The sequence below is a fragment of the Apibacter sp. ESL0432 genome (genome assembly GCF_019469225.1).
Taxonomy (GTDB): Bacteria; Bacteroidota; Bacteroidia; order Flavobacteriales; family Weeksellaceae; genus Apibacter.
This window is the reverse complement of the sequence record NZ_CP048266.1, coordinates 865071-922741: the sequence shown is the minus strand read 5'-3', so window position 1 is coordinate 922741 and position 57671 is coordinate 865071. Positions and strand designations below refer to the sequence as shown.

General features: G+C 31.0%; 49 protein-coding genes, 1 tRNA gene and 1 pseudogene (2 of these 51 cut by a window edge). 18 read left to right on the top strand and 33 right to left on the bottom strand.

Annotated features, from left to right (window positions below; all coding sequences use genetic code 11):
- Both GYM73_RS03845 and GYM73_RS03840 read right to left on the bottom strand, forming a co-directional pair.
- Positions 1–164, bottom strand: partial view of an NAD(P)/FAD-dependent oxidoreductase gene (locus tag GYM73_RS03845; RefSeq protein WP_220234197.1) — the start only. 889 nt of this gene lie to the left of the window's left edge; the window shows 164 of its 1053 coding nt (coding positions 1–164); the start codon lies at positions 162–164; its stop codon lies off the left edge, out of view.
- Between the two features lie 169 nt (positions 165–333).
- Positions 334–1278: a LysR substrate-binding domain-containing protein gene (locus GYM73_RS03840; protein ID WP_255571024.1), complete on the bottom strand. Its 945-nt coding sequence runs from the start codon at positions 1276–1278 to the stop codon at positions 334–336.
- A 178-nt stretch (positions 1279–1456) separates the two neighbouring features.
- Between GYM73_RS03840 and GYM73_RS03835 the strand changes: the two genes are divergently transcribed.
- Positions 1457–2323: an RNA polymerase sigma factor RpoD/SigA gene (locus tag GYM73_RS03835; protein WP_055425808.1), complete on the top strand. Its 867-nt coding sequence runs from the start codon at positions 1457–1459 to the stop codon at positions 2321–2323.
- A gap of 122 nt (positions 2324–2445) precedes the next feature.
- Positions 2446–2519 (top strand) — tRNA-Ile (locus GYM73_RS03830).
- Between the two features lie 452 nt (positions 2520–2971).
- Here GYM73_RS03830 and GYM73_RS03825 read toward each other — a convergent pair.
- Positions 2972–9022 carry an ATP-binding protein gene (locus tag GYM73_RS03825; RefSeq protein ID WP_220234196.1) on the bottom strand — a complete coding sequence of 2017 codons (6051 nt, stop codon included), beginning with the start codon at positions 9020–9022 and terminating at the stop codon, positions 2972–2974.
- A 953-nt stretch (positions 9023–9975) separates the two neighbouring features.
- On the opposite strand from GYM73_RS03825, the gene tssD reads away from it, so the two are divergent.
- The 8 genes from tssD to GYM73_RS03785 all read left to right on the top strand — a co-directional run bounded on the left by tssD (position 9976) and on the right by GYM73_RS03785 (position 17471).
- Entirely contained in the window at positions 9976–10368 is a 393-nt protein-coding gene (tssD, locus tag GYM73_RS03820; protein ID WP_166003432.1) for a type VI secretion system tube protein TssD, read from the top strand.
- A 47-nt stretch (positions 10369–10415) separates the two neighbouring features.
- Positions 10416–12359 carry a type VI secretion system Vgr family protein gene (locus tag GYM73_RS03815; protein WP_220234195.1) on the top strand — a complete coding sequence of 648 codons (1944 nt, stop codon included), beginning with the start codon at positions 10416–10418 and terminating at the stop codon, positions 12357–12359.
- A 13-nt stretch (positions 12360–12372) separates the two neighbouring features.
- Entirely contained in the window at positions 12373–12732 is a 360-nt protein-coding gene (locus GYM73_RS03810) for a DUF4280 domain-containing protein (protein ID WP_220234194.1), read from the top strand.
- A gap of 1 nt (position 12733) precedes the next feature.
- The gene (locus GYM73_RS03805; protein ID WP_220234193.1) at positions 12734–13765 is read left to right on the top strand and encodes an AHH domain-containing protein; all 1032 of its coding nucleotides are present in this window, start codon (positions 12734–12736) and stop codon (positions 13763–13765) included.
- A 15-nt stretch (positions 13766–13780) separates the two neighbouring features.
- Complete coding sequence (locus tag GYM73_RS03800; protein WP_220234192.1) at positions 13781–14326, top strand: imm11 family protein; 546 nt, start codon at positions 13781–13783, stop codon at positions 14324–14326.
- 14 nt (positions 14327–14340) lie between these two features.
- Complete coding sequence (locus GYM73_RS03795) at positions 14341–14895, top strand: imm11 family protein (RefSeq protein ID WP_220234191.1); 555 nt, start codon at positions 14341–14343, stop codon at positions 14893–14895.
- Positions 14896–14905: 10 nt separating this feature from the next.
- Positions 14906–15712: a hypothetical protein gene (locus GYM73_RS03790; protein ID WP_220234190.1), complete on the top strand. Its 807-nt coding sequence runs from the start codon at positions 14906–14908 to the stop codon at positions 15710–15712.
- Between the two features lie 679 nt (positions 15713–16391).
- Positions 16392–17471 carry a PKD domain-containing protein gene (locus tag GYM73_RS03785; protein WP_220234189.1) on the top strand — a complete coding sequence of 360 codons (1080 nt, stop codon included), beginning with the start codon at positions 16392–16394 and terminating at the stop codon, positions 17469–17471.
- 236 nt (positions 17472–17707) lie between these two features.
- On the opposite strand, the gene GYM73_RS03780 is transcribed toward GYM73_RS03785, so the two are convergent.
- The 8 genes from GYM73_RS03780 to GYM73_RS03745 all read right to left on the bottom strand — a co-directional run bounded on the left by GYM73_RS03780 (position 17708) and on the right by GYM73_RS03745 (position 31369).
- Positions 17708–21220, bottom strand: coding sequence for an AAA domain-containing protein (locus GYM73_RS03780; RefSeq protein WP_220234188.1), 3513 nt, complete (start codon positions 21218–21220; stop codon positions 17708–17710).
- 627 nt (positions 21221–21847) lie between these two features.
- A complete protein-coding gene (locus GYM73_RS03775; RefSeq protein WP_220234187.1) occupies positions 21848–23494 on the bottom strand; it encodes a DUF4280 domain-containing protein in 1647 nt (548 codons plus the stop codon).
- Positions 23482–24249 carry a hypothetical protein gene (locus tag GYM73_RS03770; protein ID WP_220234186.1) on the bottom strand — a complete coding sequence of 256 codons (768 nt, stop codon included), beginning with the start codon at positions 24247–24249 and terminating at the stop codon, positions 23482–23484. The genes GYM73_RS03775 and GYM73_RS03770 overlap by 13 nt, the downstream gene beginning before the upstream one ends.
- Complete coding sequence (locus GYM73_RS03765; RefSeq protein ID WP_220234185.1) at positions 24227–25864, bottom strand: DUF2235 domain-containing protein; 1638 nt, start codon at positions 25862–25864, stop codon at positions 24227–24229. The genes GYM73_RS03770 and GYM73_RS03765 overlap by 23 nt, the downstream gene beginning before the upstream one ends.
- 1 nt (position 25865) lies before the next feature.
- Positions 25866–26972: a DUF2931 family protein gene (locus GYM73_RS03760; protein ID WP_220234184.1), complete on the bottom strand. Its 1107-nt coding sequence runs from the start codon at positions 26970–26972 to the stop codon at positions 25866–25868.
- Positions 26973–27006: 34 nt separating this feature from the next.
- Positions 27007–28071 carry a DUF2931 family protein gene (locus GYM73_RS03755; RefSeq protein WP_220234183.1) on the bottom strand — a complete coding sequence of 355 codons (1065 nt, stop codon included), beginning with the start codon at positions 28069–28071 and terminating at the stop codon, positions 27007–27009.
- Between the two features lie 43 nt (positions 28072–28114).
- Positions 28115–30040 (bottom strand): type VI secretion system Vgr family protein, encoded by a 1926-nt coding sequence (locus tag GYM73_RS03750; RefSeq protein WP_220234182.1) that lies wholly within the window; start codon positions 30038–30040, stop codon positions 28115–28117.
- 576 nt (positions 30041–30616) lie between these two features.
- Positions 30617–31369 (bottom strand): 2-oxo acid dehydrogenase subunit E2, encoded by a 753-nt coding sequence (locus tag GYM73_RS03745; RefSeq protein ID WP_220234181.1) that lies wholly within the window; start codon positions 31367–31369, stop codon positions 30617–30619.
- 1465 nt (positions 31370–32834) lie between these two features.
- On the opposite strand from GYM73_RS03745, the gene GYM73_RS03740 reads away from it, so the two are divergent.
- The 5 genes from GYM73_RS03740 (at position 32835) to GYM73_RS03720 (ending at position 37641) form a co-directional block, all read left to right on the top strand.
- Positions 32835–33887, top strand: coding sequence for an alpha/beta fold hydrolase (locus GYM73_RS03740; RefSeq protein ID WP_166003394.1), 1053 nt, complete (start codon positions 32835–32837; stop codon positions 33885–33887).
- A 303-nt stretch (positions 33888–34190) separates the two neighbouring features.
- Positions 34191–34844, top strand: a complete 654-nt coding sequence (locus tag GYM73_RS03735) for a response regulator (RefSeq protein ID WP_160542277.1) — start codon at positions 34191–34193, stop codon at positions 34842–34844.
- A gap of 279 nt (positions 34845–35123) precedes the next feature.
- Complete coding sequence (locus GYM73_RS03730; RefSeq protein WP_105297408.1) at positions 35124–35540, top strand: LexA family transcriptional regulator; 417 nt, start codon at positions 35124–35126, stop codon at positions 35538–35540.
- A gap of 1 nt (position 35541) precedes the next feature.
- Positions 35542–36804: a Y-family DNA polymerase gene (locus GYM73_RS03725; protein WP_220234180.1), complete on the top strand. Its 1263-nt coding sequence runs from the start codon at positions 35542–35544 to the stop codon at positions 36802–36804.
- Positions 36805–36858: 54 nt separating this feature from the next.
- Positions 36859–37641 (top strand): GIY-YIG nuclease family protein, encoded by a 783-nt coding sequence (locus tag GYM73_RS03720; RefSeq protein ID WP_220234179.1) that lies wholly within the window; start codon positions 36859–36861, stop codon positions 37639–37641.
- Positions 37642–37793: 152 nt separating this feature from the next.
- On the opposite strand, the gene GYM73_RS10010 is transcribed toward GYM73_RS03720, so the two are convergent.
- From GYM73_RS10010 to GYM73_RS03610, 22 genes and pseudogenes are all read right to left on the bottom strand, one after another.
- Positions 37794–38012: a hypothetical protein gene (locus tag GYM73_RS10010; RefSeq protein ID WP_160542280.1), complete on the bottom strand. Its 219-nt coding sequence runs from the start codon at positions 38010–38012 to the stop codon at positions 37794–37796.
- A 149-nt stretch (positions 38013–38161) separates the two neighbouring features.
- A complete protein-coding gene (locus tag GYM73_RS03710) occupies positions 38162–38818 on the bottom strand; it encodes an ATP-binding cassette domain-containing protein (RefSeq protein ID WP_160565439.1) in 657 nt (218 codons plus the stop codon).
- A gap of 8 nt (positions 38819–38826) precedes the next feature.
- Positions 38827–39504, bottom strand: a complete 678-nt coding sequence (gene modB / locus GYM73_RS03705; protein ID WP_160567450.1) for a molybdate ABC transporter permease subunit — start codon at positions 39502–39504, stop codon at positions 38827–38829.
- Between the two features lie 4 nt (positions 39505–39508).
- Positions 39509–40273 (bottom strand): molybdate ABC transporter substrate-binding protein, encoded by a 765-nt coding sequence (gene modA / locus GYM73_RS03700; protein WP_105297402.1) that lies wholly within the window; start codon positions 40271–40273, stop codon positions 39509–39511.
- Between the two features lie 15 nt (positions 40274–40288).
- Positions 40289–41197: a bifunctional molybdenum cofactor biosynthesis protein MoaC/MoaB gene (gene moaCB / locus GYM73_RS03695; RefSeq protein ID WP_220234178.1), complete on the bottom strand. Its 909-nt coding sequence runs from the start codon at positions 41195–41197 to the stop codon at positions 40289–40291.
- Between the two features lie 17 nt (positions 41198–41214).
- Positions 41215–42474, bottom strand: coding sequence for an alginate export family protein (locus tag GYM73_RS03690; protein ID WP_220234177.1), 1260 nt, complete (start codon positions 42472–42474; stop codon positions 41215–41217).
- Positions 42475–42505: 31 nt separating this feature from the next.
- Positions 42506–43195: an MOSC domain-containing protein gene (locus tag GYM73_RS03685; RefSeq protein WP_220234176.1), complete on the bottom strand. Its 690-nt coding sequence runs from the start codon at positions 43193–43195 to the stop codon at positions 42506–42508.
- A 4-nt stretch (positions 43196–43199) separates the two neighbouring features.
- Positions 43200–43637, bottom strand: coding sequence for a molybdenum cofactor biosynthesis protein MoaE (locus GYM73_RS03680; protein WP_105297399.1), 438 nt, complete (start codon positions 43635–43637; stop codon positions 43200–43202).
- A 12-nt stretch (positions 43638–43649) separates the two neighbouring features.
- A complete protein-coding gene (moeB, locus tag GYM73_RS03675) occupies positions 43650–44735 on the bottom strand; it encodes a HesA/MoeB/ThiF family protein (RefSeq protein ID WP_220234175.1) in 1086 nt (361 codons plus the stop codon).
- Between the two features lie 20 nt (positions 44736–44755).
- The gene (locus GYM73_RS03670) at positions 44756–44986 is read right to left on the bottom strand and encodes a MoaD/ThiS family protein (protein ID WP_160556462.1); all 231 of its coding nucleotides are present in this window, start codon (positions 44984–44986) and stop codon (positions 44756–44758) included.
- The gene (locus tag GYM73_RS03665; protein ID WP_220234174.1) at positions 44983–45549 is read right to left on the bottom strand and encodes a molybdenum cofactor guanylyltransferase; all 567 of its coding nucleotides are present in this window, start codon (positions 45547–45549) and stop codon (positions 44983–44985) included. The genes GYM73_RS03670 and GYM73_RS03665 overlap by 4 nt, the downstream gene beginning before the upstream one ends.
- 2 nt (positions 45550–45551) lie before the next feature.
- Positions 45552–45875 (bottom strand): winged helix-turn-helix domain-containing protein, encoded by a 324-nt coding sequence (locus tag GYM73_RS03660; RefSeq protein WP_160567461.1) that lies wholly within the window; start codon positions 45873–45875, stop codon positions 45552–45554.
- A complete protein-coding gene (locus tag GYM73_RS03655) occupies positions 45863–47056 on the bottom strand; it encodes a molybdopterin molybdotransferase MoeA (RefSeq protein WP_220234173.1) in 1194 nt (397 codons plus the stop codon). Before GYM73_RS03655 ends, GYM73_RS03660 begins: the two co-directional genes overlap by 13 nt.
- A gap of 38 nt (positions 47057–47094) precedes the next feature.
- Complete coding sequence (gene moaA / locus GYM73_RS03650; RefSeq protein WP_220234172.1) at positions 47095–48078, bottom strand: GTP 3',8-cyclase MoaA; 984 nt, start codon at positions 48076–48078, stop codon at positions 47095–47097.
- Positions 48071–48343 carry a hypothetical protein gene (locus GYM73_RS03645; RefSeq protein ID WP_105297392.1) on the bottom strand — a complete coding sequence of 91 codons (273 nt, stop codon included), beginning with the start codon at positions 48341–48343 and terminating at the stop codon, positions 48071–48073. The genes moaA and GYM73_RS03645 overlap by 8 nt, the downstream gene beginning before the upstream one ends.
- 4 nt (positions 48344–48347) lie before the next feature.
- On the bottom strand, positions 48348–48854 hold the full coding sequence (locus GYM73_RS03640) for a Rieske (2Fe-2S) protein (protein WP_105297391.1): 507 nt from the start codon (positions 48852–48854) through the stop codon (positions 48348–48350).
- 14 nt (positions 48855–48868) lie between these two features.
- Positions 48869–49438 (bottom strand): 4Fe-4S dicluster domain-containing protein, encoded by a 570-nt coding sequence (locus tag GYM73_RS03635; protein WP_105297390.1) that lies wholly within the window; start codon positions 49436–49438, stop codon positions 48869–48871.
- A gap of 10 nt (positions 49439–49448) precedes the next feature.
- Entirely contained in the window at positions 49449–51671 is a 2223-nt protein-coding gene (locus GYM73_RS03630; protein ID WP_220234171.1) for a molybdopterin oxidoreductase family protein, read from the bottom strand.
- Positions 51672–51717: 46 nt separating this feature from the next.
- Entirely contained in the window at positions 51718–52773 is a 1056-nt protein-coding gene (locus GYM73_RS03625; RefSeq protein ID WP_160542293.1) for a respiratory nitrate reductase subunit gamma, read from the bottom strand.
- 16 nt (positions 52774–52789) lie between these two features.
- Positions 52790–54145, bottom strand: coding sequence for an MFS transporter (locus tag GYM73_RS03620; RefSeq protein WP_160542294.1), 1356 nt, complete (start codon positions 54143–54145; stop codon positions 52790–52792).
- A 34-nt stretch (positions 54146–54179) separates the two neighbouring features.
- A pseudogene (locus tag GYM73_RS03615) lies at positions 54180–55654 on the bottom strand (nitrate/nitrite transporter).
- Positions 55655–55702: 48 nt separating this feature from the next.
- Positions 55703–56092: an Rrf2 family transcriptional regulator gene (locus tag GYM73_RS03610; RefSeq protein WP_255571022.1), complete on the bottom strand. Its 390-nt coding sequence runs from the start codon at positions 56090–56092 to the stop codon at positions 55703–55705.
- Between the two features lie 363 nt (positions 56093–56455).
- Between GYM73_RS03610 and GYM73_RS03605 the strand changes: the two genes are divergently transcribed.
- The 3 genes in view from GYM73_RS03605 to GYM73_RS03595 are tightly spaced (at most 11 nt apart) and all read left to right on the top strand, a layout consistent with a single transcriptional unit that may run on beyond the window.
- Positions 56456–56896, top strand: a complete 441-nt coding sequence (locus tag GYM73_RS03605) for an Rrf2 family transcriptional regulator (protein WP_220234169.1) — start codon at positions 56456–56458, stop codon at positions 56894–56896.
- A gap of 7 nt (positions 56897–56903) precedes the next feature.
- On the top strand, positions 56904–57623 hold the full coding sequence (gene ric / locus GYM73_RS03600; RefSeq protein WP_220234168.1) for an iron-sulfur cluster repair di-iron protein: 720 nt from the start codon (positions 56904–56906) through the stop codon (positions 57621–57623).
- 11 nt (positions 57624–57634) lie between these two features.
- Positions 57635–57671, top strand: the start of a protein-coding gene (locus GYM73_RS03595; RefSeq protein ID WP_220234167.1) for a hypothetical protein. 1202 nt of this gene lie beyond the right edge of the window; 37 of the gene's 1239 nt are visible here — the first part of the coding sequence; it begins with the start codon at positions 57635–57637; its stop codon lies beyond the right edge, outside the window.

Here is a 57671-nt window from a genome sequence, read left to right as displayed (position 1 = left end):
GGAATATCAAAGATCGGTTTTTTAGGATAGAGTTCTGTTAATTGCCCTCCAATGTTTGGAAGCGCATCAATAATATGACATCTTAATTTTAATAATCCCGCTTCAAATACAGCAAAAAGTCCTGTAGGACCCGCTCCTATTATCAAAATATCTGTTTCAATCATAATTTTTTTCTAAATATTTTTATATAATAACAATGTATAAAAGGTTTATTTAAAATCTATTTTTCTTAAGGAAAATAAGTTTTATATTTTTAATTTTCTTATCTTCTAAATGATAAAAACATTTTTAAATAATGCTGAAACTTACAGATAACTTATTTCCTAATAAATATTAAATTACTTTTAATTGGGGCTTATGTTCTATTTTATCTTCTAAAAACAATTTCCCTCTTAAAATACTTTTAATTAAATCCACAAATTTCTCTGCAAAAGTCGTTCTAATTTGATTGGTTGAATAAATTAATGATATTTCCCGGGAGGGTGAAGATGAAAAATATCTGATATTTTTCTTTTCTTCTTCCGATAAATTTTCTGATTCTAATAAAGGTAAAATGGTAAATCCAAATCCTTCATTAACCAAGTTAATCAATGTAGTAAAACTTCCTCCTTCTAATTTTATATTAGAATTAATGGCTTCTCTGTGCTTGCAAAGATCCAACACTACATCTCGGAAGCAATGACCTTCTTCCAACATTAAAAGATAATTAAAGTCTAATTTATCTACATCTAAAATTGTTTCTTTATACATTTTAGCATCTTGCGGAGAAACGTAAGCTACTAATGGCTCTTTGTAAATTGGCTTTTCAATAATTTGATTGTCATGTAAAGGTGTACTTGCAATTCCAAAATCCAAATAGCCTTCTTTGATGCCTTTTAAAATATCCTCAGTTTTCATTTCTTTAATAACCAAGTCGGATTCCGGGTATTTACTCCTGAAAGTTTTATAGAAAATTGGCACTAAGGTGGGGGTTATTGTTGGTATAATACCAATGACAACCGTTCCGTTCATACTTTTTTTATCTTCTTCTACAATTTGTGATAATTTATTGGATTCAGATAAAATTATTTTGGCCTGTTCTACAATTTTCTTTCCTATAGGAGTTATTTTTATAGGATTAGTTGTTCTGTCGAAAAGCTCAACTCGTAACGTTTTTTCAAGCTTTTGTATCTGCATACTTAAGGTAGGCTGACTTACGAAAGCTTTTTCTGCTGCTATCGTAAAATTTTTATATTCGGCAACAGTTAATACATATTGCAGTTGAATTAAGGTTATCATTTAAGATAATGTTTAATTATTCTTTGCAATTTAACAAGATTATTCGAAATATTCACAAATTAATGCAGGTATTGTAACCTTTTACAAGTAATTTTCGTATATATAATAAGTAAGTATAATTTGTAGGTGAGTAAACAGTTCATCTACTTTTGTTTAAGATAAAAAGAGTTACTATTAAATGAGACAATTAAAGATTACTAAGCAGGTAACGAACAGAGAAACAGCCTCTCTTGACAAGTATTTACAAGAAATTGGAAAAGTGGATCTAATTACTGCTGATGAAGAAGTTGATTTGGCACAGCGTATTAAAGCGGGTGACAGGGTGGCTTTGGAAAAATTAACTAAAGCAAACCTGAGGTTTGTTGTTTCTGTGGCTAAACAATACCAAAATCAAGGACTTAGTTTACCTGACTTAATTAATGAAGGAAATTTAGGATTAATTAAAGCGGCTAAACGCTTTGATGAAACCCGAGGTTTCAAATTCATTTCTTATGCTGTTTGGTGGATTCGTCAATCCATACTTCAAGCATTAGCAGAACAATCCAGAATTGTACGTCTGCCCTTAAACAAAATCGGTTCTATTAATAAGATTAATAAAGCATATGCCCATCTTGAACAAGAACATGAAAGGGCTCCCTCTGCTGCCGAATTAAGTGAGGTATTGGACATGAGTGAGGACGATATTAAAGAATCCATGAAAAATTCAGGTCGCCACTTATCTATGGATGCTCCTTTAGTGGAAGGGGAAGATTCTAATTTATACGACGTTTTACGTTCGGGTGAATCTCCAAGTCCTGATAAAGAATTGATGTTGGAATCTCTTCAGATTGAAATTGAAAGATCTCTTTCTACCTTAACTCAAAGAGAAGCCGATTTAATCCGTTTATATTTCGGTTTAAGCGGTCAACATCCGATGACCTTAGAAGAAATTGGTGAAACTTTTGACCTGACTCGTGAAAGGGTTAGACAAATAAAAGAAAAAGCTATTCGCCGATTAAAACATACCAGTAGAAGTAAAATTTTAAAATCTTATTTAGGAAAATAATTTTTTATTTACCTGATACTAAAGTACAAAGGCTATTTATTGTTTAAATAGCCTTTATTTTTTGTATTTAAAATTTGCAGTAATAAATTAAATAACTATATTTGCAAACGCAAAGCAGCAACGGTCCCATAGCTCAGTTGGTTAGAGCATCTGACTCATAATCAGAGGGTCCTTGGTTCGAGCCCAAGTGGGACCACTTTAAAATTAAAATCCTTACAAAGTTGTAAGGATTTTTTTGTTTTATTATTTATTCATATAATTAATACTTCAATTAATTCAATTTACCTAATCCAATTATTTAAACTTAAATTTTCATAGGAAGTTATACTCTACTTAATAAAAATTCATATGTTTAATATAAATTTACTACACTCTATTTGATTTTGATAAGATTGATGCAAATATTTAAGATATAATTCTTTTGGACCATAAAATATAGATAAAAGAGAAGTTTTTTTCGATAAGTTTTATCTATATCCAAAATATTGGAATAATAAAAACTAAAATTAAACAAATAAAATTTATAAAATAATTTTATCCATAAAAGATAGTCTATTATACAAATAAATAATTATGTTTTTTTATTAAAACAGTTAAAGTCAGGTTTTTAAAATAAAAATTGATTAGTTCATTTATAATATGATTAGTTTACAAATTGATATTACTAATTTGAACAACATCATTATTTTCACTATAGTCATAATTATATTTTCTCTGATAATAACTCATTGATCTACTAATTTTCTTATGTTGATATAAATTATTTATACCAATTTTTTTTAGCTTATCTAATCCTTCTTGGGTAATTATAATATACCATCCATATCCAGTTTCAGAATGTAAATTTCTGCTTCTATTAGATTCATCATTATTTTTCCAAAATATAGATTCAATTACAACATTATTATTTTCATCCATCCACCTAAAATTTCCATTTTCACTTAACCTTAGCCCCATATCTTTTGCAAGTATTGGATTGAAAGCTATCCAATTTATCTTTTTGTTGAAAGCTACTAATGACCAGTTATAGAAACAAAGAGATTGTATTTCTATAAAAGGGTAATCTGAAATTTGTTCTTTTGTAGATGAATTAAAAATCAGTTCATTATTAATATTTTCTTTAAATTCCTGTGTGTCAACAAATGATTGTCTAATTTCTGAAGTATATCCATCCCCTTGTCCCTCTATAGAAGTATGTTCTGCTATAATAAAAAGGTTTTCAAAAGTATTAAACTTTAGATTAATGTTTAGATATTCGTCATCTATTTTGTAAACCCACCCTTCTTCTGCATAAGGGACGTAATCATCCTTTTTAAGGATAGGTGAAATAAAATTTGGCTTGGGTTCTATTTGTATTTTAAAAGTAGATTCATCAAAACTATTGGCTATAAAATATGCTAGTCCAGAACTTATTTTTCCTAAATCTAAAAGTTCCTTTAAAACCATCATCATACCTTTCCATACTTTCTGATATTGAGGTCTTCTAAATGAAATTTTCAAATCAAATTTATGCTCATAAATATCTCTAATTTCTTTTTCTGATAATCCCTTGTACCAATCAGGCTGTACAAAATCATTTTCTCCTAATTGCATTATTCTATGAGCTATATTTACCATATTAAAACCTGAATCTCTAGAAATATACTTAATTTCATTTTTGTATAAATGACAGTATTCTAAAGGATCACTTGTAGCTCTTAAATATCCTGTTTTATCCAATCTTTTCATTCTTTCTTCAGTAGATAGCACCAATTCTGGTTTATATTCAAAATTCATTGTATAAGTAAAAGGAATAGAACCCTTAAAAGGTATATAAATATATTCATAATCTATCTTTAACCTATCAAGAATTCTACTAGCTATGATATGAATATCTAATCTGGAATGGTTAAAAAATGATAAAATATCACCCATAAATTTATTTGTGAATTCTTCATTGATTAGACTAATCATTGACAAAAGACTGATAAATTGAAAATCTAATTTTCTTTCTTTTAATAAGATAAGAACATCTTCTACAATATTTTGGCAATTTTCTAATTCTTCTGTTAATATTTCAATAAGTATTTGATCAAAATGAGAAGGAAACCCCATTAAAAATATGATAACATCAGTAAGAAAATTTTTATCTTCTAAATTTCCTTGAAGGTTTGGAATTATAATGTCTTTGTAATTGATCTCCAATAATTTAGTTGTATATTCTTTTACATATGGAAAATATTTTTTATAACTAAAATCATTATCAATAATCTTCAATACATCATCTAATTTATCTAATATCCCATCTCCATAACTTGCAACCTCAATATCTTCTGTAAAACTTTTAAAAGCAATATGACCTGAAGATTTATCAATCTCTTTTAATAATTTAAAAGGTTTTAGTTTACTACCACCATCATAATGAGGAATCCAACCTGAAATTTTTGATTTATCTAATGCTTTGTATATTAGTTTTCTTGAAAATTCTATATCTCCATAAAAATCAAAGACTGCTTTTGCTATATTAGTTAATTCAACACTGTCAAAAGATTTTTTTTGTAATAAACAATCTATTTGTTTTAAGGTTAAGGAAGATAATAGTTTACTAATCACTTGTGACCATTGAAAATAACTATTTGAAACTTCATTTTCTATTAAATTTATAATATCATCAAAATTTTTAATTCTTTGCAAAACATCATTTAGTGTAATTGAAGTCCCATCTTTTAAACTTAAATTAGAATTTTCATCAATTGATGAATGATTATTTTTTATGATTATAGTTTCATTCAATCCAATATTATCTAAGTTTATATCCTTTGTTATACAATGATTCTGAATTTCAAATAAATAATAATTTCTATGTTCAAATACAGCATAGATTTTTATTTCCTTTACAAGAAATTTCACAAAATTTTCTTCTGTATTTTCATCAAAAATTTCTTTTATAAAATCTAATCTTGGAGAATAGCTATTGTCAAAATTTAAAAGTATTCTTGTAAAAATTTTTGTTATCAGAAATTTATAATTAGGGAGCTTTTTTAAGAAATAGTTTAAAGAAATTTCTAAACTTGAACAAAAATTAATATGATCTTCAAATAAGAAATATTTAAAAAATTCATATCCATTTCCATAATTATTTAAGATTTTTAACATTTTTTCAGCAGGGTGTTCATTAGCATGATTTGTACTAAATCTAATTGATTTTAAAGATTTTATTATATATTCAATTGAGCTTAATTCCAACTTTTCATTATTTGTATACCAATCCAAAAGATAATTTAACTGGTGATCATCTTCATATTTGATACATAAAGATGATTCCATTATTTTTTTTAGAATTTCATTACCACTTTGAATTTTATTGAGCCTACAGAATAATTCTATTTGTTTTATTCCTCTTTCTATCTTAGAATAACTGTCACCACTTTCAAATATATCTTTATTTAATATATTTATTTCATTAAGGCACCAATCATTATTTAATCCTAAATTTAGTACAAACTCAATAACCTCTTGCTTCTCATCGATCTTCCAAAATCTATTGTTTTTATACCATTCAGTAGAAATTATTTTTAATAATTCTTTGAAGAAATCCTTAGAAATTCTTGAACTATTCCTTAGGATAATCTTTAATAAATATATTTTGTTTTTATGAATACTATATTCATATTGAGAGTCTCTAACATGGTTATGGAAGTATCTCAATATTTGACTAATTCTAAAGATAAATCCTTTTGAAGCTTCTTGGTAATTATAATAAAAGTAGGCATAACATTTACCTAGTTCAGCAAATTCATTATAGAATGCAGATACTATAGTTTTTTTAGTTTTGGGAATAAATGAAGTTGTTTCAATTGAAAAATCTTTACTAGTGATATAGAAAAGCCTTGAATAATCATATATATATGATAAATGTTCTCTAATATCATCTACATGATAACTTTTATCCTCATTAATTTCAGCTAATGTTTTAAGTTTTGCAAAATACATTGAACTTTTTTCAATGTTTTTATTAATTAAAGCTTCAATTAAAGCTAATCGCCTATTTTTAGGATTACTATTTGTATTTTCCCATTTACTTAATTTATTCAAACTTAATTTGAATAGCTCATTATCATTCTCTAATTCAAATACAGTATTAAAATAAAAATAAAATAAGTCAAAACCTTCTATTTTGATTAGTATTTCATAAAGTTCTATTAGTTTTTTTGAATTATTTAGCTCATAAAGAAGTTCCTGTAATTGTTCTACAGTTTCTACTAATATGTCTCTTTTACCTCCTTCAACATACTCATTTTCAATTATTTTAACAACTTTTATACAATCAATAACTTCAGTAATAGGATTAAATAAACAAGACAAAACTGCCCATTTTACAATTAATTCAACTTCATCTATTTCACTATTTTCATTTGTATTATAGCGATATGGTGAGGCTTCTTTAGATATGTTTAAAATATAATGAGGTTTAGCTTTTTTTAATAGAGTTTGAGATAATTCAATATTTCCTATTTTATATAATGCTATGGCATAATCTAGAACTTTAGTTTTAGGGGCTAAAAGTTCAAAATTGTTGAAAATGAAAGAATTTGCTATGTCAATTTTTCCTAATTGAAGAAATGCATTATAATATTCACATATGTTAAAATTATTTGCTCTTTGACTTATTTCAAATAAGGAAAAGAAAGAATCAACTAAAGTTATGGTATTATTAGTAAAATAACTTGATTTAGCAGAAAGCTTAATATCTTCTAATATGTTTTTATAATTCCTAAACTCAAACCATTGTGTCCTAAAAAAAGATTGATTGGCAATTTTTGCCAGTTTTTCGTATTCTTTTGCATGATACAAATGATATAAGATATTCCATTTGTAATCAGAATTTATATCTTTTATTACATCATATATTCTTTTATGATAGTTGAGATGAATAGATTCTTTATATTCTTCTGAAAAAAAATCTTCCGCTGTTTTTTCTTTTAAAAACTCTTTAAAGCTATTATGAAAGAACTGCCAAATATTTCCATTTTTATAAAAATAATGCTCTGATAAGCTTTTTATCTTGTGTAATGTAATTCTGTCTGTTTTAAAATTATATAATAAATTTATATCAATATATGTGTATCTAAATCTAGAAATTATTCCAAGAATATCAATAAAGTTTGTTTGTAGTTTATTTTTATTCCAAAAAATTTCATACTCATCATGGATATTTCCAGAAAAATTTTTTAGTGATATAAAATGAGTATAATTATCTTCAGAAATTTTAATAAGCTCTTCGATGGTATATCTTAAGAATAAAGGATGACCTAATGTATTCTCTTTAAGTTCATTTAATTGATTTTCATCTAATAAAATATTATAAGATTCTGTAATTTTTTTTATTTGCTCAATAGTCAGTGTTTTAATAGTTACTATTGAATCTTTTTTTTTCAAATAGTGTTTAATTTTCTCAGGTAAATTTTCTAAGTTTTGTATAGTTCTACTTCCTAATATAAAATATACATTATTCGGAATATTTTCTGGACTTGGTAATATTTCAATTAGACTTTTATTAACCTTTTGCTCTCTCTCAATATGGTCTAATCCATCAACAATGATATAGGTTTTTCTGTCATCAAATTCAAGTCTTTTCAATTCATTTGAAAGTTGTTTTTGAAGTTCCTCTATACTATCTGCAGGCAATTCTTTTTGTGGGGAAAACTCATTTTCTCGTATTTGAATTAATAAATCTTTTAAGAATAAACTTGCTTCGCCTCTATATCCAAAATCATTATCCATTTCTTTGTTTATATAAGCATAGTATTTTAGGACTCTATCATTCTTCTCATTTATCCATTTTGTTAATAAAGTTGATTTTCCTGAACCAGCATTACCAATTATAGCAATATATCCATTGTTATTCTTATTTATAGTATTTTCCAAATCTTGAATAGTTTCGTTTATTGGCTGATAATGCTCTTCATCAACAAAAAAAGAATGCTGAAAGTAGGTTTCATATCTTTGCAATAAATCAAATTCAGTAAGTAATTTTTTTCTATCAAATTTTACTCTTCCCTTTGTTCCAATGATTTTGAAAATATTTTTTGATATTTTATCTATGTCTTTTCTCCTTTGATACCCATTATAATCATAGATTTGTTCTTGAACATTGTATACATTATCTAATACAAAATTTAATGATTTTATAAAATCTATAAATTCTTTATTTTCAGCTTTACAAATTTCTACTAAATTATCAAAAATAGGCATCCAGGCATTATCTAAACTTTCAATTGGGTTCTTTTTTAAATACTCCCAAAATTTAATAATGAAATCTGAAAAAGAGGGTTTCTTAGAATCTTTAAATAAAGATATTTTATCATGTGAAGATGGTTTTTCATTTGAAATATATTTTCCAATTATTTCTTTATTATATTGATTTTTCAAGTTTTTCCATCCTTCAAAACAGCCTTCAAGTATACTTTTTCCATGTTTTTTTGATGGGGTTATTAATTTAGTATAAGTTATACTTGCATCTATGTCTTTAACTTGAAATGCTTTTATATATTTTTTGCATCCTATTAATACATCATCCAACTTTCCAGCATTAGCACTTGCAAACTCAACCCATTCTAAATTATTATTCAGCAATTCTTCGTATATTTCTATTGCGCAAACTTCATATTGCTTGTTGTAACCTTTTATTGCATACTCTTCTCCTGATAGCTTTGTCATACAGTATATAAATTAGTAAAACTAACAAAATTAGTATTTATATCTTTATATATTTATATTAATTTGCGATAGTTGTAAAAAAATATTTTATTAAAAATTTTAAAATATAAGTGAGTAAACAAATCCCTACGTATGGTGGACAACTATAAATTTTAAATAATATTTCTTTATAGAGATACCATTACAAACAGGGTACTTCTGTATAAATAAAAATAACATTTTAATAAGTTAGATTGAATTTATAAACTATAAATAAATCTTATCTACCCAAAAACTATTGATAGGATTAATTGTCTCAAAAATGTAAATTATTTAATAATTCCAAAGCCAATTAATTAAGCAAATGAAATTTCAGGAAATATGAATCAATAAATTAAGGTAATTCTTCATGTTTGAAATTAAATAATTTTATTGATGTATAATCATCTGAAGTGAGATTTCCATTATAAGATTCATTTTGATTAATTAGATTATCTACATATTAAAAATATATATATTTTATAAGGTTAAATAAAGAATATAATAAATAAACTAATATTTTATTTTATTGAAAGATATCAAAAACACATTCTTTAGTAATTTATAATATATTATATTCACCTTTCAAACCTAAATTATTTTTTATATCTTTTGTATTACTTAAAACATATAGTATTATACTTTAAATAATTAATAAACAATAACTGATATTAATCATAAAAATTATTTTATTTTTTTAAAAATTATTTAAAGATTTTATATTTATTAAAAGACAGTTAAGCTTTTATTTACAATGAATTAATCACATTCATCACAAATAAATATAATATTAAACGAATTACTATTTTAGACCGTAATGTCATACAAATACATATATAATATATTTTAAAACATAAATTTTATCATATTTGATATTATTATTGAAAAAAAATAACTAATTTGCAGATAAATTAGTAAATCATAATTCATTTAGTATGTCTTCATTTTTAGCAAAATTAACTCTCGACGGTGAAACGTATACCGTTTTAAAGTGCGATTACGACTTTAAAAAACCAACCGATTCTACTACTAAACCTTCAGGAGAAGTAACCGGCGGTAAAATTAAATTAACCATTGAAAGCCGTGGTAATACAGGACTTTTAGAATGGATAATAGCGCCTGATAAAGAAAAAGATGGTACAATTACTTTTTTTCGTAGAGATGCCATAAGTAAATTAATGGAAGTAAATTTCAAAAAAGCGTATTGTATAAAATTTAAGGAAAAATTTAATGCTGATGATAATCAGCCCATGCGTATCACTTTTACCTTGGTAGCCCGTTCCCTTGCATTTAATCACTTGGAATATCAAAACGATTGGACAATGTAAATTTTTATTTTATATAAAATCATAGTTAATTACAAAACCATAAATTAATGACGACTTATCATCGAAGCGGATACGGAGAATCTAACTCAACTTTTGCCTTAGTTACTATTAACGGTACAGAAATATCCAAAAAGCATGGTCTTACCATTCATATACATCAATCGATGCTGGAGCATACAACTTTTGAGTTACATTGCCCCAGTGAAGCTTTTAGCGATAAAATTACTTATCCTCTTAAAAATTCAATTAAACTTTTAGGAAAAGAGATAACCATACAATTTCGAAGAAAAGGTGCAAATGAGAGTATTTTTTCAGGATTTATAACTCATGTAAATTATCGAAAAAATAATAAATATCCTTTTATCGTTATAAGCGGAAAATCCTACAGTGCACTTCTTGATAGTCAAAAAGCCTGTCGTACGTATCATAATAAAACACTTAAAGACATTTTACAGGAAGCTTTCAAAGAATATACCGGCTCCAAAATAGATTTTATTTGCCAACCCAATAAAACGGAAATAATCCCTTATACTATCAGTTACAACGAAACCCTTTATGAATTTATTCAAAGGCTGGCTAAACGTTACGGAGAATATTTATTCTGGAATGGATCACAACTTGTTTTCGGTCGTGGCAATCAAAAAAAGATTGAATTGAAAGAAGGAAGAGATTATTTGGAATACAATATAGAAGTAGGAGTAGCTCCTCAGCATTTAATATATGAAAATTACAATCCTCAAACTGCAGAAGTACAATCCGAGCAAAGCAAATCGGCTAGTTCTTATGTAAATCTCTTACAGGAAAAAGCCGTAAATGAAGCACATAAAGTTTATACGAAAATACCTACATCGGTATATTATGATACTTTATCGGAAGAGCAAAGTCTAATCCTGGAACAAAAACTGACAGCACATCAAAAATCATTGGAAAATCTGGTACTGGTGACCGCCAATACTACCCATGCCCGGCTACGTTTGGGAGATATAGCCAAAATGTTAGCACATATTCCTGAATATGGGCAACAAATAAATTCGGGTACTCCCATTGAAAGTTATTTAATTACTCAAATTGACCATATTTATACTGCCAAAGGATATAATAATCAATTTACAGGTATCCCTATAGAACAGCAAGTTGCTCCCTATTGGGACATCCATGCTTATCCACAGGCGGAAGATCAGAGTGCGGTGGTGGTAGACAACAATGATCCTTTGAAACAAAACCGTATAAAAGTTCGTTTTTATTGGCAAAAATACAATAATGAAACAACCCCTTGGATCCGCTTATTACAAGGACATGGGGGGAATGAACAAGGATTTCATGTAATCCCGGAAATCGGACATGAAGTACAAATATCATTTCGAGGCAATAATGCCGAAATGCCTATTGTTACCGGATCTCTTTATAACGGTAAGCAAATGAGCGGGGTACATACTCCCAAAAACTATTTAAAAGTTTTTAAAACCCGATCAGGAAATACCATAAAAGTAGACGATACCGATGATAAAGAGAGAATACAAATATTTGATAAAGAAAATAATATATTTGAGATTGATACTGCTACTAACTCAATCAATGTTTCGGCCAATTCCACAATAAATTTAGTGGCAACCGATATCAATATTTTAGCAAAACGAGCTATAAACTTCAGCGCAGGAGCAACGATTACCGGGGAATCCGGTTTGACTACTACTTTATTTTCTGCCGGAACATCTGTACTATCCTCTGCTAAAGATACCCAGTTTATTGCAGGAAAGTGCCTTTCAGCAAAAGGTGGAAAAAATCTTGATTTATTTTCCGGAAATAGTTCATCCATGAAACTAAATGCACAAGGAAATGCTCATATACAGGCGAAGAAAAAAGTGCAAATGATGTCAGATAATAATATAGAAATTAACGGTAAAAAGAAAACCATGATGACCAGTAAAGAAGCTTTTGTAGAAGGTAAAAGCAAAGCCGTGATCAAAGGTTCAAAAATAAAAGAAAATTAAAATCATTACAATTATGGGAAAAAATGATGAATTTGTTGTAGATGGAGCAACTATAAAATGCTCTATGGGAGATGTATCAGCTAAATTAAATGTAACTTCTAATAATACCGTATTGATAAAAAACAAATGTGCAGCCACAGAATATGATTGTACTAATGCCAATTTGATACCCCCGGTTGCAACATTTGGTACTTGTAAACCTTACAAAGCCGTGCCTCCTCCGGGGTGTCTTTGCACATTTGTACCAAACGGACCGTGGAAAGGTACGTATTCAAAAAAAACGATTAAAGGTAAAGAAGTTGTTATTGGAAGCTCCTTTCTTATTTGTCCAAGAGGATTCGGAAAAATAACTATAAAAAAAACAGGTCAATAGTATGAGCAGTAATAAATTAAAAGAACCATTAAATTGTCCTAAGTGTGGTCATAGTTTAGATGATGATAATCATAAACGTGATATAATACCTCCAGGAGTTTTTAAAGGAAATGGGGTGGATTTAGGAAATCATATTATAAAAAGAACAAATGGAAAAAATAAATTTTATGGGGGTAAATTTGAAAATCATCCCTTCTATTATCCAGATCCTACAAAAAAAAAATCTAAAAAAAACCGTAATGGTATGGAGGCTCATCATTTGATTACAACTGATTCATTAAGTAAAAATGAAAGATATCAAGGTTTAGTTTATATGCTAGGTTACAATATTAATCATCGAAATAATGGAGTTTTATTACCTTCGATAATGGAAGTTGCCTGTACTTTTGGGGTACCTTTACATAAAGGTGGTCATGAAGCTACGTTTATTATTAGTAGAGAAAAAAATCCTAATGATAAAATCGATGAAAAATTAATTAAAAAAGAAATAATACCTCTTTTTCCTGTCTTTAATCCAGAAGATGAATTAGTTAAATTAAATTATGAAAAACATGTCAAAGATTTAGTAAATAAAGTTTGTGAAAAATATATGATAAAATTAGTATGTGGTGAAAATGAAGATAATAAACCTAAAGTAGAAAATAATTTTATAGAAACATCCAAGAAATTTATCATTACTATGGATAGATTTAGCATGTTTATTTTTAGAAAAGTAAGGGATTTTAAATGGACTATAACCTCAGACGGTTTTAGTTATTCAAAGGGAAATATTGGTTGTTGTGGATTTGATCGTTTGCCTAAAAAAAAAGAATTTTTAAAAAAAAGATTAAAGGGCGTGCAGAGTTTTGAAGAGTCTTCTACTAAAAAATTTTGGGGTGTACTTTATTCTTCAGAAAAAGCATGTAATTATTTGGAAAAAGCTGATTTTACTTGTACTGCTGGTACAATCATGAAAAATCATTATCGGAATCCCACTACCTATAATTTTTACAAAGAAAAAGAAAAAATAGAAAAATTTCAAGGATTTAAATAAGATAAAAAATAAAATATGAAAGATTTTGAATATTATTTTATGAAAAGTAAAGAAGATCAAACATACCCAATGATTGATCTCTTAGATCAAAGTAAAGAAATTATCGAGGCTCAATTGGGAGATCCTTTGCCTCGTCGTCCTATATTAGCCGATTATTTAACAGGTGCTAAAGATTTTGTTACTAAAAAAATAGCAGATGTAATGTTGGCTATGAATATGGAAGGAGTGCGTATTGTTCCTATAGAATTGTCAGACCAAAAAGGTGGCTATATTGAAGATTATTACTGCATATACGTTGATGATAATACCTACGAAGCCTTAGATAAAGAAAAATCTGATTACGAATACGATGAAGAATGCGATATGTACTATATTAATGAATATGTCTTAGATAGAGAAGTTTTAAAAAAAATACCGTTAAATAAACGTCTGGGATGGAGATTATTAGAAGACCCAGGAATTTATTTATATCATAAATCAGTAATTGACGAGATAAAAAAGTTAAATCCAACCGGTGTTGAATTTATAAATATTGAAGAATATGAGGGAATGTTTAATTAAAGTATAATAAATTTATGATAATTTATGAACTAAGTATTGATGGAAATAACGCAACCCAATTAGAATTTCCTTTACAAGAGGAGCAAGATAAATTTTTGCTCCTTGCCGAAGAAAAAATTACAAATTTCCTATCTGTAAAGGGAGAATGGGAAGAATTCATGGTTTTAAAAAAAGAACCTAAAATTGATATGGATTTTTATGATATCATGGATATAGATGTCTATATTGTTAACCAACGTGTTTATGAACTCCTTTTACCATTATTAGATGAAACGGTGGAAATTTTAAAACTACGTAGTGACGACAGCGATTATTATTTGCTTAATATCATTCATACTACCGATTGCTTGGATAAAGAAAATTCAGAATACACTGCCCTACCCGGCGGTCAGATTATGGAATATGATTTTCTCTGTATTGATCCACAAAAAATAACTTGTCCCATATTTCGAATCCCTGAATTACCCTATACGGTATTAATAACCGAACAAATAATTGAATTATTCTATTTGAATCAGTTAAAAGGATTGCATTTAACTGATGCCGAATATGTAACCAGTGATATTTAATTATTAAAAAATGAGTATCGAATCCCTCGTATATAATACCTTAGCCCTCACTATTAAAAAAGCTATTCCTACTTTAGAAAAAGACGGTAAAATATTTGCCCATCAGATTATTGCCATATCCGAATCGGGAAAGTCTTACATTGTTAAAGAACGACGCGGCATACCTATTCAAAACTACATTGGAAAAAAATTACAATGCGTTATTGAAATACTTGATGCCGAATTTTATACGCCAACCAATAAAAAAGAAAGGGAAGCTTTACCATCTAACACTATGAAAGGTATTTATTTATGGAAAGAAACCGGATATAAATTTATTCCAGAATTAGTTAAATTAGTTGATGGAGATCCAAATGAAATCGATCACGATTATGATGAAAATGAATATGATAAACAAGCACCCGCCTATTTTGAAGAATGGGGGGAATACGGCATAGGGTTAGATATCTATCAAACAAAGCCTATGATAAAAATAGGAAATGGCGTTTGTTTTCTAAATGAATATTGTCAAGAAGAAATGATTGATGAGTGGAAATATGGACAAGAAGTATTTTTTTCACCTAAAGAAATGCTCCTTAGAGGTATACACACCGGCGAAGTGAAGATCGATTCAAATAAAATTGATAAAGAAGTCAGCAAATCTTATAATGAAAAAAATAACTATAAAATTTATGAAGGAAAAAAATATACTAAGGAAGAATGGATAATAAAAGAAAAAGAAATTTGGAAAGAATATGCTAAAAAAAACAATATTTATTTTGATGATTCAAATGAAAAAGAAAATAATAAACCATCCGGCTCTTTTTTATTTGATTAATATAAGGTTTTACACATTATGAACAATTTAACTTAAATTAAACAGGAAACTAATTTATTTATAATTATTGTTGTTCTCAATGGATTTAACATTATTAGATAATAAATTCAGGGTATGATAAAAATGTTGATTTATTTTTAGATAATTTCCGTAAAGTTTATTTTACATAATTGAGATGGATAAAATTGATGAACAAACAAATTGTAGGAATATTTACACATACCTGTAGCCACTATTCAATAAAAGAAGAAATCAATTTAAACACTATTTTTAGTTAGTAATTAAATTTAATTATTAAAATAATAAAATAGATTTAATATATAGTTATAATTATAATTTAAATAGTAAAGATGATTAAGATTTATAAACAAAATGAAGAATCGATTTAATATTTTTTATATTTTAACTAAATTAAATTTATATTTCACATCCCGTACATTTGCTTTATATATTTTAGCGCGATTAAATCGAGTTACTCTTCTTCTTATCCAATTAGTTAAATTTTTAATTTATAAAATAACATGGGTTAAAAATAATATTAAATTTTTATTTTTATTTTTGACATAAAATAATTTATTATATATATTTATAATTTATTAAATACACTTATTTATATTTTATATATATATTTAATTTTACCTTAGTTCGCTGCAATACTTACTATTATTTTTTAACTACTATGAATTATAAATTAAGGAATACTCTGACTTATTATGTACATAAAGTAGATTTACGGATATTTTTAGTTTTTTCAACATCTATTTTAATTGGTCTCTTACTTTTATACTATAAATATTCTAAGCATAAGGAATGTAATCAAATTAATTTTGAAATAATAGCTGAAAACAATCAAGTTGGGGAATCTATTAAATTTAAAGATCTTACTCCCGGTGCCAAAAATTGGGTTTGGGATTTTGGAGATTATACTGAGAAAAAAAAGGATCAATATCCTGTGCATACCTATGAGAATCCCGGAACTTACATTGTGACCTTACACGTTAATGGCACTTGTAAATTGCAAAAAACAATTGAGATTAATCCAGGGGATAGGATCACAGATTCCTTAAAAATTCCAAAAATTATTGTTCCAAGTGTAGTTAGAGTAGATGAACCCCTCGATATCTATTATGAATATATTGGAGAAGCTTTTTCATGGGAATGGTCTTTTGGAGAATCAGGACAAATGGACTCTACAAAGGAATATCCTGTATACAGCTACAGCTTACCCGGAAAAAAAAGATTGACCTTGGTGATCAACGGGGATATGACACATATTGCAAGTAAAGATATTATTGTAATACCTAAAAAATTAACTGCAGAAATGTATAAAACGTACAAAGAAAATTTTAAAAATAAAAATAAGATTGTATATACATTACCTCCGGGTAAAACTCAAAAAGATCCATTTGAAGAGTTTTTAGAATCCATTCCCTTTCAACCCATGGAAAGTTCTTCTAAAAAGAGCAAAACTAAAACAGAAAATACTTCAGCTCCCTCAATTTCTGAAAATCAATTCGAATTATTATTACTGGATGTTTCAAAACAAAAGAAAACCATGGAAGACTTTGGAAAATATACGTGTAATAAGTATGAATTTCCGGTAATTCATAATAATGAAATAATTACATTTTCAGAGTTTTGTAAAAAAATTAAAAATAAAAAAATTAAAATTAAATCACTACGACTCGTAAAAAATAAAAAGAATTGTATAGAATCTATCATACTAAGATGCAAAATCAAAAAAACTCGAAAAATGTAATTCGAGTTTTAATTCATCCAAAGATGAAAGATGATATATATTAAATTTTATATTTTTAATTCTTATTAATTTTTTTAATATAAAAAAACACTTTTAGTTAATTGATTAAATAAAAAAAATAATTACCAAGTTTTATTTTTTTAGCACTTTTATATTCATCAGTAAAATTTTAATCCGATCATTTGGAAAAATAAAAATAATTTATCTACCGATTTTTTTTTCATATTACTACTAAATTAATTTAAAGTTTGATTGAATGAAGAACTCCTTTCCATTATACTATTTTTTAAAATGTTAATTTCATCAATTAATTTCTTGTTTTTTCCCTGATAAACTAAAGATGTTTCATGTCTTACATAATTTCCTTTTCTTTGTGCACTTAGCCAATTAAATGAACCTATACATAGCAAATCTTCATCTTTAATCACAATTTTGCTATGTACCTTAGTTACAAAATAAACATCTATACCGATATTTACTAATTTAAAAAGAAATTGTTTTTTTTCTTCATTATCGCCTAATAAATTGAGTTCATCATCTGTATAAATTGATATTTTAATGCCTTTTTTTTGAATCACTGATTCCATAAATGGCAATATATTGCTATTATTTACGGCATTTATTGAAAACCAAGGAGATACTATATATATTTCTTTAACAGCATTATTTATTACATTTTTAAGAAACGAGTCGTGTTCATTTAAATTTATAAGAACTTGAAAGCCAACACTTCCCGATTCTAATAAATCTTTTCTTTCTAAATATTCAAAACATAGACTATTTTTCTCACAAGAAAAAAGATAACGCGCTAAAATTCCTCTCGGCGTTTTTAACTGCGGATTGTATATATCCATATCTCCAAAAACCAAAAAGCTATCTTTTGCTCGCGATACGGCAACATTTAACATACTTGGCGCATTATCTATAAAAGTACCATCGACATGTTTAGAATAAACGGCAGAGAAAATTATTAATTTTCTTTCGGCTCCTTGAAAAGAATGAACCGTACCGATTGTTAGATGATCTTCGCCTTTATCTACATTTACATTTGCTTTAGAATTTCTTATAGCCCGTTTTATTTCGTTAACTTGAGCTCCAAATGGTGTGATAATCCCTACAATTTCATTCAAGGGCTGATTATATTTTTGTTCTAACTTTTGTTTATTTTCAATCAACCAATTAGCAATAACTCTAGCTTCCAATAAATTATAACGACTGCCTGATCCCGAATCTTGACATATACCGTCAATATGTAAATATCCTAAGGCCGGAAAAAGTGATCCTTTAGGTGAAATTCCGCGTTTTGGTAATAACTTTCCTTTATATACCAATTCATTACAATAACCAATAATTTCATTATAACAACGCCTATGCTCATATAAATACATTCCCGGTTCCAAATCAGGATCATAACGATATCTGGATGCATTTTGTGCAATCTTCATCACACTGCCTGATGAAGCCGTTTTTCCTAAATCAGTTAATTTTTCATATTCGTCTTCTACATTATCACTATTCAGAAGTTCAGCTTCCAAAAAATTACCCACATCCACTTTTGGAGAAACGGCCCAAATTGGTTCAATTTGATGAGTATCTCCAATTACCAGAGCTTTTTTACTGAGAGAAAATGAAGCTCCTGCAACTTCCGGTAATACCTGACCTGCTTCATCAACAATTAATAAATCGGCTAAATTATATAAATAATCTTTCACGTAACCTGTTCCCGCATAAATAAAATGATTAGGAAGCACATAGAAAGTTGATACTACACAAGGAGTCAATTTCATCCTTAGATTCCATCGTTTAATTATGGCAGATTCTGCGTTTTTTTTATTCCATTTTTCTAAATTGGGCAGTAAATCTTCCATTTCCATTAGCCAACGCCCTTCCCAATAATGGGTAGTTAACAAAAAAATATCAAATCGTATTTTAGTGTCTGCTTCAATATCCGCTTGATTAAGTGTTACTTTCTCAGAATTCTTTGTAATATGTAATGGTGCTAAAGCAATTTTCCATTTCGCTAAACAGGTTTCTAAATTTTGTAACAAATTTTTTATAATTTCTAAAATCCGCTCATTTTCAAATATAGACTTACTTACTGAAACTTCTTTATTTTCAATATATTCTGAAATAGAAATAAGAGTTTTGAATTGAAATTGATCTTCTTTATCCCATACATCCGCAAGGTACATCTTAGCCTTAAGCATACGTTTATTAGCTACAAAAGGTATCCACGAAAAAACTTGATACCATATATTTTCCTCAGCTTGAAATTGTTCCCATTTAGATCGAATATTACTCCATAACTTTATCTTTTCGTTCAAAATTTTTTCTTGATATTCATAGAGTGCTAATTTTTCATAGGGGTTATTACCCAATTCTTGATGAACTTGCAAACGTATATTATATAAAGCGTTCCATGATTCTTCCAAGCATTTTAATTGTTTTGTTTTCCATTGAATTTCTTTATGTAATCGTTTAACGACATCTTCTATGGTAGTATTTTTACTTTCAAGATTTTGAAATGCTTTTGCTGCACATTCTATATAAAAATATTTCGCTTTTTTAAAATATTCTGTGTCCTCGACTTGATTAAAAAATTTTTCAGTTTGAAAATTCTTTTCAGCTTGTAGAGACTTACTTTTAGCCGGAAAATAAGCGCCAAAACTGTCTATATTAGGTAACCATCTCCCTGAAAAAGGACCTTCACCTTTAGAAAAATCTTTTCCAAATGCATCAATTATGTTAGTTACTGCTTGATTATTTGTTGAAGCTGCAATAATAATGGGGGGTTCAGATCCTTCCAATGCTCGCGTTGCCCACAAAGAAGCAACTACGGAAAGTAATAGGGTCGTTTTACCCGTACCCGGAGGCCCATTTACCGCAAGAATTTCTCCAGTTTCAGCATTTAATAAATGATTTAATGCATCGCGTTGCGCTTGAGCTAAAGGAAAACTATTACTTGAATGGGCCAACCGTTTTGAAAAGAAACTATTACTTTCAAGACATGGTTGTTGGGGTGGAGAGGTTATTGAAGCATAACGTTCAAATAAAGGAATACTTTTAGAGCTGTTTCGTAATTGTTCATATAAAGGAAAAATATGTATTGCCGCATTTTTCACAAGATCTTGTTTTATTATATAACTGTGATCTAAACGCTCATAAGATCTGTTATCTTTAACCCATTTTTTTGCCACCGTATTTAATAATAATTCGATATGGCTGCAATATTTTTTCCAAGCATCAAAATATTTTTCATCTCTTAACTTTAAATCTCCATCTTCAAATTCATTATAATTAATACCTGATATAGAATATGTGGATAGATAAATATCTAAATCATACATGGATCCAATTGCATAGGAACCATTAACTAAAGGTTTCAGTATATCTCGAGATATAAATGTACTGCCACTTTTAGGATAACATCTTCCGTCTCTGGCCAAAAAAGCAGCGGTTGATATAGGGACAAGATATTCCGGAGTTTCATTAAATTTACCAAAACAATGTTCTGTAATTTGATGATAAACTATAGGTCTTAGAATAATTTCAATAACATTACAATCTGATGATTCATTTTTAAAAAGTTCTTTGGTTTTTTTTTCATCTAATTTTCCTGACGTTAGAAATTCCTTAGAACAAAATATCATTGATTCGGTATCTTTTTTATTTAATCCTCCCTTTGTAAAAGTGGCATCAGCTAAAGAATTACGCCAATATTTTGCAAAATTTTGTGATCTTGTGTCCATAAATTGTTCCTTTTTGTTTTGCTGTTTTAATTTTTTTATGAAGAAGCGTTAATTTAATTCAATGATCCTTATTATTTAAATCCGTTACTGGTCATTTATTATTGATTGGTTTTACCAATTTTTTATCTAATGATTAAATGCATTCCTTAGCTTAAACATATATTTAATTAGTAAAAATAATAGTATCTATTTTTTGCTCAATGCGACTTTCTCTTTCACGACTCCAACTTACCCATCGGTTAGCCGCTTCATTCAAAGAACAAACCGTTGAATGTTGTCTTCTATATTATAATCAAAAAGTTCGAACATAGAATTTTTAAAACTTTCGATTAGAGAAGATTGATATTCAACTCAATCATAATTAAATAATTCAGGAATTGCAGCCGGTTGTCTTCTAAATAATTTTTTTTCAGTTATATTAAAATCTTTAAAATCTGATTGTTCCGATTGTTTAATATCTTTTATTTGGGTAAATCTATTATCTTTTTAATTTCATGTGATGTAAATTTTATCAGAATTTCGATGACTCATTTTTTTGTTAAATAGTTAAATTGTTTCTTAAATTAACGCTCAAATTAGCTGCATAGTACTTTTAAAGACTAGTTTTTTTCTCAACATTTAATCCTCTTAAGGACCTATAAATACAGCAGGATGAGAAACAAGGGTTTTTGCTTGAGCGGAATTCCAACTTTGTAAGATTCGGGCATTCCAAAAAATATTTGCTAACGGCAGCGGCTCCGGCGAGGGAATCGCTCCTTTGATAGTATTATCCGGCAAACGAATAACGTTGATCGCATCAGGAACATCAAAATTTAGATGGATTCTTGTATCAAAATCAATATGTGTATATGCCCAAGGAAACTTAGAATTTACCGATTGTGAAGATGATTGTTTTTTTATAGTTGCCGTTTTTCCTCCGTTTGAAATTGGATATACCCCATCGGCATATCTCGGATTTAAATTAATTCTGTCTAAAGTCCATTCCGGATAATGGCATATTTGCTTTTGATCATGCTCTTCAATAATCGGTCGGGTCATCCGTTTGTTTACATCCCATATTCCCATTCCACCTTTTTTCCTTTGAACCCAAGTATACATTTCGGTGGTACCTGCTTCTTTAACCACAAATTCTGCCGAAAAATCTTTTACAGGCAAACCCAAAGCGTTTTCTGTATAAACATTTTGTATAGTTCGTAATTCAATTAAATTATTACTAACCTCCACAAAATGAACTATACTTTCTTCATTTACCTTTGAGGGGTGTGAAAAAGATAAAACTTTAAAATAAATTTTCATGGTTGAAAATTCGTGTAACGGCTGTCTGGCTAAATCTCTCCACCACTCTAACGGCATTGTGTAAGAAGCCTTACCCGAAGCATCTAAAGTCAAAGGGATTTCTTCATGAGAATAGCTGCTGAACGTTTTCACCGAAATCCTTTCCATAGGTAATTTATTTTTATCCCAACTGTCGGTTATTCCTACCGTATTTGTTAATAAAGAAGGATCAACCTTTGCCACCTGAATATCAATTGGTTCCCCGGGTGCTCCGTCGGTAATTTCAAATTCCAGATTGGGAAATCTTGGGCCGAATAAAGTTCCGTCCTTTTTCAACACTACTGTATATTGATCTTGAAGGGCTTTTATTTTTATTTTCTTTTTGGGAATCGGTATGGGAGCTCCTTCCATATTGAGTTCGGGTTTATTGATTTGACCGCTGTCGATAATTTTTATATCTACTCCGCCATAATGGCAAGGAATCGTGCTTTTGAGCAATAAAGGCGGCCGATCTTGGATTTTCATACTTCCTGTGTTTTTCCAATCTCCCGTTATCATGGATACGTGACAAGGAAAAGAACAGTTCGGGCTTTTTTTACAGTTTCCCCGAAAAACAAGACTCAAGGAACTTTTCTCTTCTATAGTTGCTGTTTTCTTTTCTTGAGTAGTGGGTGTATCTAAATTTACTTTAAGTATTCCTTTGGGATTGGTACACAACGGACATTCCAGCTCTGCTCCGTCAATAACGATTAATTCATCCCATATTTTCTGCCTTTCTTTTTCTCTTTCTGTATTATCTAATTCGAGTATCCGGGCATTTTCTTCTTCCATTCGGCTAATTTCATTCCATTGTTTATCCTCGGAAGTAGCTGTTTTTCCCATAATCGGAAGTTTTTCAAACTCCTTGTCCCAAGCTTTTTTACTACTTCGAGACGCATCTTGTGGTGTGGGAAAATGGTTTGCTTTATTGTTCGAAAAGAGTTTTTTTAACCAATCCATACTATTCTGTATTTTTTAAGTTGATTTTCATAAATTATGTCCAAAGATCCCTCATGCAATAGCCCCGAAGAATAGAGATAGCTGCCTTCATATAAAGTCGTGTTTGTCTCTTCTGTCTGCCATGGTTTTCCTTTTACGTGGAAGCATTTTTTTATGTCTCCTTCCCTTTCTTTCACTTCATTCCATTCTTCCGCAAAAACTTTATTCCAATGTGGATGTTTTACTTTTCTTGGATACTTCGTATCATTTTCATTTTTTAAATTTCCGATACGGCTTCCGTTAAAAAACATTCCATACATTTCATAACTTAACAAGTAGCCGATCATTCTTGATTCATCCTGAAGTAAACGGCTTAAAAAATCAAAGTATGATTCAATAGAAGAGCCACTGTGATAAGCTTCCAATTTTCTCCGCTCTGTGTTCCACCGTTCCTGTATTTTTTTTAGATTTTTAAGCTTAACGGCTTCTCCTTTCTCATTAACACAAATACGTATATCATTAAAAAGATAGGAGATTTCCCGAAGCAAATTATATTGGGGTATGGCTTTTTCCAACTTTACTTCCGTGCGAAAACACAGAATTTGAAAGTGAAAGTGTTCACGGGTTTTTCCGGTAAATAAGACTCCGACATTTCTGGTCCAAAGTTTTTCCTTACCTTTTCCATGATTCATTTGATCCATAAAACTTGTAGTGATTCGGTAGTAGTACGTTTTTCCCGGCTGCATTTTTATTTCAATTGGTGTCAACGGTTCCATCGGCATTATAATATTCTCTTTTTCTGCTTTTATTGGGCGAATTGCCCAATTCTCCCCAACGGGAAGACCAATGCAAGTAGTAGTTTCTTATTTTCTTTAGCAATCGATCGGAATCGGTGACGTATATTTCTTCTAATTCTTTTTCGATTGGTTGGTGGTTAGTTTCTGTTTTTTCTTCTGTTGGATTCTTTTTATCTGCTTGATTTAAGTTATTTTCCTTGATTTCTTTTGTTGAAGTGGCTTGGTTGAGTTTTTTTTCTTCTTCTTCTTTTTCGCTTTTCAATACCCAGTCTTCATTCCATTTCATGGTATAAAGCTGTAGATACTCTTTGGCCTGTTGCAGGGTCTTGTTTCCCGAAAGACTGTATTTTTCCATTTCGCCGGGCATATAATACTTCCCCATATAGGGTTCTGACTCTTCCCGCATCAGGTGTAGAAAGATATAGCTATATTCTTTCCTTAGGTTCCGTTCGCCTTTTAAGCTGTAATGGCTGTGCTTGGTTACCATTTTGGGTTCTATTTTTAATTGTTCCGGCGTATACCATCCGCCTTGGATCAGTTCTGCTCGATAGTCAATCAGCTTTTCCAATTCATATTTTGGTCTTTTTTCGATCAACAGGTTTTCGCTGCCGGTTTCGGTATAGTTGGAATAGCTGCCTCCTATATCACTGTGAACCCCGGGAAAATTGCGTTCTATGCGATTGGTCCCCGGTTTAATGCGGGTAAGTGGAAAATATTTGCGATGCTCGTCCAACGAGGTAAAATGAACGATTTTTTGTGGTCTTCCTAATTCATCTAAATGTAATTTATGTATTTTACTTTTGAAAGTAGGTAAAAGCAAGGCATCCGGATCGTAAGAAACTACTGTATCATAGATTCCTAAAAAACGCAAATGAATGAAGGTATTGTCGATCAGTTCATGACTAATTTTCTTTTTTAATAAGGCTGTTCCTAAATTACCCATTCGAGGCAGTTTTCCATTTTTTACCCAAGCTTCCGGTACTTCTTTTCCTTCATGATCCAAATATTTTCCGTTTTTTACTTTCGCTGAATACGCTAATTTTTGAATGTTGTAAGCAAAATACCGTGCAGCAGCCGCTCCTCGGCTAAAGCCAAAGACATCTACGGTAACTAAAATTTCGGATATTTTATCAGGTTCATCTATAAAATTTTTTAATAACTTTATTTTTTCAGCTAGAAAATCACACCCTTTGATAACCTTTCCAGTAATTCCCGTTTCTCCTCTACCGTAAGCATACCCTTGAAGTTTATCCTCTTTTTTGTCTTGGGTTCCTATTCCTTCCACGTAAATGGTATATTCTCTATTACAACTTAAAGATTTTCTGCCGACATTGGTAAAATCATTTAAATAGCTGGTACTTTCTTTATCTACTCTTTTTCTGCTTAAAAATTTTTTCTCCCGGGCATTTTGCTCGAATATTTCAATTTCTTCCTCGGTGGGATTTCCATATCCGTCTATCCCCCGCACTTTTTTCCATATTCGGGTATTTTCTCGATTATTAAGCGTTCCGTCAAAAAACAATCCATAAGTTAGTTGAAGCTCTCCCGGTTCAGATCGGGCCTCTCCGCTGTTAAATACAAAGGTTTTTCCCATTTTAAAATATTTTTACCTCACTTTTATACAACCCGATGTTTTTTCCGTTTCCTTCCAACCATACCGAGGCATCATCTCCGGTATGGATAATTCGTACGGTTAATTGTATTGATTCTTCCGTATTTCCCATAGTTATTTCTTCAAAGGCTTTAAATATCTGGGCTTCATTAAAAGTTATTGCTCCTGATCTTAATTTATTTTCTTTTTCAATCCAACTAAATGATATTTTTCGAGGTATGGCTTTTTTTTCTGATTTGTTCCATCTTAATTCTTCCGGTATTTGATATAATTTTATCGGTTTGTCTCCGAATAAGATTTCTTTTTCTCCATTAAAGTAAAAACAGGTTACTCTATTGGTTATTTCATTTGAATTCGGAAAATCAAAGTTAAATTTCCAATTATATTTTTTCCTGTATGTATCCCATAGCCCGTAAGGAATGGGTTTGTCTTTATTAGCATCTTGTACTTCTTGAGGGATGATCCCCGGATTTTTCATTATGGATTCTTGATATTCCGGACGAAGCATACTGTATTCCGGTTCATCTTTTAATTTTTCAACTTGCTCTTTGGGTATTTCTGTTTTTACTCCCTGGTATCTGCCTATTTCTATTTGACGACCTGTTCCCGCGACCCAAATTACAGCTACTCCTCCGGGAGCAAAGCCTACATTGATTGTTCCATAATTATCTTTTTCTGGTTCAGGAAATTCATTATTATAGGATGGAATATAATATCCTTTTCTAAAAAGTCGGGCTATTTTTTCGTAATCCAATTCGGCATCTACATGATAAAAGGTCTTTTCGGCAAAAGATATCCATATCACATTTAAACGTTTAGGCAAAGGTTTTACTCCGCTGCTCATACTCCTTCCCGCACTCCCCCATTCTGCATTATCTACCACTCCTGAGTATAAACTAGTATAGCCTCCTGTGGTTAATTCTAATCCCCCCATAAAAACATCTACGGGATAGCCTGAGGGACAGGAAACAGTTTCCTTCCAATCAAATTCTTCTTTCATAGTTTTTTTGTTTTTATCCTGACAGCTTACCACTAAGGAAAGCAGTTGTAGCAGTGCTATCAGATAATGATTTTTTATTTTTAGTTTCATTGTTAAATATTTATATAATTAATGGTTTCCCATTTTAAAATATTTTTACCTCACTTTTATACAACCCGATGCTTTTTCCGTTTCCTTCCAACCATACTGAAGCATCATCTCCGGTATGGATAATTCGTATAGTTAATTTTATTGATTCTTCCTTATTTCCCTGAGTTAGTTCTTCAAAAGTCTTAAATATCTGGGCTTCATTAAAAGTTATTGCTCCTGATCTTAATTTATTTTCTTTTTCAATCCAACTAAATGATATTTTTCGAGGTATGGCTTTTTTTTCTGATTTGTTCCATCTTAATTCTTCCGGTATTTGATATAATTTTATCGGTTTATCCCCGAATAAGATTTCTTTTTCTCCATTAAAGTAAAAACAGGTTACTCTATTGGTTATTTCATTTGAATTCGGAAAATCAAAGTTAAATTTCCAATTATATTTTTTCCTGTATGTATCCCATAACCCAAAAGGAATGGGTTTGTCTTTATTAGCATCTTGTACTTCTTGAGGGATGATCCCAGGATTTTTTATCACCGATTCTTGATATTCCGGCCGTAGCATGCTGTATTCCGGTTCGTCTTTTAATTTTTCTACTTGCTCTTTGGGTATTTCCGTTTTTACTCCCTGGTATCTGCCCACTTCTATTTGACGGCCTGTTCCCGCTACCCAAACTACGGCTACTCCTCCCGGGGCAAAACCTACGTTAATAGTACCATAATCCTCTCTAAATGGTTCTGGTCGTTCTTTAACCATGGATAATGTATAATAACCTCTCCTAAATAGTCCTACTATTTTTTCATAATCCAACTCAGCATCCACATGGTAAAAGGTCTTTTCGGCAAATGAAATCCAAATTACATTTAGTCGTTTAGGCAGCGGTTTTTTTCCATGACTCATACTCCTTCCTTCGCTACCCCATTCTGCATGATCTACCACTCCCGAATATAAACTTGTATAACCTCCATCGGTTAATTCAAGTCCCCCCATAAATACGTCTACCGGATAGCCTGAGGGACAGGAGACGGTTTCTTTCCATTTAAATTCTTCTTTCATAGTTTTTTTATTTTTATCCTGACAGCTGTTGAATATAAATGAAAGCATGAGTAGGAATTTATATATTGTTGTTATTCGAATCACCTTGTTTTTATCCTTTATTTACTCTTGCATCAATGGCCCCTAAAATTGTTGCTGTTCCTGAACTTTGTATCCAAAGATCCCCTCCTACTATTTTATAGGTGGAAGTTGTTGTTGTTTCGGTTAATTCTCCGTTAACCGTAATTTTTTTATTTTCGAATACCCTTTGTGTATAAGAATGAGAAATATGTTTGTGCTCATTCCCTACTTCCAAATGATTGTCATTTCCTACTTGTACATGAAAATTATTCCCTATGGTAACCGTAAAATCATTTCCTACGGTAAAATTCATATTATTAGGGGCATTTACGGAAATATTTCCTTTTCCGTCCATAAACCAGCTGCTTTTTCCGGGATCGGTTATTAAAATGCTACCCTCTGCATCATTAAACAGTATTTGGGTTCCGCTTCTTGTTTGTATGACTTTAATGTCATTTTCGGCTGTGTAATAGGCCGCAATTTCTCCTCCGTTATATGCTGTTCCTACTACGATAGGCGCTTCGGCATTGCCGCCTTGAAAGGCTATCAATACGGTTTCTCCTATTTCGGGATTCATAAAACAGCCTTTTCCTGATCCGGCATGGGGTTGGATTACTTGAATCCAAGGGGTTTGCTGATTGTCGGGTTTCTGCCAAACAAATTGTACGCGCACTCTTCCCATTCGCAAGGGATCTTTATTATCTGTAACGACGGCATGTTGCAGGGGGGCTTTCGGATATTCGTATTCATCACAATACGCAGGAACGGTTACCTCTTTGGGTAACCCGATAAAGGTATTGGTATATCCTTCTCCATCTGAAAATTCGTGAGTTATTTCTGTTATTCGGTAGGATTCAATGGGAGTTTTACCCGTTTTGAAAATCTCATGCCCGGGCATCCAAATATTTATTTTCGCAATATCTCCTATCCGTAGTTCGGGGTTATTAGAGGTGGCTTCTATATATACCAAATTTTGTTGTTTTACCTTTTGTTTGATAATCGCCTCTTCTATTTCAACCTGTCCTTTGTGTAAAAGACTATGATGGAAATGTGCGGTAGGTGCTTTGGTAAACAAATTTTGACTGGAATTAAAGGCTGATTGTTGAAAGGGATTTGTGGACTTTTGGAGGTTTTCTCTTTCAGAGTTTACCGTGTAATCTTTTCCTTGTATGGGATCATAAACGGCATAAGAGAATTTTTGAGGTTTGGTTTCCAGTTTAAGTTCATAGTCATATATATCTTCGCCCTCGGTCAATTCAACTATGCGGCTGCCCCACGAGGAAAATTGAAATTTTTCTCCGTTATAATAAAAGTATTCTCCATATCTTACGGCGAGATTTTTTATAAATTGAAAATCATTTTGATTGTATTGAACGGTATAGGGTAATTTGTTTTTAAGGTTGGGATTGCAATCAAACGAAACTATATCTTTTGGATAGTCTTGGGAAACTTCTCGTATAATCTCTTCTAAGGTTTGATTTTCAAAACTTCGGCAATGAATTCCATTTTCCATTAGAAAAGCCGGGGTTTTTCCTCGAATGATAATCTTCTTTATCCCGTCTTTTTTATTGGAGGATATGCTTGATATAAGTCCTGTCCATACGGAGACAATTTTTCCAAATTGTATGAAACTAAAAGTTATGCGACTTCCCAGATATTTTTTTGAATTCTGAAGCAAATAGGCATTGGATTCATCGAATTCTCCGGGATCAGCGGTTAGAGTAAATTCATGATCTGCATTGATTTTCTGAATTAGCTTCAAATGTATACAGGTATTTGAAAAAAACGGATTTCCGTTTATTTGTACTTCTATATGAACAAGATGTGAATTTCCATAGAGTTGTTGTTTACTTCCTCCATAGGCAGCTATAACTCCTTTTTGTTGTTTAGCTTCTTCTATTTCTTTTTGAGTTAATAGTTTGAAGGATTCTCCTTCATCCGGCATAATTGGATTCATGACAGGAATGTTTTAGTTAGTTTGTTTATAGATATATAAATATATATACAGGATAAATATAAAGATATTTTTAAACCAAATAAAATATTTTTTATTTTATTTTTTATTAAAATACCATTCATAAATAATTTAAATAGTTTCCAATTATAAACGGTTTATTGTAAAAGATATGCTTAAAAAGTATTTATTTTATATTCATTATAAACGTTAAACATTGATTTATTCCTTGTTTACTCTTTTTTGTTAAATATAGTTCATGATATCATCATTACGGATTAAATTTAATATTGGATATATGATTAATTCATTTACATTACGTAATCTTCTATAGTACCGGTTTTTCATTTATTAATGAGGGATGGATCGGCGTCTAAATAAATCGTTTAAGTCAACTCCTTATTAGATTTATTGTAAGGTCTAAATTTGAATCTTTCTTTATAAGAAAAAAGTTTCAAGTAAATTTGTAGAAATAGTTTACCAATAGACAACTATAATTTTTAAGCCTGATTACAATTTTTCTCTAATTTGTTACTTTTTCTTTTTTGTTGACGTGTAGATCAAATGTTTAATTAAAAGTTATTTAAAATTTTCAATTTTATTTTTTATTTCACTTATAAAATCGGATGCTAAAGTACTATTAAGTACATGTTCTTCAAATGTCATGGTTAAATTCATAATAACTTTATAAAACTTTTCATTATTTTTTACAATCGGAATATTTTTTAACTTATCTAAACTTATACTCATTGATGAATTCAAAAATAGGGCATCTGTAATTAAATCTTTATCTTTTAGCGAAGTGATCATAAAACTTCCCTGGATGCGGTGTCTTTTAGCCAAATTTTTATAAATTAAAAATGAAATTAAGCGTCTCAAATATTGGGGTTGAGCTTCTATTAATCTGGTTTCTTTAAAAAAGATGGAAGTATTATAGTCAGAAAATTTGCATTTATCTATAATTTCTTGAATTTCTTCAGGTTTTTTTTCATCCGAATCTTTAATTACACAAGATATATTTTTCTTTTGCCCATTGATTTCTTTGTCTAACATAAATTTTGCATTTATGGTTTCGTATTGTACCACTTTCGGAAAAAATTTGGAGCGTTTGACAGCTATATTTAGTTCCGGAAAATTTTTTAATACCTCTGATACAATATATATCATATAAGCAGTATAAGAAATTTTTTTTCTTGTATTGTTATTTCTATACTCAACGAGATTAGTAGCATCTACGTTTACTGAGAGATGGATGGCATTTATTTTTTTGGTGTATTGTAAAAAACTATATACTCCCTTTATTTGTCTTAAAATAGGCTTTATTGGATTCATTTTTTATTATTTAAATATTAGAATCTATTAGCGATATGCTCTTTACATTCTTTATTAATAAAAAATATTTATTTGAAAATATCATTACATATTTTTCAACATACGCACCTATTTCTAATGGAAATAAGGAATTCCATTTTTTTATTATTTGTAGTACTGATTCAAATATGACCATTTTGTATAGCAATACTTGCAAAAATTCATCTGTTTTTTGTGTCTTATTCATAAGTATTATTTTTTTAGTTTAAATTTAGTTTTATTGAATTTCGAGTGGTTAGCAGATTCACTTATTTATTTTATCTCATATCATTGTGTTAATTTTTTTCATTTTAAGCTATATATGAATTAACTAATGAAACTGTTTTTGCTATAAAAACAAATCTAATCCTAGTAATAGCCGGAAAATTTTTCCGTAATTATTTTCTTTAAATAAATTAGTTTCATTTACTACTGCGTTCCCTATATTTAGGATTATCTATTTTTAAAAGAATAGCACCTATTTAATTTCTATTTTAATTTCTATTTTTTATAATTCTTATTGAAATGACCTATATTCTATCTGATATGTGCAAATCAATATTATAATCGTTTTACTTAATTTTTCATATTTCAAGCAGGATATACTAATTCATGACTGATCATATACCCTTTCTATTATCCTGATGTATGCTTTTTATTTATAAGTAACAATTGTTAACGCTTTTGATTAAATTTTTAGTTAAACTATTCAAATTAATTTTCCGGCTTACATGCCTTCCTTTTAGAGTTAAAAACTTACTTTTTGATGTTAATTTCATAAAATTATATTTTATGTTAGCATAAATCAAATATATGAAAATAAATATATAATATTTTATTTATTTTTCATTTTTTAATACACATAAATCAATTAACCATATTTAAATATAAAAATTGGATTATTTACACGTATTCACTCGAATTCATAATATAAAAATTTATTTTTTAGTTTAATAAAATTATTTTTTTTTTATAATTAAATAATAAAAAATATTTACTGAATATGAGTATAATATTTCGTACCGATTCAATCAAAAAACACAATAACAATAATATATAAATAAACACAAAAATGATAACTATCAGGAGTTTAACTTATATATTTTTATTAATTTTAAAAAATTATTTTAAAATTTATATGTATTATTGTGTAAAAATAATTTAATTTTAAAATGATTTATATGAATGATTATGACTTTAAAAAGAATGTTCATAAATTAATCACTATGGATTAAGTCTGTACTTAATCAGTAAACTTATTTTATCTAACCTGATAAAATTTGATTATCTTATTTATAGATTTTTTTCTAATAAAAACCAATTTCTATAATTAAGCTTACATTATATACTGCCTAGTAAGGAGTAATTATTTATACCAACGGGATACGATTAAAATAATTACGATAAATATTATTGAATAAATATAATTTAATATATAAAAATGAAAATGAAAAATAAAATTATCTTAGCTTTTTTATGTTTATTACTTAATAGTATTAATTTATCTGCCCAATCGTTATCAAATTCTAAAAAAAGTATCTACAAAACAGGATTCCGTGAAATAAATATAAATGATTATTTAAGACCGCTTCAAATTGCTTTGGTATATCCAACCTCGGCAAAACATCCCATTGCAAGAATTGGAGATAATGAATATATCATCGGTGAAAATGTAATTTATGATGCGAAAATATCCGATAAAAGCTTTCCTTTGGTTATTTTTTCTCATGGACTGAATGGGTCTTGGGATAATCATATTTGGTTAGCTGCAGCTTTAAGTAAACGGGGATTTATTGTAGCAATGCCTAATCATCCAGGAACTACCTTGCAAGATATGGATCCGCAACTTGCTCGAGATATGTTAGCCCGTCCGGAAGATATTCGTCGTACAATCAGTTATTTATTGGAAACTAAACAATTTTCAGATCATATAGATGCTAATAATATCTCTATTATCGGGCATTCTTATGGAGGATGGACTGCAGTGGAAGCTATTGGCGGTAAATCTTCTGCTAAAGTTTTCAAAAAAGAATGTCGTAAATATCCCATCATGTTAGCTTGTGACGTTTTTAATGAGCAAATGAAAGGTTTGGATGAAAGATCAGATTTTCTGAAATTAGATAAAGACATGAAAGATCCCCGTATCAAAAGAGCAGTAATCTTAGATATAGGATTTGGCCGCATGTTTATTCCGTCCAGCTTATCGGAAATAAAAATTCCGGTTTTAGTGTATTCCGCCGGACCATTTGTAGAAAGAATACCGGCAGAATTAGAAACCGGTTATTTAACTAAATATCTACCGGAAAAAACTTCCAAACACATAGTTTTGAATAATGCTACCCATTATAGCTTTATGGCTATCTGCAGAAAAAATGCAATAGAACTATTTAAAAAAGACAGACCGGATCAAGTTCCTACTTGTGAATTTGACACGAATGAGCGTGCAAATATTCATACTCAATTGATTAAGCAAATAAGCAGTTTCTTAGTAAATAACTAGAAGTTTTAAAAAAATTTCATAAATGGCAAGGCTATTAAATAGTTTTAATAGCCTTGCCATTTTTTATATATACCATTTCAATAAAATTAGTAAAAAATTACCGATATTTATATATAAATTACTTAATCTTTAAAAAACATGACTTAACTTCTATTGCTGTTATGATATCCTCAAAACCCTTTTCCTTATTTCGTTTTTAATCTCTACTAAAAAAGTGTAAAATTTTATCCCTGAATTTTAAAATAATAATCTTATTTTTGCAGGCAATACAAAGACAACAACACAACACTAAAAAGTTTTATTATGTTTGAAAAGATTCTTATTGCAGAGAATTTCTCTAACGATAATTTTGCTGTTAAAAAGATAGTTGAAGAACTAAATATTCCTCATATTGACCAAGCAAATTATTGTGATGATGCCATTTCTAAAATTCGAAAGTCTTTTTCTAATAATTTACCTTATGGGCTATTAATTACAGACTTAACATTTGACCCTAATCAAGAACATGTCATTACATGCGGGGAAGAACTTATTAAAGTAGCTAAAGAGGAATTTCCCGATCTTAAAATTATTGTTTTTTCCATTGAAGACAGACAGCCTATTATTAATTCTTTTTTTGAAAAATATAATATAGATGCTTTTATAACGAAAGGCGCAGAAAGTGCAAAAGAATTAAAGAAAGCTATAGAAGATGTATATGAAAATAAAATATACCTGTACTCCAACAAATCTCAAAAAGGCGGATTATTTGAGTTCACAAACAACGACCTGGAATTAGTGCGCCTATTATCGGTTGGTATGAATGTACCTGAAATTTCAGTCAAATTCAAGACAGAAAAGGTATATCCCAACAGTGAAAGTTATTTAAATAAAAGATTGGTATCGATTCGACAACATGCCGGAGCTGCAACTACTTTACATTTACTTACTTTATTTTCAGATTGGAACTTAATATAAATCGTACGGTAAAATTTATTAAAAAATATTTTATAACCTAATTGATTTATTTTCAATTACATATGAAAGCTTAATGCATATATTCATGAAATCCATCAATTAAACAGTAAATATCCGATCCCTATATCCTTTCGGTATATAAATGATTGTTGAAACAGTTAGCACCTCATAAATATGCCTTTATTTTATTAAGGATATATCATTGATATTATCTAAATATCAATCAAATTGCTATTTTATCGCTTCTTTTTCAACATAATTCATAATAAATTTGCATTTATGAAGCGAAAAGATAATTTATCTTTATGGTTTGCAGGAGACATCAAAGCCGGATTTCCTTCGGCAGCAGATGATTTTCATTTGGAACGAATTAATTTGAACGACGAATTAATAAGAGATCCCGAAACCACTTTCTTGGCACGAGTAAATGGGGATTCTATGAAAGATATGAGGATTTATAACGGAGATCTTATTATCGTGGATAAAGCATTGGAACCTAAAAACGGCAATATTGCCGTATGTTATATAGACGGGGAATTTACATTAAAAAGACTAAAGGTAGTAAAGGAAAAAGGAATAGTAAAAGAAATTATTCTCCTGCCGGAAAACAAGGAATACGAACCGATCCGGGTTACTCCTGATCAAGATTTTATTATTTGGGGAATACTTACCCATACCATTATAAAATTTTCATAGCATGTATGCTTTATTAGATTGTAATAACTTTTATGCTTCTTGCGAAAGAGTGAGTAATCCCTCTTTAACAGGTAAACCTGTTTGTGTGCTTTCAAATAACGACGGCTGCGTAATTGCCCGTTCCAATGAGGCAAAGGCCCTCGGCATCCCTATGGGAGCTCCTGCATTTAAATATGAAAAAGTATTTGAAGAAAATCAAATATTCCTCTATTCCGCCAATTTTCCCCTGTATGGTGATTTAAGTAACCGTGTAATGAATATCATCGGGCGTTATTGCAAAGAAGTTGAAATATATTCTATCGATGAAGCATTTATGAACTTTAACGGCTATATGCAATTGAATTTGCGGGAACATTGTTTAGATTTAAGAAAATATATACTTAAGGGTGTAGGCATTCCTACCAGCATAGGAATTGCTCCTACTAAAACACTTGCCAAAGTAGCTAACAGGATAGCCAAAAAATATCCTGAGCAAACCCATAATGTATATGTTATTGATTCTCCCGAAAAAATTGAAAAAGCACTCAAGTGGTTGCATATTGGAGACATATGGGGAATTGGAAGAAGATTAAACAAACGATTTCAGGCAAAAGGTATTCGTAAAGCTTATGAATTGGTTAATCTTCCGGAAACATTTATACGTCAAGAAATGGGAATAGTAGGAATCCGCATGATCAATGAATTAAAGGGAATTCCTCAGCTTGATATAGATTTGCCGGCTCGTAAAAAGTCCATTGCCACTACCCGCACCTTCGATTACATGACCGACAAACTAGAAGATTTAAAAGAAAGAATAGCTACCTTTGCCGTGAAATGTTCAGAAAAATTACGCGCACAACAAAGTTGTTGTAATTATGTGACTGTATTCCTGCATACAAATTTCTATAGGGGCGATTTAATTCAACATCATCCCTCTGTTACTTTAACGCTGTCTAATCCCCACAATTCAGCTATTGAGTTAAGTAAATGTGCTCAAAAAGCATTGGAAACCATATATAAAAAGGGGTATCAATACAAAAAAGCAGGAGTTATTGTTTCCGGTCTAATCCCTGAATCGGAAAGACAAATTTCTTTGTTTGATGAGGATTATTACCTGAAGCACCAACCTATTATGAAGATTATGGATAAGTTGAACCATAAATACCATGAAGATAAACTGAAATTGGGTTGTCAAGATATTAAAAGGACTTGGAAGATGAAGCAGACCCGACTTTCTAAACGTTTCTCTACCGATATGAGGGAACTTATACAAGTTAAGGTATAAGGAAGATCCGGCTAAATATCATCCGATGATAATTTTATAAAAAACAGAGTGAATATGCGTGAGGATTTAAAAAAGATGGTTTCCGATTTACCCACCGTTCCGGGAGTATATTATATTTATACCCATGAAGAACGATTGATTTATATCGGAAAAAGCAATAATATCAAAAAAAGATTAAGCCAACATTTTACCTGTACCGACCGTAAATCGGTAAAAATACAAAACTTTGCTTCCAAAGTCAGGTATGAACCTACAGGAAGCGAATTAATTGCCCTGCTTATGGAATCTGAGGAAATAAAACACCACAAACCTATTTATAACAGAGCGCAAAGGCACAGCATTTTTTATTATGGCTTATATCCCGAAATAACTCAAGAAGGGTATATATCCTTACAATTGAAAAAGATAGATAACCGATCACAGGAAATTAATTCTTACTTGAGCTTAAAGCAAGGAAAAGAAGATTTATTCCGCATTACGGAAACTTATAAACTTTGCCAAAAAATAAACGGATTGTATAAATCCAAGGCCCAATGTTTCCAATATACGCTACACGAGTGTTTAGGCGCCTGCGTTAATGAAGAACCCGTAGATGAATATAACAAGCGTGCGCATCAATATTTAGAAAAAAATTCTTTTCCACAAGAAACCGTATTATTAAAACTTCCGGGAAGAACAAAGGATGAAAAGGGATTAGTTTTAATTGAAAACGGAATTTATAAAGGATTCGGATTCTGCCCGAAAAGATCTCGAAAAGATCCTTTAACGTTTATTATGCCTAAATCGGATAACAAAGATGCAAGAAGAATTTTAAGAAGTTATTTGAAAAAACAATAAAACAGGTTTACTACAAACCTAATAATTTTGTTTTCAATCAATTATTATTTTCACACCGGTAATGTACTGTATTTTTTACCTCCGTTAAATACAGACAATTGTTTACGTTTAATAGAACGTTCTTTAGCATTATATTATTTTGCCTAATAATCCTAATAATCATTTATTTTAAAAAAATTTTCAAGATATCTTTTATAAATTTTTACATGAAAAATTAATAATAAAATAAAAATCATACTAGATAAAAAAGTAAACCATAAAGGCGAAAAAACTATCAACCAAGACCATTCTATAATATTTAAAAGTTTTAAAATAATAAAAGTAATTGTTAAAAATCCCGGCAAAGAAGAAAGAAAAATTAATAGTTTCATTTATCTAGAAGTTAGTTTTAATTTTTCAATTATATTGTGAAAAATTTATTTAGTGCGCACAAAGATACAAATTTCTAAAAAAAAATACGAATTATAATAAAAATACATGTATTTTATACAATAAAGATAAAATAAAATAAAATATAATTCTAAGAATTCTTGATTAGTCGAATTTGATCGTATTCCATATATAAAACACACTGAGCCATTTTGTTAACTTCGTCTTGATCGTGAGAAACTACTAAGGTAGTAGAACCAAAAACAGCATGTGTCTTTAAAATTTCGTTTTGAAGTTTTATCCTCATCGTCGAATCTACAGAAGACAAAGGTTCATCCAGAAGTAATAGATCCGCTTTTTTAGCCAAAGTTCTTGCAAGAGCTGTTCTTTGTTTTTGTCCTCCTGAAAGTTTATCAGGTTTCTGATTTCGTAAAGCATCTAATCCATAAGACTTAATTAGAGTATCCACCCATGCTTTATCTTTTACTTTATTTTGTGCAAAAGATATATTTTCTTCCACCGTCATATTAGGAAATAAAGCATAATCTTGAAACATGAAACCTATGTTTCTTTTTTGCGGACTTAAATTTATGTTATTTAAAGAATCGTAGAAAATGCGATCTCCTACTTGAATTATTCCCCTATCGGGTTTTGTTAAACCGGCAATCATTCTAAGAAGTGTAGTTTTTCCTATTCCCGAAGGCCCGGAAATACATATTAATTGGTTTTCGGGAAGTTCAGTTTGGACAGATAGAATACGACTTCCTTCCGAGGTTAAAATTCTATATTCAATATCAATATATATCATTAAGAAAATTATATAGTTTTAATTTTAAAACCTTTATTAATGCTATAAATGAGAGTAAGCAATATAAATGAAATTAAAAATAAAATAAATGAATATTGATTTGCGGTTTTATAATCTAATGCTTGTACCTGATCGTATATGGCAATAGAAGCTATACGAGTTTCTCCGGGGATATTTCCTCCAACCATTAGCACAATTCCAAATTCTCCTATGCAATGCGCAAAAGTTAATGCTACACCGGTGATAAGAGAAGGTTTTATATTAGGTAATAAAACTTTGAAAAATGTAGTTGTTTTGGATTTTCCTAAAGTATAGGCAGCTTCTCTGTAACTTACAGGAAGAGACGAAAATCCATTTTGAAGAGATTGTATCATAAAGGGCAATCCTGCTATAATACTTGCTATAATTATGCCTTCAAAAGTAAAAGCTAATCTGGTATTAAAGTGTTTCTCTAAAAAAGCGCCCGGTATGTTTTGAGGACTAAAGGCCACCAATAAATAATAACCCAGTACCGTGGGAGGAAGAACTAAAGGCATACAGATCAAAGCTTCTACCAGGGGTTTTATTTTGAAATGCGTATATGCCAACAGGTAGGCAACCGGCAACCCTATAAACAATAAGAAAACGGTTGATAGAGTTGCCAACTTACCTGTAAGCCAAAGAGTGTTTATAAAATCTTCGCTCAATTAATTAATCTTTTTTTGCTAAACCGTATCCGTATTTTTTCCAAATATTGTCACATTTGGAACTGATAATATAATCCAAGAAACGAGAAGCTTCACCGTTTTTTTCCCATCCGTTTATAAGTACGGCAGCTTGTGCTATCGGTGGACATATATCTTCCGGTAATACATAATAGTGCCCCTTATTTTTCATTTCGGGTGCTAAGGCCAGCGATAAAGCAATAAACCCTATTTCTGCATTTCCTGAAAATGCATATTGAGCCGTCTGATTAATGTTTTCTCCCCATACAATACGTTTACTTATTTTATCGTATAAATCCTCCTTTTTAAGTGCATTAACAGAATTTAAACCATAGGGAGCATTGTCCGGATTAGCAATGGCTATTTTTTTAACTTCCGGTAATAAAACGGCTGACAATCCTTGCGATAAATTCAATGTAGAACTCCACATGGCTACTCTTCCGTAACAATAGTTAACTGCCGATGCAGAAGTTAACCCTCGATCTTCTAATTTGCCGGGAAATTTAGTATCTGCAGACATAAAAAGATCAAAAGGGGCTCCATTAATAATTTGTTGGGTTAGAGTTCCTGAAGATCCATAAGTAATTTGGAGATCTGCGCCCGGGTAATCTTTAAGATATTGTTCTTTAATTTCTTCCAGTACATATCTTAAATTAGCAGCAGCGGCAATAGTAGCTTTACGTTCTTTTGTACAGGATATTAAGCCGAATAAAAATAGTAATATCGGCAAAAAAACTAGCTTACGTTTCATGATTATATAAAATTTTTAGTGTTGTGCTCCTTCAATTATTTTGAAAATATGCAGTATCGAAGGAAAAACTGCATCCATAGATTCTTCTGCTCCTTTGGTAGAACCCGGCATAGTAATTACTAAGGTATTTCCGATTAATCCGGCTATGCTTCTGGATAACATGGCTAAAGGCGTTCTGTTTTGCCCATAGCTTCTTATCGCTTCTGCCACTCCCGGAATTTCTCTTTCCAGTAAAGGTTGAACCGCCTCAGGGGTAACATCCCTCTTAGATAATCCGGTACCGCCGGTTACCAAAATTAAATTTACGCCTTTCCGGTGATATTCTCTAATTTTGGTTTGTATATCCTCTTTTTCGTCCGGAATAATTTCATAATCGGAAACATCTACTCCTATGGTTTGAAGTTTTTCCATAATTACTTTACCTGCACGGTCTTTTTTATGACCCTTAGAAATGCTGTCAGAACAAACCAATATGGATGCAGTTAATGGTAAATCAAATGAATTGCTTTTATCTGATTTTCCTCCTCTTTTTTCCAATAATTTAATTTGTTGGATTTCGACATTCTTATCAATGGGTTTAAGCATATCATACATCGTTAGGGCAACTACCGATGCCGCATGCATAGCTTCCACTTCAACTCCTGTCTTATAAATGGTATGTATTTCAGCATAAATATAAATCTCTAACTCTTTCATTTCATAGGTTATGGAAGTATATTCTATGGGCAGCGGATGACAATCCGGGATCATGTCACTTGTTTTCTTTGCCGCAAATAAACCGGCAACTTTTGCCATTTCAAAAATATTTCCTTTGGGAACTTTGTTATCCTTAATAGTTTGAATAGTTTGTTGATATCCCACCTTAACCACCGCTTGAGCTATGGCTTTTCGTAAAGAATTACTTTTATGCGTTATATTTACCACTTTTTTATTTTTTAAAATTATTTTTCTGCTTTGGTTGAAAAGAATACCGGTTTGAAAGTAATCATGATATAAGCCCATTGTGGAAACTTGGTATCAACCCCCAATTGATCTTTTAGTATTCTTGTTCCTTTGTTTTTCATATAAGTACTCCAACCTGCTTGTAAAGATAATGTTTGAGAAACTGTATAATCTGCCAATAAATCAATTTCAGATCCTATGCCTTTGTTATTTCGGTTATCCATTTTTTCAGCAGTTGAAAAAGTATGGAATCCACCGTCAAAACTTAATTTTGAATTAGCTTTTACAGACACTCCACCGTATAAATCAAGTAACCCTTGCTTAGGTAAGGTTGCCCAATACTCCATAGATCCATTAAAAGAATGGTTAGCACCATAAAGTTTATTAAAGGTGTGATCTTTAGATTTTGATAACGTGGATTTGGAACCTGAAAAATAATCAACCCCTACGTTAGCTGAAATGAAATCGGAGAATCTATACTTAGTTTTCAAAGCTAATAAAGAAGCATCTAATTTACTGTCAGATCTATCATATCCAAACTGGTAATATCCGGTTGCATAAAATGAAAAAGGAATGCTGCGATCATCTAATCCAAAGTTAGCTCCTACTGTATTTCTAAAGATAGAAGTTTTTACTTCTTCAGGAACTTCTCCTTTTTGGAATCCTTCATTAACCCATATGGCAGAAGCTGTAAATTTTCCAATTGGTTTATATAACCAAGTATAGAATAATGATTTATAACTTTTGTCATACACAGATTCATAAAGGACATCCGCCGCATTGTTCCAACCTCCTCCGACATGTGCTTTAAATTTAGAAGTTTCGTATTTTAATTTTAAAAGGTCATGTGCATTAGGGGTATTGCTCCAATTACCGGATGAAAAAAGACGCTTGTCGTCATATTCTAAAATTTGACGTCCTAAAACTCCTGAAAATTCAGGGGTAAAGAAATATTCTGCCCAAGCTTCGTATACTCCTAAATTATTTCCGGTTTTATTTATTCCATTTGATCCGTACGTTTCCGTATCTTGTAAAGTAATTTTAACTTTATAATCTTTTTCAGAATAAGTAGCACCCAATCGTACCCTTAAATTATTCACATAAGCAGCATCTAAAGAATCTGCCAAAGGCTTACGAAAACCACTTCTTAATTCTCCTCTGGTTCTCAGTTCTCCATCAATTTTAATTTTCTGTGCAGTTAAGAGACTTAAACTCCCTAAACTAAAAAACAACAAATACCAAATTTTTTTGTGTTTCATAAATTTAATTTTAGTTAATAATTAATTTTCTCTATTTAAACAATCGTTTATCCCAATTTTCAATGGTTCCATTTTCTAAACGATTGCTAAATATTTTTTTCCAACTTAGTGCTAATGATTTTATCTTTAATAATTTGTTTAAAATTTCCTTATCTAAACAATTTTCTTTTTTATATAAAATAGTTAATAAATAGGTTAAACTATACTCGGGGTATGGCCGATCTATTAGCTCAATAGTATCTCCTTCTTTTAAACTTCCTTCTTCCAATACACGATAATACCATCCTGTTTTTAAACTTTCTTGTACTCTAAGCGACATATCACTGCATTGAAAATGATAGTTTAATTTCCAACACGGTTGTCTGGCTTGACTTACTTCTAACACGCAGCTGCCGATTTTATAAATATCTCCGATCATAACCGTCTCTTCCGTCATTCCTAATGAGGAAATATTTTCGCCGAATGCTCCTGATTTTTCTAATAAAGGAAGTTCAGGCAAAGACGTTTTCCAATATTCATAATTTTCAAAGGCATATTGATGTACCGCTTTTTCTTCTCCTCCATGATTGATCTTATCACTCTGTTCATCATTAATTAATCCCAATTTGGATACCTTTTGCGAGTCGGTAACTTTTTTTTTGTTAATGGCGCTTTGATATTCTGTGTTAGCCAAGCGTTGTATTTTACCCGCATGTAAAGAGCTAATTAAAGGTTTTTTCATGGTTTTATTGTTTGTTTTCTTTCCATTGGTAGCTGTTATCGCTAAATATTTCTTTACCCCAAATGGGAAGTTCTTTTTTTATTCTCTCAACTAATTCGTCACAAGCCAGCATAGCAGGTTTTCTATGTTTAGATGATGTAAAAACAAAAAGACATATTCCGCCTTTTTTTACCAAACCGAGGCTATGATATACATGCATGCACAACAAATCGTATTTAGAAAATATTTCTTCCCGTAGTTGAGAAAGTTTTTCAACGGCCATTTCTTGATAGGCGGTAAATTCTATTCCTTCAACTTCCTTTCCTTCAACTATATCTGCTCTAACTTGTCCTAAAAAAATGCTATGTCCTCCAATATCTTTTTTATGAGTATGGCTTTGAATACTTTCAGAAATAAATTCTGCGGGTATAGCTCCCTCTAAAAATGGATATATTTTTTTCATATAATTCTCTATTTAAAAAATCGTGTCAATTCCGTTTCGAATATGCCATATAGCTTTATTGGGAAACAATTCTTTGGCTATCTCGACAGCTCGGCTGCTGCGTATTCCCGTTTTACAAACAAATACAATTGTGTCAAATTTTTCAAGAATAGGTATATTTTCTTCAATCACAGACAACGGAATTTGTATATAGTCGAAACCGGAAATTTTGGGTAGTTCATTTTCATTTCTTACATCAACCAGTATCGATTTTTCATTGGAAAGTACTTCTTCCAACCGGGAAAGATTTTCAATTTCATTTTCGGATGAAAAAATTCCACAACTACATTCATAATCGATTGTTTTAAATTCATCTTCATTTTTTGGAGTTGAATTTTTTTCCGACTCGGCAAAATTAATAATTCGAGTACTATAATACAAGATGTTAAATATCATTAATTTATGTACTAAAGGTTCTCCGATACCTGTAATTAATTTTATAACTTCTTGGGCTTGTATAGTGCCAATTATACCCGTCAGAGTACCCAAAACTCCTGTCTCATTGCAGGTTGGAACTTCTGAAGGTTTGGGTGGATCAGGAAACAAATCTCTGTAATTGGTTTTCATTTTATCTTTTTCCACATTGAATACAGAAACTTGACCTTCATATTGGTAAATGGCTCCATATACTAAGGGAATATTTTTTAAGGTACAAATATCATTAAGAAGGTACCGTACCTGAAAATTATCTGTACAATCTACAACGATTTCATAGGAATCTATAAGTTTACATACGTTTTTTGAAGTAACCTTTTCCTTGAAAGAGATAATTTTAATAGTTGAGTTCATTTCTTCCAGCCTTTCTTTTGCTGCTTCCGATTTAAACTTTCCTATATCGCCTTCTTTGAATAAAATTTGTCTATGTAAATTGGTCAATTCAACAGTGTCATAATCAACAATTCCCAATTGTCCAACTCCGGCTGAAGCTAAATATTGAAGCACGGGGCAACCCAATCCTCCTGCTCCCACCACCAATACACGAGACTTACAAAGTTTATTCTGGGCTTCCATACCAAATCCGGACAAAATTATTTGTCTGTTATATCTTTTAAAATCCATCGATTGATTAAATTAAATTTTTATCCTCCGGAATATGGCGGAAGTAAAGCTATTTCTGCACCTTCCGGTATCGGGTCTGTTTCTTTTGCATTTTGGTTATTAACAATAATCAAATAATTTAATGATTTTAATTCAGGAAAATAAGTTTCCAATATTTCTTTAAGTTCTGAAACAGTATTAACTTTATCATTAAGTTGATATTTTTCATTCTGAAAAATATCGGTTAATTTCCCGAAAATTTTAATATTCATATTGTTTTAAAATTTTTTTCGATTTTCTTAAATTCTTCTTGGGTATTTATATTTGAAAAGATATCTTTTTTAATTATCTCAGTTAGATCAATTATTTTAGATTCGGATTCTATAATAAATTCCGTCAATTTTAATTGGTTATGGGCTAGTTTATCTTCTATAAATTGTAGTGCATCATAGGTATATATTCCAAACAATGGTTGAATTCTTCCGTTATAACTTGCTATGGTGGCTAAATTTGTACTGAGGTTGTCAACTAGATAATTAATTGCTTCGGGGGTAATAAAAGGCATATCACAACTTACAACAAATACATCTTTTTTTGAGTGATCTAATGCTGCATGGATTCCTCCCAATGGTCCTTTATTTTTAATCTTATCTGCAACCAATTCTAAACCGAATTGTTTATATTCTTCTTTATCCGTATTAATTTTAACCGAAGGAAAACATTGGGATAAAACTTCAATGCTGTATTGTATTATAGGAATTCCGTTTAGTTTTTTTAAACCTTTATCCTCTCCCATGCGAGTACTTTTTCCTCCTGCAAGGATATAAGCTTCCATTGTTATAAAGTTTTGGTTTTAAACAAATTAAACTGTCCGTTTATTTTTTTATATTCTTCCACAATTTTTTTCCCTTCTTTAGTCAAGAAAGCACCTCCTCCATTTTTACCTCCCAGATTTTTAAAAACCAGCGGTGTATTGGAATATTCGTTCATTTCTCTTACCATTCCCCATGCTTTTCTATAAGGTATGCCGATTTCTCTGGCCGCAGCGGCTATAGATCCGGTCTCCTCAATACTGTTCAATAGTTCGGCCCGTCCCCTGCCTATTTTTAAGCCGTGGGTAGTTTCTAACCAAATATATCCTTCTATTTTTAAATTCTCCATACTGTAAATTTTTCCCCTTGACGGATCATTCTTTCCTCTCCCGATATTTCTACTATACAATTCGCGCTACTGAATGAGTTCATTTTATAGGATTCTTGAGAGGATGTTATGCTTACCTCTCCATTTTCTAAATGCCCTTTTAAAAAATTAGTGAGTTTATTTTTTTTGTTAAAGTCATTCATCAACTGGGCATCTTCATAGGAATTAAAAATATGATTTTCTCCTTTCAATCCTTTTAAGAAAGGACGAACATATTGATAAAAACACGTTAAAACGGATGCGGGATTACCGGGTAAGGCAAATACATAATGTTGTTCTTTTTTACCAAAATATAGTGGTTTACCCGGTTTTTGCTGAATTTTATAAAAAAGTTGGTGTATCTCTGCTCTTTCTAAGCTTTCTTTTACATAGTCATAATCTCCTACAGAAATACCTCCTGTAAGCAATAATACATCAACTTCTGCTGTTCTCGTTTGGATTTCACGAAATGTTTTTTCTTTATCATCAGAAACTTTTACTATAAATTCAACTGAAATATCCATTTCTTTTAAAGCAGATTGCAGCGTAATTGAGTTACTCTCATATATTTGTCCTTTTTTTAAAGGTGTTCCTCCCGTAACTAATTCATTCCCTGTAACGATAATCCCAATTTTTGGTGAAGAAAAAACGTGTACCTTTTCTATTCCAAAACCTGCTAACATACCTATAACGCCCGGTGTAATCAATGTGTTTTCTGCTGCCACTAATTCACCCTTTTTTGTTTGAGAACCTAGGGGGCGTATATTATCTCCTTTTTGAAATTCTCCTTTTTGAACTATTAATTTATTATTTTCAACGGTTGCTTTTTCTTGCATGACTACTATATCTGCACCGATCGGAATCATTGCTCCGGTAAATATTCGAGCTGCTTCTCCTCTTTTTAGAGTTGGCAATTCAGTTTGTCCCGCTTGTATGACGTATTTAACCGTTATTTCGTTTTTATCCACCCAATCTTGATAACAAAAAGCGTATCCGTCCATCGCTGAATTGGTAAAATTCGGTACGTCTATGGGTGCATATATCGGTTTAGCTATATACGAATGCAAAGAATCGCTCAAATTCTTCTCACGAATGGGACATTTAATACGTATTTCGTTGGAAATAAGGGTTCTCGCCTCAGATACTGTTATAAATTCATTCATGTTTCAATAGGTTTTTTTTAGCATATCGAAAAGAAAAGTTAACCGCCAATTTTAATCATACTCCTGTTTTTAAGATATTCGGGATTTAATTTTATAAAATTTTCAAATTGACCTCCCATCTTTTTATGTTTGTTTTTTAGAAAAGATTGTATGAGCGGTTCAATATCTTCACCTTTTCGTAAGGTTCCTAAAATATCAAATTCATCTTTTCCAAAGAGACAATTTTTCATCTTTCCGTCAGCAGTAATTCTCATTCTATTACATCCTTGACAAAAAGGTTGACTCATGGTTGTTATAAAGGCAAAAGTTCCTTCATATCCTTTAACTTTAAATTTTTTGGTTGTATCGTGGTTGTGATCCTGAATTTTATCATAAATAAAATGAGAATCTATTTCATCCAACATTTCGTCCATAGTAATAACCTTATTTTTTTCCCATTGATTTCCATTAAAGGGCATAAATTCTATAAAACGAACTTGTATTGGAAAATTTTTGGTTAACGAGATGAAATCTTTTATTTCGTCATCATTAACATTTTTCATAAGTACCGTGTTGAGCTTAACCTGAAAACCTCGGTTTACGAAAAGTAGAATGTTATCCCAAACTTGAGAGAATGCATTACGCTTTGTAAGGAGTTTAAATTTTTCTTCTTGTAAACTGTCAATGCTGATATTTACTGTATGCAACCCTATCTCTTTTAATAAATCCGCATACTTATGTAAAAGCACCCCGTTGGTTGTTAAATTCAATTCTACCGGTAAAGTAGACAACCTTTTAACTATTTCTTCAAAATCACGTCTTACCAAAGGTTCTCCTCCGGTAAGACGTATTTTATTTATTTGATAATTAGTAAACGTTTTAGCTATGCTGAAAATTTCTTCCGGACTCATTAATTTTCCGTAAGGCAAACACTGCATTTTTTCATTGGGCATGCAGTAAATGCAACGGAAATTACAACTGTCTGTAAGAGAAATTCTCAAATAATTATGAATTCGATTATAACTATCAACTAGTTTATTCATATTTATTATTCGGATCTTTTTTTAGATTTTTAGGTGGTTCCGGTAAATATCTTAGTAAAAAGACAGCCGAGAAGAAAAGAAAAACCGAACCTCCAAATGTTGCCCATGCAAACGCCTGGTTATCATCTAACGCATTGTTCAATGCTCCATACATCATCCATACCTGCAAGGTTAAAATTAATATTAATATAACAATAATTGCAGACATTAATGTATTAATTTTATTAGAATTTGCTGAATTTTGAACTTCTTTGAAATTATTCATATTCTTAGGCTTTATCTTTATCTGTTACGTATACTTTTCCATCTCTTATTACAACAGACAGTTGTGGTAAGGGTCTTGGCGGCGGACCTTGCAGTACTTCTCCTGTTTCAGGATTAAAAAACCCTTTATGACAAGGACAAACGATTTTATTTTGATCGTGATCATATAATACCGCACAAGATAAATGAGTGCATTTTTGTTCAAAACATCTCCATTTATCTTCACCTAAATGTATAAGTATATAGGGTACTTTATGGTTTTCATTAATTACAAAGGCTTTCATCTTTCCAATAGGAACTTCTGTTGAATTACAAACAAAATATTCTTCATCCAGCCTTTTTTTAGGAAATAATAAAGATTTAGCAGCTATTGCACCGTTTCCTATAGCTAATCCACCGGATAGTAGGCATAAAAACTTTGCAAATTCTCTTCTTGAAACATGCGTTGCTTCATCCTGCTTTATAGGAAAATCTGTTTTCCAAATGGGTTTCTCTTTATCTTTTTTTGACATTTTCTTCAATATTATTAGTGAACTTTTAACTCGGTACTTCCTTTAGGCATCATAATATTTACTTTGGTAACTACTTCTTGTTTACCAAAAATAAACTTATTCACCGGTGTACTGTTCGGACGTTTTGCTTCTATTTCTTCTAAAGTTCCATAGAATAGTGCTCCACTAGGACAAACCGTTGCGCACATAGGTTTTAGTCCTGCACTGGTACGGTCGTAACACATATTACATTTCATCATTAGTTCTGCTTCTTCCATTTTTTTAGGTACTCCGAATGGACAAGCCATTACGCAGTTAGAACATCCGATACAACGAGAAGTATTTGCTGAATGTACTACACCGAAAGTATCTTTGGTTATGGCATCAGCCGGACAAACATTAGCACAAACGGGGTCATCGCAATGCATACAAACCTGTACAGTGGTTTGTATGGTATGTTTACGATCAACATAATGGATATTGATCATACTGTCCTGTCCGTTAGTTTCACACTCAGCACACGCCATTTCACATGCATGACATCCAATGCACCTTTGCATGTCCACGAAAAAGCCTACATTTTTATTATATTCTGTACTTACCATATTTTCTAATTTATCCAATTGAACTTTGGAATGCTTTGGATTCTTCTTCTTTTGATAATTTTTTACCTGTATTAATTAATTTACATGCACATACTTTAAATTCGGGCATTTTGGAAACAGCATCTAAAGTTGATATTGTTAATTGATTCACCGAATGTTTTCCTCCCCAGTGATACGGTATAAATACGGTATCTTCTCTGATGGTTTCTACTACATTGGCAGGAACTATCATTTCTCCTCTTCGAGTTACTACTCGAATTAAATCACTATCTTGTATACCGTATTTTTGTGCCAGATTAGGATGTATTTCTAATAAAGGTTCAGGATATTGGTCCACCAATTTTCCGATCCTTCTGGTTTGCGTACCGCTTAGATATTGAGAAACAACCCGTCCTGTAGTTAAAATAATCGGATATTCTTCATCGGTCATTTCTGAAGATAAGCGATAAGGGGCCGGATTGAAATGTGCTTTTCCATCAGGTGTTTTAAATTTATAATCTTCCCAAAGCCTAGGAGTACCCGGATGTCCTATTTCGGGACAAGGCCAAAAAACTCCCATTTCTTTTTCAATTCGATCGTAAGTTATTCCATAATAATCAGCTCTACTGTTTCTGGAAGCTATTCTCAATTCATTGAAAATTTCTTCGCTGTTTTTATACGGGAAATAAGATTCTACTCCTAACCTTCTGGCCAATTCCAAAATAATACTGGTATCGGTTCTGGCATCTCCCGGAGGGGTTACACATTGACGCACACGAACTACCCTTCCTTCTGCTGTGGTAACCGTACCTTCTTCTTCTTCCTGCAGGGATCCTGCCAAAACTAAATCGGCATAACGTGCGGTTTCACTTAAAAAGAAGTCTATGGCTACATAGAATTCTAATTTTTCTAAGGCAGAACGTACGTAATTATTATTAGGTAAAGAAACTAAAGGATTAAAGCAAATGGAAATAAGTCCTTTGATTTCTCCTCTATGGATTGCCTCAATAATTTCCCAAGCACTGTATCCTTTGTGCGGTAAATCTTTTTCATCGATTCCCCATATTTCGGAAACTATTTTTCTGTCTTCAGGATTTTCTATATCTCTGTTTCCAGGAAGTTGATCACATTTGTGTCCGTGCTCTCTACCTCCTTGTCCGTTTCCTTGACCTGTTATGGTACCATAACCACAATAAGGTTTTCCAAGTCTTCCGGTTGCCAACACTAAATTAATGCATCCAACTACATTATCTACCCCTTTGGAATGTTGCTCGATTCCTCTGGCATGTAATAAGAAGCTGGTTTTGGCTTTACCCCATATTTCGGCTGCTTTGCGTATTTTATCTGCTGAAACACCGGTTACCTCTTCAGCCCATTCTACCGTATGATCTTGAATTGACTGTAAGGTTTCTTCTAAACCTGAGGTGTGTTTTTCAATAAATTCATGGTCTACCCAATCGTTGTCAAATAAGATTTTAAGTATAGCTCCGTATAAAGCAGAGTCTGTACCCGGACGTAAATCTAAATGTAAGTCTGCAGTTCTAGCAAACGGGGTGACTCTTGGATCGACTACCACTAACTTTGCACCGTTATCTCTGGCTTCCCAAAGTCGATAAGTTAAAGTAGGAAACGTTTCACTCACATTTGCTCCGGCTACCATGATAACTTCCGCATGTTTTAAATCTGCCCAACTGTTGGAAGATCGGTCCATTCCGAATGCTTTTTTATTTCCTGCACCGGCACTAACCATACAAAGTCTTCCGTTGTAGTCCAAATTAGCTGTTTTTAAAGCTACACGAGCAAATTTACCGATCATGTAACTCTTTTCATTGGTTAGCGAAACTCCTGAAAGCATAGCAAAAGCATTGTTTCCATATTGCCCTTGAATTCTATGAATTTCTGAAATTATCTTGTCAAATGAATCATCCCAAGAAATAGGCTTAAAACCTTCGTTTTCAACCCTTTGCATCGGATGAAGTAATCGATCCGGATGATTATCTTGTAGATAACGCTGAACTCCTTTTGGACAAAGTCTTCCTTCATTAAAAGGAAATTCTTTCCAAGGTTCGAATCCGATTACTTTATTATCTTTTACTTTTAGCTGAATACCACATTGCATTCCGCAAAAACAACAATGTGTTTTTACAAGTTTATCCGGATCTGAAATTCCTTTGAAACCTTCTTTAGGTGTATAATTTTTATGAGGTCCAAATTGCTCTATAATTTTATCTCCATCTACAGGTAATTTAGCCATATAATTAATTTTATTTTATCATTATAATTACTATAGTTTCTATTTTTTATCCGAAGAAACTACCGGATTCTTTTCTAGCTTTGAGGTGAGCGATTGCAAGGGCAGATCGTTTTCCTTCCGGGCTATAGTCTAAATGACTGCTACCGTCTTCTAAGGTAAAGTCAAATCCCAATTCTTTGGTAACAGTTTTAAGGTCATTAACGTGCATTTTGGTAGCAAATTCCTCTTTGGTGTGAGGACACACCGCCATACCTTGTCTTATACCTTCTGTTTTATATATATTGGCACCAAGTTGCGCCGGACGTTGGAATATGTGGAAAAATTTTCCAAACGGCATCCATACTAAAAACAATATCACAGTAACCGCATGTGAAACTGACATGAATTGATTGGTTTTTCCGTCCAAATAGGTATAGTCGAAAACAATTCCTATTCCTGTTAATGATATGGCTATCAACAAAAGTAGCGGTAACCAATCTCCGTCAAATGTTTGGGTAGCTATTAAGCCTCCGTTGGTAAGCCTTCTTTTCATCATCATAATTGAACCGATGATAACTAATATAGAACACCAAACCAAAGCATGAAATACTAAAAAAGCAAAGAAAGATCCTAATTGAAAATCCATTACTTTAAAACCAAACATATGAGCTTCATAAGTAGACATTGAACCTGATTCTAAGGTAAAATGTATCCAACCGAAAGTTAGCGGAAAAGTTATACAAAATGCGATTAAACAACCGGTGGCTAACATAAAATGTCCTATCCATCGGGTTCGACCTCTCGGGTATATAAATTTTTGAAAAAGTATATTTTGACAAAATAATTTAAGCCCTCTTATTGCATAAGCGATAAAATGCTTACTGAAAAAAAACTGCCAAGAACGTCTCCAATACATTTTAGTTGGCGGACGTTGCAACCAAATGGAATAACGATAAGTTACTCCAAATACACAAAAGACAGCTCCAAATAAATAGGCTATTAATGCGGCATCAAAATTTTGAAGATTGCGCGAACCTATAAAAACTAAGGCAATAATTAAGAGTGTAGCAATAGTTGCTTTTAACAATGCCGGTTTATTAAGTGTACTAAATGATTTAAACATAATTTTTATGATTTATTTAGCTTGGTCTTTCAGCTCCTTTTCTTTGATAGTAATACCAATTTATAGCAGTTGCTAAAAGTGAAAATATAAGTATTCCCCAGAAAAAAGAATTTACACTTTTCAATCCTGAAGCTTTAGATGATTGTAATTCAGCTCCAATAATCATTGAAAATATAAACGGTCCGTAGGCTGCGATAGCTGCTGTCCACCCTATTACTCCTGCAGAATGTACCGGGTTATCTTTGAAAATGATAGGAAATTGTCTGAAAGTTCCCGCATTTCCCATTCCTGAGAAAAAGAATATGGTTAACATCATAGCTAAGAATAAAGGAAATTGATCTATGGAAGTCGGTGCTACCAATCCCATAGTAATCATAACTGCAATACAACCGGCAAATCCTAGACCTGTAATTGTTGTTAATACGGCTCCTCCTACTCTATCTGCAACGAATCCAAAAGCTACTCTACTGGCAGAACCGATTAATGGACCATAAAATGCATATTTTAACGGATCCGGAGCTCCCGGAAAGTCTCCATATAATGATTTTATCATTAACGGAAATGCTGCTGCAAGTCCGGAGAAAGTACCGAATGTCATAAAATAGGTAATTGTACAAAACCAAGTATGTTTGATTTTGAAAATCCCTAATTGTTCTTTAAATGATGATTTTAAAGGGATGCTTCGTAAGCCAAACCAACAAACTAAAGTCATTATTATTAGTATTGGTGCATATATTAAAGCCGGGCTTTGTAGATAAATCGGTTTGGTCGTTACTTCATGAGTAATTGGATCGGTAGTTTTTAAAATTTCCGGAGCTCCTACAATGGCTACTCCCAGTAAAGCCGGAGTTAAAAATTGTACGATACTTACTCCAAAATTACCAATACCTGCTTGTACTCCTAAAGCTGTTCCTTTTAAACGAGCCGGGAAAAACATATTGGTTGAAGGCATAAAAGATGAAAAGTCTCCACCTCCGAATCCCATGGTAAAAGCCAATACAGCAAACACCCAAAATGGAGTTTCCGGATTCATTACTGCTAAAGCTATACCGATTACCGGTATTAATTTTATTAAGGTAGAAAATGTAACGGTATGTCTTGTCCCGTAAATTGGGATTAAGAAAGTATGGACAATACGTAAAGTTCCGGCTGCTAATCCGGGAAGTGAAGCCAACCAGAATAGCTCTTTTTCCGTAAAGTTAAAACCTATACCCGGAAGTTTAGTTACAATACCACTCATTAAATACCATACGATAAATGATAGTGTTAGGGATATTGTAGTTATTGTCAATGTTCTCCAAGCTATTTTCTTACCTGTAGATTCCCAAAAATTATTGTCTTCAGGCTTCCATTCTTTTAGCCATGTACCCATATTTGAATTTATTTTAAGTTATAATTTGATTTTTTTATTTTTTTTCTATATCATTATAAATTTCAGGCATTTTTTCACGAGTCATTTTTAATATTACTCTGTGCATACAAATTAGACAGGTTAATGAAATAATAAATATTAATATCCAAGAACTGGTCCACAAACCTGTATAATTAAGAAAATATCCAAAAATAATTGGTCCGATGAATCCTCCCAATCCACCGATAAGGCCTACCATGCCTCCTACCACTCCAACTTCATTAGGAAAATATTCAGGTATATGTTTGTAAACAGCTGCTTTTCCTATTCCCCAAGAAATTCCTATACATATTACCAATACTAAATAAACCCACATATTAGCATCAAAACTGATTTCAGTAATTCCTTTGGCTAATAAATCTTTTTTGTTAACCTGCTGGTTTTCTTTTACAACAATTTCTTGCCAAGATTCTTTAGTTGGAAATATATCTTTTTTCTTGTCTGCTCTATCTTCTTTTTCTTTAATTACATATTCTTTAGTATCAACAGTTACGCTATTTGCCGTAACTTTAGTTACTATTCCTTTTTTGGCTGCAGAAACTCCTTGTCCATCCGTATAAATATCCATTTTAGGGAACATTAATAAGAAACTTAATGCGACAGAAGAGCCTAATACCCAATACATAACTTTCCTTGCTCCAAATTTATCTGAAAGATATCCCCCAAAAGCTCTAATTACTCCTGAAGGAAGACTAAAGTAAGAAGCAAACATTCCTGCTACTACTAGAGACGTTCCATAAACGTTCATGAAGTTGGGAACCAACCATTGAGAATAAGCTACGAAAAAACCGAATACTAATAAATAATATAAACCGAAACGCCATACTCTCCCTTTTTTTAATGGAGATAACATTTGATTCAAATTTCTAGCATTTCCGGCCGGTTTTTTATTTTTGGCAAATAGTAGGAATAAAATCCCTATAACCAACAACACTGTTGCATAAGTTATCGGAAGCATTTTCCATCCGTTATCGGGATCATTCTTTGAAAAATAGTTTAAAAGAGTCGGCGCAAAAAAAGTGGTTAAAGCTGCTCCTGCATTTCCCATTCCAAAAATTCCCAGGGCTCTTCCTTGCCATTCTTTAGGATACCAAACAGAGGTATACCCTACTCCTATAGCAAAGCTTGTTCCTACAAATCCAAACAAAAAGCTTAATAAAGCAAATACCCAAAAGGATTTGGCCATAGGTAGTAAAAATAAAGGAATGGAACAAAACAAAAGTAAACCTGCAAATACATATTTACCGCCGAATTTATCCGTTAAAATTCCGATAGGTAGTCGTAAAAGTGACCCTGTTAAAACAGGAATTCCCAACAGCCATCCCGTTTCTACCACAGAAAAATCAAATATGCCTTTATCTACTAAGTAAGTTACTAAACACCATTGAGTGTCCAACAGGCAAAGCAAATCGTAAAGGCTAATGTATTTAAAAAAAGTATTTTGTGAGATTGAAGTAATTTAGTGCTCATTTAATAAAGTAGTTTAATAATAGTTAATAGTTGTATAATAGTTAATTGTTAGACTTCTAAGGTTGAATCCAAAACATATTTTTTAAAATCGTCTTTGATTTTATAAAATTTATGATGTAAAGGACAAGGGTTTTCTGAAGAACAATCTTTTAAACCTAAAAGGCATCGATTTATAGATTTTTCTCCATCAACTGCTATAACTATATCAGAAATCTTGATTTCCCCCAGTTCTCTGCTTAAAGTGAACCCGCCATTTTTACCTTTCATTGAAAACAATAAACCTGCTTTAACCAATTGCTGCAAAATTTTAGCAGTAAATGGCCCGGGAGTGACTAATGCTTCACTTACCTCTTTGACTTGACGCAAATTATCTACTGTACTGTTAGCACTTAGATATATCATAATTTTAATTGCGTATTCACTTGTTTTTGAAAACATTATTTTCTAATGCAGAAATTAAACATAGTTTTATTTCTACAAATATACAAATTTAAAAATTATAATAAGACTTTTATATCCTATTATCTTCAATATTTAAAAAGATTATAAATAACTGATTCATTTTCAATTTCTTAACTTAATATACCATTTAATTTTATTATGTTTTTTTAAGATATAGGTATTAATATTTTATATTTATTTTACAATTTATATATCAAAATTTACCTTAATTTAATTTATTATTCTGTAAATCAAGCATTTTTATCCCATATAAATATTGATAATTTTCTATATAATAAAAGATATTTTTGTCCTTTATTATTTTTTTTATACCTTTGGCACAATTTAAATATCTAGAAATTGTTTTCGAAGAGCTGTGAATATGCTATTAGAGCGACGATATTTGTTGGTGCGCAATCTTTTAAAGGAAATAAACCGGGTTTGAAAGATATTTCTGCAGAAATTAATTCTCCGGAGGCGTTTACCGCTAAAATCTTACAAACTTTAGTTAGGCATCATATAATTACTTCCCATAAAGGACCTTCGGGTGGGTTTAGTATTCCTATTAATTCTTTATCGGAAATTAAAATATACAACATTGTATCGGCTATTGATGGAGATTCAATTTTTACGGGATGTGCATTGGGATTACCCAAATGCTCGGAGAATCACCCTTGCCCTGCTCACCATAAATTTAAGGCTATTCGGAATCAATTACAGGATACTCTCCAATCAATCAGTATTGAAGATATGATTAGGGATGTAATTTCCGGTTTAACTTTTTTAAAAATAACAAATTAAATATAATATGGAACATAATTGGAACGCAACTATTGGAGAAATTGTAGCAGAAAATTATCAAACAGCTTCCGTTTTCTCAAAATACGGTATCGATTTTTGTTGTAAAGGAGATAGAACCATCGAACAAGCTTGTGATAAAAAATCAATTGATATCAAAGAATTAACCGATCAACTCAATGAAGCAATAGCTGTTCGTGAGGAAAACATTGATTTTAAATCTTGGCCGCCGGATTTATTGGCAGATTATATTGAAAAAATCCATCATCAATATATTCGTGAAAAAAGCCCCTCATTGTTAAAGTTTTTAAATAAAGTACAGAAAGTTCATGGTTTTTGGCATCCCGAATTAGTGGAAGTTTATCATTTATTTGAAACTTCTGTAAACGATTTAGAAGCACATATACAAAAGGAGGAAAGAATTTTATTTCCTTTTATTCGACAATTGAATGAAGCTAAAAATAAAAATTTACCCTTTGTAACTCCTCATTTTGGTACTGTCCAAAATCCTATTGAGATGATGAAGCACGATCATGACATTGAAGGTGAACGATTTAAAAGAATTTGCGAATTAACTCAAAATTATACTCCACCCATGGAGGCTTGCAATACGTATCGTGTATCTTTTGCTATGCTGGATGAATTTGAGCAAAATTTACACAAACATATTCATTTGGAAAATAATATTTTGTTTCCTAAAGCTATACAATTGGAATCTTCTATGAACTAAGAATACAAACGATGATTAAAAAGTGGATATTTGTAAGCTTTTTAAATG

Bases quoted from the DNA above. Each gene is read 5' to 3' on its own strand.
- moeB (WP_220234175.1), bottom strand. From the start codon at position 44,735: ATGGATTTTAAAAGATATAACAGACAAATAATTTTGTCCGGATTTGGT.
- GYM73_RS03745 (WP_220234181.1), bottom strand. From the start codon at position 31,369: ATGAATCCAATAAAGCCTATTTTAAGACAAATAAAGGGAGTATATAGT.
- GYM73_RS03655 (WP_220234173.1), bottom strand. From the start codon at position 47,056: ATGAATGAATTTATAACAGTATCTGAGGCGAGAACCCTTATTTCCAAC.
- moaA (WP_220234172.1), bottom strand. From the start codon at position 48,078: ATGAATAAACTAGTTGATAGTTATAATCGAATTCATAATTATTTGAGA.
- GYM73_RS03760 (WP_220234184.1), bottom strand. From the start codon at position 26,972: ATGAAACTAAAAATAAAAAATCATTATCTGATAGCACTGCTACAACTG.
- GYM73_RS03730 (WP_105297408.1), top strand. From the start codon at position 35,124: ATGAAGCGAAAAGATAATTTATCTTTATGGTTTGCAGGAGACATCAAA.
- GYM73_RS03680 (WP_105297399.1), bottom strand. From the start codon at position 43,637: ATGAAAAAAATATATCCATTTTTAGAGGGAGCTATACCCGCAGAATTT.
- GYM73_RS03625 (WP_160542293.1), bottom strand. From the start codon at position 52,773: ATGTTTAAATCATTTAGTACACTTAATAAACCGGCATTGTTAAAAGCA.
- ric (WP_220234168.1), top strand. From the start codon at position 56,904: ATGGAACATAATTGGAACGCAACTATTGGAGAAATTGTAGCAGAAAAT.
- GYM73_RS03725 (WP_220234180.1), top strand. From the start codon at position 35,542: ATGTATGCTTTATTAGATTGTAATAACTTTTATGCTTCTTGCGAAAGA.
- GYM73_RS03660 (WP_160567461.1), bottom strand. From the start codon at position 45,875: ATGGAGAATTTAAAAATAGAAGGATATATTTGGTTAGAAACTACCCAC.
- GYM73_RS03825 (WP_220234196.1), bottom strand. From the start codon at position 9,022: ATGACAAAGCTATCAGGAGAAGAGTATGCAATAAAAGGTTACAACAAG.
- GYM73_RS03840 (WP_255571024.1), bottom strand. From the start codon at position 1,278: ATGATAACCTTAATTCAACTGCAATATGTATTAACTGTTGCCGAATAT.
- GYM73_RS03775 (WP_220234187.1), bottom strand. From the start codon at position 23,494: ATGGATTGGTTAAAAAAACTCTTTTCGAACAATAAAGCAAACCATTTT.
- GYM73_RS03645 (WP_105297392.1), bottom strand. From the start codon at position 48,343: ATGAATAATTTCAAAGAAGTTCAAAATTCAGCAAATTCTAATAAAATT.
- modA (WP_105297402.1), bottom strand. From the start codon at position 40,273: ATGAAACGTAAGCTAGTTTTTTTGCCGATATTACTATTTTTATTCGGC.
- GYM73_RS03720 (WP_220234179.1), top strand. From the start codon at position 36,859: ATGCGTGAGGATTTAAAAAAGATGGTTTCCGATTTACCCACCGTTCCG.
- GYM73_RS03770 (WP_220234186.1), bottom strand. From the start codon at position 24,249: ATGGAACCGTTGACACCAATTGAAATAAAAATGCAGCCGGGAAAAACG.
- GYM73_RS03640 (WP_105297391.1), bottom strand. From the start codon at position 48,854: ATGTCAAAAAAAGATAAAGAGAAACCCATTTGGAAAACAGATTTTCCT.
- GYM73_RS03630 (WP_220234171.1), bottom strand. From the start codon at position 51,671: ATGGCTAAATTACCTGTAGATGGAGATAAAATTATAGAGCAATTTGGA.
- GYM73_RS03765 (WP_220234185.1), bottom strand. From the start codon at position 25,864: ATGGGAAAAACCTTTGTATTTAACAGCGGAGAGGCCCGATCTGAACCG.
- GYM73_RS03790 (WP_220234190.1), top strand. From the start codon at position 14,906: ATGAGTATCGAATCCCTCGTATATAATACCTTAGCCCTCACTATTAAA.
- GYM73_RS03805 (WP_220234193.1), top strand. From the start codon at position 12,734: ATGAGCAGTAATAAATTAAAAGAACCATTAAATTGTCCTAAGTGTGGT.
- GYM73_RS03800 (WP_220234192.1), top strand. From the start codon at position 13,781: ATGAAAGATTTTGAATATTATTTTATGAAAAGTAAAGAAGATCAAACA.
- GYM73_RS03815 (WP_220234195.1), top strand. From the start codon at position 10,416: ATGACGACTTATCATCGAAGCGGATACGGAGAATCTAACTCAACTTTT.
- GYM73_RS03635 (WP_105297390.1), bottom strand. From the start codon at position 49,438: ATGGTAAGTACAGAATATAATAAAAATGTAGGCTTTTTCGTGGACATG.
- GYM73_RS03740 (WP_166003394.1), top strand. From the start codon at position 32,835: ATGAAAAATAAAATTATCTTAGCTTTTTTATGTTTATTACTTAATAGT.
- GYM73_RS03735 (WP_160542277.1), top strand. From the start codon at position 34,191: ATGTTTGAAAAGATTCTTATTGCAGAGAATTTCTCTAACGATAATTTT.
- GYM73_RS10010 (WP_160542280.1), bottom strand. From the start codon at position 38,012: ATGAAACTATTAATTTTTCTTTCTTCTTTGCCGGGATTTTTAACAATT.
- GYM73_RS03835 (WP_055425808.1), top strand. From the start codon at position 1,457: ATGAGACAATTAAAGATTACTAAGCAGGTAACGAACAGAGAAACAGCC.
- tssD (WP_166003432.1), top strand. From the start codon at position 9,976: ATGTCTTCATTTTTAGCAAAATTAACTCTCGACGGTGAAACGTATACC.
- GYM73_RS03665 (WP_220234174.1), bottom strand. From the start codon at position 45,549: ATGGAAGCTTATATCCTTGCAGGAGGAAAAAGTACTCGCATGGGAGAG.
- GYM73_RS03690 (WP_220234177.1), bottom strand. From the start codon at position 42,474: ATGAAACACAAAAAAATTTGGTATTTGTTGTTTTTTAGTTTAGGGAGT.
- GYM73_RS03755 (WP_220234183.1), bottom strand. From the start codon at position 28,071: ATGCTTTCATTTATATTCAACAGCTGTCAGGATAAAAATAAAAAAACT.
- GYM73_RS03785 (WP_220234189.1), top strand. From the start codon at position 16,392: ATGAATTATAAATTAAGGAATACTCTGACTTATTATGTACATAAAGTA.
- GYM73_RS03710 (WP_160565439.1), bottom strand. From the start codon at position 38,818: ATGATATATATTGATATTGAATATAGAATTTTAACCTCGGAAGGAAGT.
- GYM73_RS03620 (WP_160542294.1), bottom strand. From the start codon at position 54,145: ATGGGTACATGGCTAAAAGAATGGAAGCCTGAAGACAATAATTTTTGG.
- GYM73_RS03795 (WP_220234191.1), top strand. From the start codon at position 14,341: ATGATAATTTATGAACTAAGTATTGATGGAAATAACGCAACCCAATTA.
- GYM73_RS03670 (WP_160556462.1), bottom strand. From the start codon at position 44,986: ATGAATATTAAAATTTTCGGGAAATTAACCGATATTTTTCAGAATGAA.
- GYM73_RS03685 (WP_220234176.1), bottom strand. From the start codon at position 43,195: ATGAAAAAACCTTTAATTAGCTCTTTACATGCGGGTAAAATACAACGC.
- GYM73_RS03610 (WP_255571022.1), bottom strand. From the start codon at position 56,092: ATGTTTTCAAAAACAAGTGAATACGCAATTAAAATTATGATATATCTA.
- GYM73_RS03780 (WP_220234188.1), bottom strand. From the start codon at position 21,220: ATGGACACAAGATCACAAAATTTTGCAAAATATTGGCGTAATTCTTTA.
- GYM73_RS03810 (WP_220234194.1), top strand. From the start codon at position 12,373: ATGGGAAAAAATGATGAATTTGTTGTAGATGGAGCAACTATAAAATGC.
- GYM73_RS03750 (WP_220234182.1), bottom strand. From the start codon at position 30,040: ATGAATCCAATTATGCCGGATGAAGGAGAATCCTTCAAACTATTAACT.